This window comes from Pseudomonas sp. EA_35y_Pfl2_R111, from assembly GCF_963970955.1.
Lineage (GTDB): Bacteria > Pseudomonadota > Gammaproteobacteria > Pseudomonadales > Pseudomonadaceae > Aquipseudomonas.
The window spans coordinates 112721-168774 of record NZ_CAXAOM010000003.1 but is presented as its reverse complement, the minus strand read 5'-3'; the positions used below and the strand labels follow the sequence as shown (position 1 = coordinate 168774).

Below are 56054 nucleotides of genomic sequence, written 5' to 3'. Positions count from 1 at the left end.
CGAGCTAAAAGGACAAGGCGATGTTATTGCGCTTTACCAAGATGCACGGCCTCGGCAACGACTTTATGGTCCTCGACCTGGTCAGCCAGCACGCGCATATCCAGCCGAAGAACGCCAAGCAGTGGGGCGACCGCCACACCGGCGTGGGCTTCGATCAGCTGCTGCTGGTCGAGCCGCCAAGCAACCCGGACGTGGATTTCCGCTACCGCATCTTCAATGCCGACGGTTCGGAAGTAGAGCAGTGCGGCAACGGCGCACGCTGCTTCGCCCGCTTCGTGCTGGACAAGCGCCTGACCGTGAAGAAACAGATCCGCGTGGAAACCAAGGGCGGCATTATCGAGCTGGACGTGCGCAACGACGGGCAGATCAGCGTAAATATGGGCGCACCGCGCCTGGTGCCGGCCGATATCCCGTTCCAGGCCGAACAGCAGGCGCTGAGCTACAGCGTGGCTGTCGACGGGCAGGCCGTTGAGCTGGCCGCCGTGTCCATGGGCAACCCGCATGCCGTGCTGCGCGTCGACAGCGTCGACAACGCGCCGGTGCACAGCTTGGGGCCAAAACTCGAACACCATTCGCGCTTCCCACAGCGGGTCAACGTCGGCTTTCTGCAAGTAGTCGACCGCAGGCAAGCCAAGCTGCGCGTTTGGGAGCGCGGCGCCGGGGAAACCCAGGCCTGCGGTACCGGGGCCTGCGCTGCGGCGGTCGCGGCGATTAGCCAGGGCTGGATGGATTCACCGGTGCAGCTCGAACTGCCCGGCGGCAAACTGAGTATCGAGTGGGCAGGCCCCGGCCAGCCCGTTATGATGACCGGACCCGCAGTACGTGTGTACGAAGGACAGGTTCGTTTATGACCGACAAGCAGGATTCACCCAAGCCACTGGATTCGGAAACAGTTGCCGCGTACCTGCGCCTGCATCCGGAATTCTTTATCGACCACGATGAGTTGATTCCGGAGCTGCGCATTCCGCACCAGCGCGGCGATACCGTATCGCTGGTCGAACGCCAGGTGAAACTGCTGCGCGAGCGCAATATCGAGATGCGTCATCGTCTCTCGCAACTGATGGACGTGGCCCGCGATAACGATCGCCTGTTCGACAAAACCCGCCGGCTAGTGCTCGACTTGCTCGACGCCAATAGTCTGGAAGGTGTGGTCAGTTGCGTCGAAGACAGCCTGCGCAGTGAGTTCCAGGTGCCCTTCGTTAGCCTGATTCTGTTCAGCGACGCGCCGCTACCCGTCGGCCGTTCGGTCAGTAGCGCCGAAGCACATCAAGCCATCGGCAGTCTATTGGCCGGCGGCAAAACCATTTGCGGCGTGCTGCGCGAGCATGAGCTGAACTTCCTGTTTGGCAGCGAAGACGGCGCGCAGGTCGGCTCAGCGGCCGTGGTGGGCATTAACTATCAAGGCCTGCATGGCGTGCTGGCGATTGGTAGCGCCGACCCGCAGCACTACAAAAGCTCACTGGGCACCTTGTTCCTCGGTTATATCGCCGAGGTTCTGGGCCGTGTGGTGCCGGGCTTTGCCACGCCCCTTCGCTCGGTACGCTAATGCCGTAAGCATCGCACTGATGCACACCACAGGGAGCTTCCATGCAAGACCTATTGGATGCCTACCTAGAACACCTGCGCAGCGAGCGCCAGCTTTCCCCTCACACCCTGACCGGCTACCGCCATGACCTGAGCACACTGCTAGGGTTCTGCAACCAAGAGCAGATCAATAGCTGGGCGGCACTCGACACCGCGCGCCTGCGTCGTATGGTCGGTCGCCTGAATATGCAGGGTCAGTCGAGCCGCAGCCTGGCGCGCCTACTCTCGGCTACCCGCGGCCTGTACCGTTACCTGATTCGCGAGGGCCATTGCCAGAGTGATCCAGCCAGCGGCCTGATGCCACCCAAGGGCGAACGTCGCCTGCCGAAAACCCTCGACGCCGACCGCACCGCGCAGCTGCTCGATGGCGCGCTGGAAGACGACTTTATTGCCCGCCGCGACCACGCCATGCTCGAGCTGTTCTACTCATCGGGCCTGCGCCTGTCAGAGCTGGTCGGCCTCAACCTGGACGGACTCGACCTCCCTGCCGGACTGGTCCGGGTACTCGGCAAAGGCAACAAGACCCGCGAGCTGCCTCTTGGGCGCATGGCGCGTGAAGCGATGGAGCAATGGCTGCCGCTGCGCGCACTGGCCAACCCAGCAGATGGCGCGGTATTTATCAGCCAGCAGGGCCGGCGTATCGGCCCGCGCGCGGTGCAACTGCGCGTGCGCCAGGCCGGTGTGCGTGAGCTGGGCCAGCACCTGCATCCGCATATGCTGCGGCACAGCTTCGCCAGCCATATGCTGGAGTCGTCGCAGGATCTGCGCGCAGTGCAAGAGCTGCTCGGCCACGCTGATATCGCCACCACCCAGGTCTACACCCACCTGGACTTCCAGCACTTGGCCACGGTTTACGACCAGGCGCACCCCAGGGCCAAACGCAAAGGCAGCACAGAATGAGCATTCAGCTGATCACCTTCGACCTTGACGACACCCTGTGGGATGTCACCCCGGTGATGCAGGACGCCGAAGCGGCGCTGCGCAACTGGCTGGCGATGCATGCGCCGCGCCTGGGCGCGGTGCCGGTGGAACACCTGTGGGCGATTCGCGCCACCTTGCTGCAAGCCGAACCGATGCTCAAGCATCGCCTGAGCGAACTGCGTAGACGCATTCTGTTGCACGCCCTGACAGATGCCGGTTATGCCAATGCCGATGCGCAGGCGCTAGCCGAAGCCGGCTTTCAGGTATTTCTCGCCGCACGCCATCAGGTCCAGTTGTTCGCTGAGGTCCATCCCACGCTCGAAGCCCTAGCCAATCGTTTCCAGCTCGGAGTCATCACTAACGGCAATGCCGATGTGCGCCGCCTAGGGCTGGCCGACTACTTCCAGTTCGCCCTGTGCGCCGAGGAGCTGGGCGTCGGCAAACCCGACCCGAAACCTTTTACCGAAGCGCTGAAGCGCGCGGGAATCGCCGCGGAGCACGCCGTGCATATCGGCGATCACCCCAGCGACGATATCGGCGGCGCGCAGGCTGCCGGCCTACGCGCTATCTGGTTCAACCCCCTGGGCAAGGACTGGGAGGCTGAATACATCCCGGATGGGCAGATCCGCAGCCTGGCGGAGCTTCCGGCATTGCTGCATAGCTGGGCGTAGGCTGACAAGACGCGCGGCTCCGACCGACGATGAGTGGATGGATAAAGCGTCATCCACCCTACAAAGCCATCTGCCTTAACAAGGCCTCAGAAACAAAAAAGCCCGCAGGCTTATGGCCTGCGGGCTTTTTACTTTTACGGCAAGCGCTTAAATAGGGCGGCTGCCGTATTTGCTATCCGGCTTCTTGGGCGGATCGGAGACCACGTTAGGCTCGACTTCCTGCACCTTGCCACCACGGGAGAGGAACTCTTCCATGGCACGGGCCAGCGCATCACGCTCTTTCTGCTTGGCTTCGATGCTCGGCAGTTCTTCTACGTCGACGGCGGCTTTGGCTTTTTTGCTTTTGCTGGCGGGTACGACTTCATCGTCGCCGTCACCATCATCGCTGCTATCGCCATCATCGGCGGCAGCCAGCTCCTCGCCTTCGTCTTCGTCGGCGCCTTCTAATTCATCGTGTTCCAGATCTTCGTCGCTCATGTTCCAACCTCATGACTTGCGAAAAGCAGAGTAGTTATAGCCCAGCTGCGTCAGCTTTCTAACGTCGCTGATAAAAAATCCAGTGGCCTTGCCTTGGTCTGAGCGCTGCTCATCGGCAAATTGCGCTCAACGGCGCGCATTCTAGGGTCTGTTGCCGCTCCATCACAACCGCACACATGCTGAAAAGCCACAACCTTTAATGGGGGCTCAGAAAAAATTGCCTGGAGCAATTTTTAACGTCGCGCAGCGACGGCCCGGAGGGTGGCCGCCAGGGATGGCAGGCTATAAAAAAGGGCGCCCTTAGGCGCCCTTGTTGAAAGCAGAGGAAATCAACGCTTGGTGAATTCCGGGTAGGCTTCCATACCGCATTCGGCGATGTCCACGCCTTCGTACTCTTCTTCCTCGGTAACGCGCAGGCCGATCACCAGTTTGATGATGGACCAGACGATCAGGCTGGCCACGAAGACCCAGGCGAAGATCGCGCCGATACCCAGCAGCTGTGCGCCAATGGTGGCGTCGCTATTGGTCAGACAGACAGCCAGCAGGCCCCAGATACCGACCACACCGTGAACGGAGATGGCACCGACTGGATCGTCGAGCTTGAGCTTGTCCAGACCGAGGATCGAGAACACTACCAGCACGCCACCCACGCCACCGATCAGAGTTGCTTGCAGGGCAGTTGGGGTCAGCGGTTCGGCAGTGATTGCCACCAAGCCAGCCAAAGCACCGTTGAGGGCCATGGTCAGGTCAGCCTTGCCGAACAGGATGCGCGCCACGATCAGGGCAGCGATCAAACCACCGGCAGCCGCCATGTTGGTGTTAACAAACACGTTGGCCACGGCGTTGGCGTCTTCGATGGTGCTCATCTTCAGCTGCGAGCCACCGTTGAAGCCGAACCAGCCCATCCACAGGATGAAGGTACCCAGTGCTGCCATCGGCAGGTTGGCACCCGGAATGGCGTTGACCTGACCATTCGGGCCGTACTTGCCTTTACGGGCGCCGAGCAGCAGTACACCAGCCAGAGCAGCAGTAGCGCCAGCCATGTGCACTACACCGGAACCTGCGAAGTCGAGGAAGCCAGCTTCGTTAAGGAAGCCCGAACCCCATTTCCAGAAGCCCTGTACCGGGTAGATGAAACCGGTCATGACCACGGCGAAAGCCAGGAAGGCAAACAGCTTCATGCGCTCAGCAACGGCACCAGAAACGATCGACATGCAGGTCGCGGCAAACACCACCTGGAAGAAGAAGTCCGAACGCGCCGAGTAGTAAGGGGCATCGTCACCGCCGGCCAGAACCGACTCAACGCTGTTCTCTTCGCCCAGCAGGAAACCCAGGCTCGGCAGGATGCCGCCTTCCGGGCTGGAGTACATGATGTGGTAGCCGATCACCAGGTACATGATGCTCGCCACTGCGTACAGGGCGATGTTCTTGGTGAGAATTTCAGTGGTGTTCTTGGCTCGCACCAGACCGGACTCGAGCATGGCAAAACCCGCTGCCATCCACATCACCAGGGCGCCGCAAACCAAAAAGTAGAAGGTATCAAAACCGTACTGCAGTGCAGTCAATGCTGTGTTGTCCATGGTTCACCTCTTGCCGTTGCGCTTTTTAGCGCTATTCGGTTAAGACGTCCGGGGTTGGCTCCGGACGCGCTCCGTGTGCTTACAGGTTGTAGCCGCGCTCGTTATGCAGGGCGAGATCGAGACCGATGGTCTCTTCCTCTTCGCTGACACGCAGGCCCATTACTAGGTCGATCACTTTCAGAATCACGAAGGTCACCACCGCGGTGTACACCACTGTGAAGGCCACCCCCTCGAACTGGATCCACAACTGCGCCGGAATATCTTCCACCGTGCCGAAGCCACCCAAGGCCGGTGCGGCGAACGCCCCGGTGAGAATGGCACCGACAATGCCGCCCACGGCATGCACGCCGAACACGTCGAGGGAATCGTCATAACCCAGCTTGCGTTTCAGGCTGGTGGCGCAGAAGAAGCAGATCGCCCCACTTGCCAGACCAATCGCCAGAGCGCCCATCGGCCCCGCAGTACCGGACGCCGGAGTGATCGCCACCAGACCCGCCACAGCACCCGAGGCAATGCCCAGAACGCTTGGTTTGCGGTGCGTGATCCACTCGGCGAACATCCAGCTCAGCGCCGCTGTAGCGGTGGCAATCTGGGTTACCAGCATGGCCATACCGGCGCTGCCGTTGGCTGCCAGCGCAGAACCTGCGTTGAAGCCGAACCAGCCGACCCAGAGCATGCTTGCGCCGATCAGGGTGTAGCCAAGGTTGTGCGGCGGCATGGCAGTCGTTGGAAAGCCCTTGCGTTTGCCCAGCACCAGACAGGCCACCAGGCCGGCGATACCGGCGTTGATGTGCACCACAGTGCCGCCCGCGAAGTCGAGCACGCCCCAGTCCCACATCAGGGCACCGTCGCCGCCCCAGACCATGTGCGCGATAGGCGCATAAACCAGGGTGAACCACACCGCCATGAAGATCAGCATCGCTGAGAACTTCATGCGTTCGGCAAAGGCACCGACAATCAACGCGGGGGTAATGATGGCGAAGGTCATCTGAAAAGTGATGAAGACACTCTCCGGAACTCCAGCCACCAGGCTGTCCAGGGTCAAACCAGATAGGAAGGCTTTAGAGAAACCGCCGACAAAGGAGTTGAAGTTGACGACTCCCTGCTCCATGCCAGTGGTATCAAAGGCCAGGCTGTAGCCGTAGACGACCCACAGAATGCTGATCAACCCGGTTACTGCAAAACACTGCATCAACACCGACAGCACGTTCTTCGAACGCACCATGCCGGCGTAGAAAAGCGCCAGACCAGGGATGGTCATAAACAGCACCAGTACAGTGGCGACCAACATCCAAGCGGTGTCGCCGCTGTTCAGGCTTGCCTCTTCGGCCATGGCAAAGCCAGGAACGAGAGACAAAAGGGCTCCTAGCCCTGCGATTTTTCGCAGAGTCATGGTTTAACTCCTGGGGCGTGGGGTTCGTTCGGAGGCTTAAACTGCGTCGGTGCCGGTTTCGCCGGTACGGATGCGGATCGCCTGTTCCAGGTTTACAACGAAAATTTTGCCGTCACCGATCTTGCCGGTGTTAGCAGCCTTGGTGATGGCCTCAATCACGCGATCGAGTTGATCGTCAGCGATGGCCACGTCGATTTTCACTTTTGGCAAGAAATCGACCACGTACTCAGCGCCGCGGTACAGCTCGGTATGGCCCTTCTGGCGACCAAAGCCTTTGACTTCAGTGACAGTGATGCCCTGCACGCCGATCTCCGACAGTGACTCACGGACGTCGTCCAGCTTGAACGGCTTGATGATGGCAGTGACTAGCTTCATGTAACTCTCTCCCGTGTATGGTGGACTTGCCCCAGGAATTACGAACCCGGCCCAAGTCTAAGCGCAGTGCCTGGCTTTTGTAATGCATCGCAGCCCTGACCCAGCGGCACCGATGCTCACCAACCGCTCCCGACGAAACACTTCCCCGCTTCGCCTGACGCACCGGAACTGCATCGGTGCATGCGTCGCAAGAGACAAAGCAGAAAGCTTGCCAGAACCGCCAAAACCGATTTATTTCATGCAGTTACCCGGTAAACGGGCGTTTTAGCCCGGTAATAGCCAACAGCCAGCGCACAACAACGGTGCAGCAACCGGCCAGGCAGCGCGCGAAAACTGTGCAACCCGCATTGATCCTGCGCCAGAGGCGCCCTCGGCAAGCCGGATAAAGCTGCGTGCTACACTGCCGCCACCTGCAAACGGAACCTCAACATGCTGCCACCTAAAGCCCTATTAGACGCCCTAACCACCCACGCCTCGCGCCTGTTCAACGGTGACACGCCCTTGCCGCGCGGTGAATTTGAAGCGCAGTTCAAGGTGCTGCTGCAAAGCGCCTTCAGCAAACTCGATCTGGTCAGTCGCGACGAGTTCGACAGCCAGATGGTCGTACTCGCCCGCACCCGCGCCCGCCTGGAAGCGTTAGAGGCCAAAGTGGCCGAGATGGAAGCGCGCAGCACAGACACCCCAACCACCAGCGAGTAACGTCCGCAGCGGATGCATCAGCCGATCAAGGAGTGATCGATGTCCCTGGCTATAGTCCACAGCCGCGCCCAGGTGGGTGTTGAAGCCCCCGCCGTCACCGTTGAAGCCCATCTGGCCAACGGCCTGCCTTCACTGGCCCTGGTCGGCCTGCCGGAAACCGCGGTCAAGGAAAGCAAGGACCGCGTGCGCAGCGCCATTCTCAACTGCGCCTTCGACTTTCCGCCCAGACGCATCACTTTAAATTTGGCGCCTGCTGATTTACCCAAGGACGGTGGGCGTTTCGACCTGGCAATTGCCCTGGGCATCCTCGCCGCCAGCGGCCAGGTGCCAGCCAGCGCGCTGGAACACCTCGAATGCCTGGGCGAACTGGCGCTCTCCGGGGCGATTCGCCCAGTACAGGGCGTATTACCTGCTGCACTGGCCGCTCGCGCCGCCGGACGCACCTTAGTGGTGCCCAAGGCCAATGCCGAAGAAGCTAGCCTGGCGTCGGGGCTGACAGTGATAGCCGTCGAACATTTATTGGGAGTCGCCGCCCATCTCAACGGCCAGACGCCGCTTGCGCCGTATCAGGCTCAAGGCCTGCTGCGCCAAGTACTGCCCTACCCCGACCTGGCTGAAGTGCAGGGGCAGATCGCCGCCAAACGCGCACTGCTGGTAGCGGCGGCCGGTTCGCACAATCTGCTGTTTACCGGCCCGCCCGGCACCGGCAAAACCCTGCTGGCCAGCCGCCTGCCGGGCCTGCTGCCACCACTGGATGAACAGGAAGCGCTGGAAGTAGCGGCGATTCATTCCGTGGCCAGTCACACGCCGCTAAGCGCCTGGCCGCAAAGACCTTTTAGAACGCCTCATCACAGTGCATCCGGCCCGGCGCTGGTCGGCGGGGGCAGTCGCCCGCAACCTGGCGAAATAACCTTGGCTCATCACGGAATTTTGTTCCTCGATGAGCTTCCCGAGTTTGATCGCAAGGTCCTGGAAGTGCTGCGTGAGCCCCTGGAAAGTGGGCAGATCGTGATTGCCCGTGCTCGCGACAAGGTGCGTTTTCCCGCGCGTTTTCAACTGGTCGCGGCGATGAACCCCTGCCCCTGCGGGCATCTGGGCGACCCGTCCGGGCGCTGCCGCTGTTCCACCGAGCAGATTCAGCGCTACCGCAGCAAACTCTCCGGCCCTTTGCTCGATCGCATCGACCTGCACCTCAGTGTGCCGCGGGAAACCACCCGGCTTGACGCCAACGCCGAACCCGGCCCAAACAGCACTGAATTGGCCGCCCAAGTCGTACAGGCGCGCCAGCAGCAACTGGCTCGCCAGGGCTGCGCCAATGCCCATCTGGATCTTAACGGCGTGCAACAGCATTGCAGCCTGCAAGGCGAAGACCGTCAGTGGCTGGAAAATGCCTGCGAACGCCTCGGCCTGAGCCTGCGTGCAGCGCACCGGGTATTAAAGGTGGCGCGCACCCTGGCCGATTTAGACAGCGCCGCGCATATCAGCCGCAGCCACCTGGGTGAAGCCTTGCAGTACCGCCCCAGCATTAGCGGCGCCTGAATAACGCCCATAAAGAAGCCCCGCATGCGGGGCTTCTTTATATGGGGCTATAGCTCGTAGAGTCTTTTTACGATCTCGCGAGCTAGAGCCATGCAAGGCAGAAACAGGCGAGAAACGCAGCGCAGCGGAGTAACAGCCAACGGCTGGCCCGTAGGGTGAGCGCAGCGAATCAAGCGGAGTGTACGAGCAGTACATGAGCATTACTCGTTCCACTCGCCCTTCGGGCCGCGCTAAAGCGCGTTAGCCGCAAGCGACTTGTTGAGCCTGTTTCTAACGCAGCAGGGCCGACGCGCAGCAGATCGTAAACAGGCTCTTACTGGTCGCGGCGGGCTACCTGCTCACGACAGGCCTCACCGAATGCCTTGAAGATTTTCACCGAGTGCGGGTTCTGCGCGGCCTGCCACTCGGGGTGCCATTGCACCGCCAGGGTGAACTGCTCAGCGCCTGGCAGGTGAATCGCTTCGATTAAGCCATCTTCGGCATGGGCGAGGGCTTCAACACCCTCGCCCAGTTGGTCAACTGCCTGACCGTGCAGCGAGTTGACCGGAAACTCGGCCTCGCCCACCAGCTCGGCAAACCAGCTGCCCGGCAGCGCACGCACGCTGTGGCTGTCTGCATATTGCACATCCACCGGCGCACTAGTGTCTTCGCGGTGGTCATTCATGCCCGGGACTTCGTAAACCTTCTGGTGGATATCGCCGCCCAGGGCCACGTTGATTTCCTGCATACCGCGGCAGATCGCGAACAGCGGCAGACCACGGGCCAGTGCAGCACGAATCAGCGGGATATCGAACAGATCACGATCCTGATCCTGGCCCTTCGTCGGGGTCAGGTTTTCCTGGCCGTAAAGGGCCGGGTCGATATTGCTGCCAGCACCGGTCAGGTACACGCCGTCGACCATCGACAGATACTGCTCAATGTCATCGACACCACAGCAACTTGGCGCCAGCAGCGGTACGCAGCCAGACAGTTCGACCAGGGGAGTTATGTATTTGTGGGTCATGACTTGATAGGCATGCCCTTTGCGCTCTTGAGCGCCCATGGACATCAGGACAACCGGTTTACGCGCGCCGGAGCGCTGTTTCGTATTGTTGTTGGACATACATCACCTTGGGGCAGCCGAGATTGGCTACCGTTGTTGTGCAGAAGGGCTGACGGCTGTCGCGCGCCTTCTGTTTTACGGCTGATTGCGCCTGTCTAGATCACCGCCGCAGCGGCATCAGATGCGCAAGAAACGCTCATCTGGCAGTCACAACCCGGAAGCCAGTCTGCCAAAGCCGTAAAATATGTCAAACAATTACACTCATATTGTTAAGAAATCAGGCCGACAACAGCAGGCAACCCAGCTTAGAAAACGAAGCAACCCTATGTTTTAAAAGAACTAACCAGACAAAGCCGTCAAATGATAGTCCAATATTTTTTACGCCATATACGGCCTGCTGCTAACGCGCCAGATCCTCCACCCGCTCAACCGCAGGCAGCTGCATCGCCGCCACATCCGCCACCAGATAATCGCGCAAACGACGGAAACGCTCCTGACCTCGGCGCGCCTTTGGCCATACCAGGTAGTAGCTGCAGCCACTGGGCACCGCACTGGGCCAGGGCAGGCCAAGGCGGCCTTGGGCGACATCCTCGGCGACCATTACCAGATCGCCAATCGACACACCATAGCCACGCGCCGCAGCGACCATGCCCAGCTCCAAGGTGTCGAACACCTGGCCGCCCTTGAGCGGCACCTGATCCGCCAGGCCCATGGCCTGCAACCACTGCCGCCAGTCGCGGCGATCCGGAGTGGGATGCAGCAGCTCGGCGGCCTGCAAGCGCGGCAGATCCCAGGCTTGCTCACTCAAAGCCTCGGGGGCGCACACCGGAATCAGCCATTCGGCGAACAGCTCGGTGCTCTCCCATTCCTCCGGGAAGTCGCCCTGGCTGAGCAGCACGGCGCAGTCGAAGGGCTCATGCAGAAAGTCCACCTTGTCCACGTCCATCCAGGCGCTGGTCAGTTGCACCTCACTGGCGCTGATCAGGCGATAGCGTGACAGGCGCGCCAGCAACCAACGCATGGTCAGGGTAGACGGGGCCTTCAGGCGCAGCACCGTATCGTCGACGCGCAGAGTATTGCACGCGCGCTCCAACGCCTCGAAACCATCGCGCAGGCCCGGCAGCAACATACGCGCCGTCTCGGTGAGTTGCAGGCTGCGGCCACGGCGCTCGAACAGGCGGCAGGCAAAGTGCTCCTCCAGGGTGCGCACATGCCGGCTGACCGCACTCTGGGTAATCGCCAGCTCTTCGGCGGCGCGGGTAAAGGAGCTGTGCCGCGCCGCCGCCTCGAAGGCGCGTAGGGCATAGAGCGGCGGAAGGCGCTGGCTCATGCTTGCAGTCCATGAGTAATAGTCATGCCTGTCATCTCTATTATCCTTTTGTGCTGCTGCGGCTGGCTTATGAGAATAGGCGCATTCTCTGCCTGCGCGGATCACCTGGGCAAGCCTCCTAACTGAGTAGAACTCATCATGCTGCATCCGCTTCGTGGCGAACTGCGCGCCATCCTGAAACTCGCCGGGCCGCTGATTGCTGCGCAACTGGCGCATGTACTGATGGTGTTTACCGACACGGTGATGATGGGCCTGCTTGGCCCCGCGACCTTGGCGGCAGGCGGCCTGGGGGCGGCCAGCTATTCCTTTGTGTCGATCTTCTGTGTCGGAGTGATTGCCTCGGTCGGCAACCTGGTGGCGATCCGTCATGGCGCGCAAGATGCCGCCGGCGTTACCCGACTGACGCAGAACGGCCTTTGGCTCGGCTGGGGCTTAGCGCTACTGGCCGGCCTGGCGCTGTGGAACCTGGGCCCGGCGCTGCTGTATTTCGGGCAGAAACCGGAGAACGTCAGCGGCGGTATGCAGTTTCTTTCCACCCTGGTGTTTGCCCTGCCCGGCTATATGAGTTTTATGGCGCTGCGTGGCTTTACCAGTGCCATCGGCCGCCCTGGCCCGGTAATGGCCATCAGCATTGGCGGGGCACTGGCCAACTTCGTCCTCAACTATGCCTTGATCAAGGGCTGGTTCGGCCTGCCGCCGCTGGGCCTGGCCGGAATCGGTCTGGTCACCGCCGTGGTGATGAATGTCATGGCGCTGCTGCTGGCCTGGCATGTGCTGCACCACAGCGCCTATGGCCCTTACCCGCTATGGCGCGGTCTGCTGCGGCCAGTCTGGGCAGAGCTGAAAGAGCTGCTGCGCCTGGGCCTGCCGATTGGCGGCACCTATGCGGTGGAGTCCGGCCTGTTTGCCTTTGCCGCGCTGTGCATGGGCGCACTGGGCAGCACGCAACTGGCGGCACACCAGATCGCAATCATGTCGGTGTACGTGGCGTTTATGGTGCCGGTGGGGATTTCCTACGCAGTGACCTTCCGTATCGGTCAGCACTTTGGTGCCGGCCGCCTGCTGCAGGCACGCCAAGCCGGTCGCTTGGGTCTGGGCCTCGGCGCGCTGTGCATGCTCGGTTTTGCCTGCCTGTTCTGGCTGGCGCCGCATTGGGTAGTCGGGCTGTTTCTCGACCACAGCGACAGCGCCTATGCCGAAGTGGTGGCCCTAGCCGTGGCCCTGCTAGCGATTGCTGCCTGGTTCGAGTTCTTCGACGGTATCCAGACCATCGCCATGGGCGCAATTCGTGGCCTCAAGGACGCCAAGACCACCTTCTGGGTCGGTCTCGGCTGCTACTGGGCGGTCGGCGCCCCGCTAGCCTGGCTGTTGGCATTTCCCCTAGGCTGGGGTGCTGAGGGCGTATGGTGGGGCTTAGCCGGGGGCCTGGCCTGCGCGGCCATCGGCCTGACCCTGGGGTTTGAGTGGAAAACCGCGCGCCTGCTGCAACCGACAGACGCAGGGCTTACTCCACACGCTAGACGCCTGGTTTCTTGAAGCGATAAAACAGGTTGGGCTCGCTGACCAGATAGAGCACGCCTTGGTTATCCATGGCGATACCCTCGCCCTGGGGCACGCTGCGCTTGAGGCCATTGCGCCCACCGAGCAGCGACAAACTGCTGATCGGCTTTCCCTTTATATTCAGCTCCAGCACCAGCCGCGACTCATCAGATAACGCCAACAGATGGCCGCTGCGCTCATCAAATTGCAGACTGGACAGATCGCGGACAAACAACCCGGCATCGCGCTTCTGATCATCCACCACATGCACCGCGAAGGGTTGCTGCGGATCACGCTGAGGGAAGCCGTGAATCTCGTAGATACGCATCGGATCGCGCTCCTTGGCAACAAACAGGCGCTGGCCGACAGAGTCGTAGGCCAACCCCTCAAAGCCCTTGTTGCCATTCAGGCCGATACCCAGGGAGAACTGCTGCGCCTGGTCGGCATGCAGCTTAGTGGTGGCATCGTCCACCCGCACTTTGATCAGACGATGCTGGCGTTCGTCGCTGATTACATACAGGCCAGGGCTGATGTATTCGACCGCCTCGGCGTCGCCAAAACCATGCAGGTCGATGCGCCTCAACAGCTCGCCATCCAGCGATAGCTCAATCAACTGCGGATTCTGGTTGGTCACGGTAAACAGGCTATTGCGATCCGGGTCGAAGGTCAGCGCGGAAACGTCATTATCCAGCCCTTCGATCACCTTAGCTTCAAGGTCCACCTGGTAATCCGACAGCCGCATGGAGTCCTGCTGCCCGTCGCCTGCATGTTGCCATTGCTGCACATTGAACCAGGCCCGCTCAAACAAACGGTACTCCTGACCGACCAAGCCAAGCAGCAGCAACGCCAGCGCAACCAGGCTGAGTAACAGGCGCTTCAGGGTTAAATGATCTCGCATGGCGCTTCACTCTCAACAATAACGGGGGACACAACGGCGTCAGCCCGAAGCAGAGCTTCGGGCTGACGCGGGCAGATGATGGATGCGGCTTACTTGACTAGCTCAAGGTACTCGACATCGATTTCGCGACTGGTCAGATCGCGGTCGACCTCGCCGGTGATTTTCACCTTGGCCGTTTCGGAAATAGCCTGAGCGGGCCAATGCTCATCGTCGATCTCGACATTGATGGTGCCGCTGGCGTCCTTGAACTCATACAGCTCATCCTGCAGACGCTTGACGATCTGTCCTTGCAGCACCACCGGTGTATCGTCGGCCGCATCCAGCGCAGCAGCCACGGTGGTGACCTGAGCGGTGGCGCCTGGGCCGGTGTAACCGGTGGCCATCGCGGCAGTGGAAAACAGTGGAACCAGCAGCAGAGCCAAAGTGAAACGCTTCATGGGGTAACCCTCTAATCAGTAGGTGATGGAGCCAGAGTAGAGGGCGTAGCTGAAGCCAGGCTTAATCCGCAGCTGCAGGCTGTTCAGCGACCGGCTCCTTGCGCAACACGTAGAACAGGTTGGGCTCACTGACGATATAGATGTTGCCGGCCGCATCCATGGTTACCCCTTCGGCCTGTTTGATACCACTGCGCAGGCCATTCATGCCCGTGGCCAGGCTAATAAAACTGACCGGCTCACCTCGGCCGTCCACTTCGAGTAACAAGCGCGACTCATCAGAAAGCACCAGGGAGTTACCAGTTCGGGCGTCGTAGGTCAGCGAGGAAATATCACGCAGAAACAAGCGTTCCGAGGACAGAGGTTGCAAAGTACCTGCGGCCCCATCCTCACCCGGGAACGGCATGCTGAATAATCCTAAAGGCGCACGCTCCTTGCCTAGCAATACACGCTTATTGCGCGAGTCCCAGGCGATGCCCTCGAAGCCATTATTACCTGCGCCTGCAAAGCCGAGATCAAACGAGGGATAGTCGGCAAATTCCAGACTGCGGGTTAGAGCGTCCAGCTTGAAGGTGGTCAGGGTATGCTTGCGCTCATCGATGATCGCCAAACGCCCATCAGTGAGCATTTCCACGCCTTCTGGATTGGCAAAACCATGCAGATCGATACGCCGCATCACCTGACCGTCAAGCGACAACTCGATCAGTTGAGGATCGTAGCCAGTCACGGTAAACAGGGTATTGCTGGCGGCGCTGTAGGTGAGACCCGACACCTCATCCAGCCCCTGCAACGGCTTGCCCTGTAATACGGCCCTATAGCCCGGCAGCCAGATGCTGCGCGACTGTTCGGCAGCGCTCACCCGCTGTTCGTGAACCCAGAAGGACAGGCGATCATCCCAGTGGCTATAACTGACCAGCAATCCACAGGCTACAAGCAATAACAGCAGAATTAGCCAGCGCAGACGCGCCAACCAAGAAATCCAGATCGACATCGCACACACCCAATAAGAACGATGGCTATCAGACTAGAGAGCAACGCTTAAGTTTCTGTTACGCCATCAGTCCGCGGGCACCTCCAGATGCCCTTTACCAAGGTGGCGACTCAGGCGTTACGGTTAGAGCGCGCGGCTCTCGAAGCGGCTGTGGCCAACCAGCTCCAGCACCAGCTCGTCGCCTTTGTGCAGCGGGCCGACCCCCACTGGCGTACCGGTAAGGATTACATCGCCAGGCTGCAGGCTGAAGTGGCCGCAGATATGTTGGATCATCGGCAGAATCGGGTTGAGCATGTCACGGCTGCTGCCGTCCTGACGCAGCTCGCCGTTGATCGAGAGACGGATGCCGATATCGGTCAGGTCTTCTACGACATCGCCCGGTACGAACGGTGCCAGCACACAGGCACCGTCGAAGGATTTGGCGGTTTCCCAGGGGTAACCCTTGGCCTTGAGCGTGGCCTGCAGGTCACGCAGGGTCAGGTCCAATGCCGGAGCGAAGCCGGAGATAGCATCACGCACTTCTTCGGCGTTCGGCGTACGCGACAGCGGCTTGCCGATCAGCACGGCAATTTCCGCTTCGTAATGCACGTCACCCTTGCCCTCGACCAGAGTGAAGCCGTCATCCAGCGGCACCACACAACTGCCCGCCTTGATAAACAGTAACGGTTCGGTTGGCACCGGGTTGTTCAGTTCCTTGGCGTGCTCGGCGTAATTGCGGCCGATACACACCACCTTGCCCATGGGGAAATGGATATGGGTGCCATCGACATACTGATGCTGGTAGCTCATGAGCAACTCCTTATGGGAATGCGTTGCACCGCTCTTTGTGGGAGCAGGCTATGTAGGGCGAACAAGCCACCCTAGGATCTGAATAGTTGATCGCCCATAGTGGGCGAATCATCGCGGGCTGTCGTTTCGACCAAAGACTTAATCAGCTTGCTGAAAGCGTTACGAGCGAAGGCCAGGCAAGGCGGCGGAGTCGGGAAAAAGCGGAGTTGGCTGGTGCCAATGAGCATTTTTCCTGACTTCGCCAACGCAGCATGTCCGAGCGCAGTAGCTATCAGGGCGGGAAAATTTTGCCTGGGTTCATAATCCCGTTCGGGTCGAACACCGCCTTGATTGCCTTCATATAGCCAATCTCGGCTTCCGAGCGGCTATAAGTCAGATAATCACGCTTGGTCATGCCCACACCGTGTTCGGCGCTGATCGAGCCGTTGTATTTCTGCACGGTCTCGAACACCCACTTGTTGACGGTGGCGCACTTGGCGAAGAACTCGTCCTTGGACAGGTTCTCCGGCTTCAAGATATTCAGGTGCAAATTGCCGTCGCCGATATGGCCGAACCAGACGATTTCAAAATCCGGGTAGTGTTCGCCAACGATGCGGTCGATATCGTGCAAAAACGCTGGCACTTTCGAGACGGTGACCGAGATATCGTTCTTGTACGGTGTCCAGTGGCTGATGGTTTCCGAGATGTACTCGCGCAGCTTCCACAGGTTCTGCAGCTGCTGCTCGCTCTGGCTCATCACGCCGTCCAGCACCCAGCCTTGTTCAACGCAATGCTCGAAGGTGGCGAGAGCCGCTTCGGCGACTTCTTCGGTGGTGGCTTCGAATTCCAGCAGGGCGTAGAACGGGCAATCGGTTTCAAACGCTGCCGGCACATCGCCACGGGCCATGATCTTGGCCAGGGCCTTGTCAGAGAAGAACTCGAACGCGGTCAGGTCCAGCTTGTTCTGGAAGGCGTGTAGCACCGGCATGATCGAGTCGAAATCTGGGGTGCCGAGCACCATCGCGGTGAGGTTCTTCGGCGCACGATCCAGGCGCATGGTGGCTTCAACCACAAAGCCCAAGGTGCCCTCGGCGCCGATAAACAGCTGGCGCATGTCATAGCCGGTGGCGTTCTTGATCAGGTCCTTGTTCAGCTCCAGAAGCTCGCCGGTGCCGGTGACCACCTTGAGCCCGGCCACCCAGTTGCGAGTCATGCCGTAGCGAATCACCTTGATCCCGCCGGCATTGGTGCCAATATTGCCGCCAATCTGACTGGAACCGGCCGATGCGAAATCCACCGGGTAGTACAGGCCCTTGTCCTCAGCAAACATCTGCAGCTGCTTGGTCACTACACCCGGCTGGCATACGGCCGTGCGATCAAATTCGTTGAAGTCGAGAATCTGGTTCATATAGTCGAAAGCGACGACCACTTCGCCATTGGCCGCCACTGCGCCAGCGGACAGGCCAGTACGGCCACCTGATGGCACCAGCGCCACCTTGTGCTGATTGGCCCAGCGGACGATGGCCTGGACCTGCTCGATGCTCTTGGGAAAAGCAATCGCCAGCGGTGCTGGGGCGAAATGCTTGGTCCAGTCTTTGCCGTAGGCGTTGAGGGAATCGGCATCGGTCAGCACCTTGCCGGGCTCAACCAGGGTCTTCAGCTCTTCGATCAGCGCAGGGTTGGTCATCTACGGAACTCTCAAACGATTCATGGTCACCCTGAGCACGCTTCATCTGCCAGGGTAGGTGTTTCGCGGGGCTCGTATGCTAGCATACGCCCCCCGTGAATCGTGCCCCCGCGCCGATCTGCGGCCTGCGGCCGGCGGCGCTCGGCCTCTTCCCTGACACTATTTGTGGGACAACAGGTACTCCGATGAGCAAGACCTCTCTCGACAAGAGCAAGATCAAGTTCCTTCTTCTTGAAGGCGTCCACCAGAATGCAGTGGATACCCTGAAGGCCGCTGGTTACACCAACATCGAGTACCTCAAGGGCGCACTCTCCGACGATGAGCTGAAAGAAAAGATCGCCGACGCGCACTTTATCGGTATCCGCTCGCGCACCCAGTTGACTGCCGAAGTCTTTGACTGCGCGAACAAGCTGGTGGCCGTCGGTTGCTTCTGCATCGGCACCAACCAGGTGGACCTCGACGCCGCCCGCGAGCGCGGTATCGCCGTGTTCAACGCACCGTATTCGAACACCCGCTCGGTGGCCGAGCTGGTATTGGCCCAGGCCATCCTGCTGCTGCGCGGCATCCCCGAGAAGAACGCCTCCTGCCACCGTGGCGGCTGGATCAAATCGGCGGCCAACTCCTTCGAAATCCGCGGTAAGAAGCTAGGTATCGTCGGTTACGGCTCGATCGGCACCCAGCTCTCGGTCCTCGCCGAAGCCATGGGCATGCAGGTGTTCTTCTACGACACCGTGACCAAGCTGCCGCTGGGCAACGCCACCCAGATCGCCAAGCTGCATGACCTGCTGGGCATGTGCGACATCGTGTCGCTGCACGTGCCTGAACTGCCATCCACCCAGTGGATGATCGGCGAGAAAGAAATCCGCGCGATGAAGAAGGGCGGCATCCTGATCAACGCCGCACGCGGCACCGTGGTCGAGCTGGATCACCTGGCCGCCGCGATCAAGGACGAACACCTGATCGGCGCCGCCATCGACGTGTTCCCAGTCGAGCCAAAATCCAACGACGAAGAGTTCGAAAGCCCACTGCGTGGCCTGGATCGCGTGATTCTGACTCCGCATATCGGTGGCTCGACTGCCGAAGCCCAGGCCAACATCGGCCTGGAAGTGGCCGAGAAACTGGTCAAGTACAGCGACAACGGTACATCGGTGTCCTCGGTCAACTTCCCCGAAGTGGCCCTGCCGGCGCACCCGGGCAAGCACCGTCTGCTGCACATCCACGCCAACATCCCGGGTGTGATGAGCGAGATCAACAACGTGTTTGCCGAAAACGGCATCAACATCTCCGGTCAGTTCCTGCAGACCAACGACAAGGTCGGCTACGTGGTAATCGACGTCGACGCCGATTACTCCGACCTGGCGCTGGAGAAGCTGCAGCACGTTAAAGGCACAATCCGCAGCCGCGTCTTGTTCTAAGCGCTGCCGCGACACGAAAAAGGGAAGCTTCGGCTTCCCTTTTTTATGCGCGAAATTTAAGTGTTTTTGCCTTAAACCGACTGCTCTTCCAGCGTAAGCAACGCCGCTTCCGCAGCCGGTAGCTCCTCTTCACTAAACACCCGCACCCCAGCACGGCGCAAGGCCGCAGCAGTCACGCCTTCACCGGCGACCTTGGTGCCGCTAAAACTGCCATCATAATTTTCCCGATTACCACACGACGGGCTGCGTGCCTTGAGCAGCGCCATGCGGATGCCATGCTGCGCCACCAAAGCCAGCGCCTGCTGTGCGCCGTCAACAAAAGCCGCGGTGACATCCTCGCCGTCCACCGTCAGCACCGGCAGCTGCCCATCGAGTACCCGCGCACCCTGACCGCCAGCAATCTCTGCCGGCGCGCGCGGGGTCGGCAGGCCACCGGCGACTTCAGGGCACAACGGCACAATGCGGCCCTCCTGCTGCCAGCGCTCAAGCACAGTAAACGGGCCATGAGCGCCGCCGTCGTAGCGTACGCGCTGACCCAACAAACAACGGCTCACTAAAATCTTCTGCATCGCTCACTCTCATTCAGTCACCCGCCGTAACACCGCCAGGGTACTGCGCTTACTGGCCGCCGATCAAAGGGACGGGCTGGCGGCTAGATTGCCAAGCTCATCACCCAGACCAGGCCATTCGCGCGCAATGCCGACCTATCCTTCGGCGGGAAGCGCCCTGGCCGAATGGCGCGCGGGCCATGTCAGGCACAGACTCTCGGCACTCTAGTCGAGGACGCCCCATGCATCGCCCATTTCGCACCGTCGCCCTATCACTAATTGCAAGTCTCGTGGCCTATGCGCTGCCAAGCCAGGCCGCCCTTCTGCCGATGGACAATCAAAGCCTAAGCGAGATCAGCGGTCAGGCTGGCATCAGCATCCGCGCCGATGTGCTGGCGACCATCAACCGGGTCAGCTGGAATGACGACGGCGGCAGCGCGTCGCTGCGCAATGTAAAAATCGACAACGGCTGCACCACCCCGGCCAGCTGCCCGAACGGTTCCGGCGGCAGCTTTGCCTTCGGCGCCGCGCAACTGGGGCTGACCCTGCCAATATTCGGCGTCAACCTGCCTACCCTGAAGATCGATATCGTCACCAATGCCAGCGGCAAACAGCAGTTGCAGCTGACCCTACCCGACCTCACCACCATTAATGATCAGCTGGTGGCCAGCGGTATCCCGGCGCAACGCATTCGTGTGCGGGTAGCGGCCGATATGTACGTGGGCGAAAGCCGTCTGGGCAGTATCGAGATGCGCGATATCACCGATCTGCGCGGGACCTTCAAAATCTGGGGCCACTAAGAACAGTCTGACAGACCAGCTACAGCGGCCCATTACCCCGCCGGCGAAACCAGCCGGTCAACGACAGTCGATCACGCGTCGCCGGCAATACTTCGTGGGGCATATCGGCGGAGAGAAACAGCAGCAGACTGCCCGCCTGGGGCAACACATCGCGAGTCTCGCCATTCGGCAGATACAAACGCAGCGCGCCGCCCTGCTCGGCCTGCCAATCTTCGTTGAGGTAGAACACCGCCGACACCGCGCGGCGATCATCATCGCGAAAACGGTCCAGGTGTTTTTTGTAATAGGCGCCGGGCGGATACAACGCGAAATGGCTTTCGAAATCCTCCAACCCCATAAACAGCTCTTGATTCAAGGCTTGGCGCAGTTCATCCATAACCGCCAAATACTGATCGCACGCGGCGTTCTGCCCAGCATCAAGCCACTGAATATGATCGCCGCGTAGCCCCTCACTCACCACCGTCAGAGCACCACGGCCGATACCCGCCTGCACCAATAAGCCGGCAGCGGCACGCTTACGGCACTCTTCGCCCAGTTCGGAGGTCAGAAGTGGAGCAATGAATTGTCTTTGCAGTGACCAGCCATGCTCGGCCAAATCATCGATCATGCGCGCCACACTGGCGCCCCGGGTATTACTTGAGCAGGTGTTCAATGATGGCCCCGAAGGAATGAGAACCTGCATGGACGCAGGATCGCGATTCTAGCAGGCCGCTTACTGGCCTCGACAAGCCCCCTGCTGCCCACCGAAAATAGCCACCCCTGAATGGAGTCCCTATGCGCGCCCTTACCGTTGTACTGACCCTGCTGCTCAGCCTGCCGGCCCTGGCGGATGATTACCTGCAGCTGTATCAGGCGGCCGGCTGGCCGCAGCAGCGCATGCACTTCAGTGATGCCCTGCAGGCCGCTCAGGAACGCTACCGCAGCAGCCTGCCGCCAGCGGTGCATCAAGCATTGGTGAATAACAGCAATCAACGCTTTGCCGCTGCCGCCGTGGATCAGCGCGCCCAGCAAGGCCTGCGCGACAACCTCGACGAGCCGAGCAGCCCCTTGCAGTTTTTCCAGTCGCCATTGGGCCGCAAGATTGTCGATGCCGAACTGCTCGCTACCCGCAGCGACCAACTGGCGCGTTACGCCAATGGCCTGCCGCGCAGTGAAGCCAGCGCCACCCGCCGCCTGCTGATCCGCCACCTGGCGCAAGCCCTGCCAGCCAAAGAAGCCGGTGCCGAGGTCAGCCTGGCGCTGGCCGGCGTAGCCGCCGACAGCCTCAGTCAGATGCTCCCCGGTCTGCTCGGTGGCGACAGCGCCCAGGCCATGCTCAACGGCCAGCGTCAGCGGCTGATGGAGCAGATCGGGGCTGATCTGGATAACACCCTGCTGCACGTTTACCGCGAGCTGAGCGATCCGGAGCTGGAAGAATTTGTCAGTTTTGCCCAGTCAGACGCAGGCAAGGCCTACTACCAGGCCGCACTGGCCGCAATTCGCAGCGGCCTGGCGGTTGGCCAAAGCAACGCCAGCCTGGCTCCGGCGCCACGCGGGATCTAATCAGCTCAACCGCTGGCTGAGAAACTCAAGATAGCGCTGGCGCAAGGCCGGCGCTTCATTGGCCAGGTGATGACCAGCGCTGTCCAGCATCAGGATCGTCGGCTCGGCGAACTTGTCCTGCAACACCTTCAAGTTGTGCCGCCAGGCCACAGTCATGTCCGCGCCCCCCTGCACAATCAGTGGGCTGCGCAAGCTCCGCGGCGCAGCCTCAATACGCGGCACCCACTGGCTTAACGCACCCACCCAAGCGGTTGGCAGGCAGCGTGGCTGCAGCGGGTCGTGGTGATGGACGAAGTCGATAAACGCGGCGTCGCTTGAGTTGACGCTGAAACGCCGGGGAATCTCGCTCACAAAACTCTTCATAATTCGATAACTGAGCTGCGACCAGCCCCAGGCTCGCGGGCGCACCAAGGGGGCCAGCAGAATGATTTCGCCAATCGGCGCGACAGGCTCACCACGCAACACGTAATCAAGAATGATCGCACCGCCGGTGCTCTGCCCACACAGGTGCCAGGGCTGCGGTAGATCCAACACTGCGGCTTCAGCCAGCAGCGCCTGGAGCACCGTTTGGTACTCGGCAAAGTCACCGATGCTGGCACGCGCGCCGCTGGACAGGCCATGCCCCGGCAGATCGAAAGCCAGCACAGCAAAGCCCTGCCCCAGCGCCCACTCGATCACATGGCGATACAAGCCTACATGGTCGTAATAACCATGCAGCAACACCAACGTGGCGCGCGGCTGCTCTGGCCACCACGCCTGAACTGCAATCTGATAACCACCCGCCGGCAACAAGCCCATACGACTATGAACGGCCAGCGCATCGCTAAAACCATAGAACCGGCGATAAGCCTGTTCAGCAGACGACAGCACAACAGCTGCGGCCAAGGGTCGCAGACTGGCAATCAGATGTTCCGGCTGAAACGCATCAGGCATAAGGCTTCCATCAATCACTCGGGGTCGTCACAGGCCATCCGGGCCGGCGCGATGAAGAGGCGGATATTCTGCTGTCGCGCCAGACATGGCAAGCTGCGCGCCTGTTTGCCGAAAACTGCCCATGACTCGACCCACACGCAAGACCCTACTCGCCAGTCTATTGATTCTGCTCTGGGCCGCCGCCATGCTCGCCGCCTATTGGTGGTACGAAGCGCGCTATCTGCGCAGTTTCAGCGAGCAGACTGCGCTGTTCTATGGCGAACAGCTGCGCCTGCCGGATGAGCTGGCCGGCCCTGGGCCGATCCGCCTGGTGCACTTCTGGGACCCGGCCTGTCCGTGCAATGTCGGCAATCAGCAGCACCTGGCCGAACTGATCGAACGCTTTGGCCCCCAGGGTGTGAGCTTTTATGCCGTGCAAAAGCCCGGCAGCAGCGGCCAACTGCCCAGCACCCTCAGCGCCCTGCAACCGTTGGCTGCATTGCCAGGCAGCACGCAGATCCCCGCCAGCCCGGCCGTGGCGATCTGGGACCGCAACGGCCAATTGGCCTACTTCGGCCCCTACAGCGAAGGCGCCGTATGCACCTCCAGCAACAGCTTTATCGAGCCGATTCTCGATGCGCTGATTGAGCAGCGCCCAGTCAACGCCAGCAATACCCTCGCCGTGGGCTGTTTCTGCGATTGGCAAAGCAACTGAGTATTTCAGGCCTGTGTAGAAAGGCTAGATCAGTCTGACGCCGTTATTCCCACAAACGACTGTCGGCGAAAGCCCTGCGGCGTCTCGCCCTGCCAGCGCTTGAACGCGCGGTAGAACGGCGACAACTCGGCAAAACCGCAGGCGCGGGCCACTTCGCGGATCGCCAGGCCGCTGTCGAGCAGGGCCTGGGCGCGCAAACGACGCACTTCATCATGCAGCTGGCGAAAGCTCTGCTGCTGTTCGGCCAGCGCCCGCTGCAGGCCGCTGACGCTGTAACCGAGCGCAGTGGCGCAGCTGGGCAGATCACACAGCTGTACGCCGAGGTTAACTTCCAGCCAGTAGCGCACGCGGTTGAGCAGCTGGTTTTCCTCTAGTTCCGCCAGCTCCAGTTCGGCCTGGGCCCAAAGCACTGTGAACAGCCGCGGGTTGGCGCTGCGCGATGGCCGACCCAGCCAGGCGCGCGGAAAGATCAGCGCGTCATGCGCCTGGGCAAAGCGCGGCAACAGGCCAAATAGGCGGCGATGCTCACTCAGCCGGCGCGGTGCGGGGTGGCGGAAATCCAGCCCGGTCAGGCGGAAGCGGCCGTCGTTATTGATGCTGGCGAGCATCTTCTGCAGCAGCAGCGCCAAACATTCCATCTGCTGACGCAGCGAGCCGACGCCCCGGTAGTTGAGGTCGAAGATCAGTCTTGCCTGCTTGCCATCCAGCTCCAGGCGCGCGGCAAAGCCACCAGAAAGGATGTGTTGAAAACGCACAAAGCTTTCCAGCGCCTGGCCGAGGTCGCGGCTGGCCAGCAGCAGGTAACCGACCACATCCAGGGGCCGTGGCTGCATGGTTTCGCCGAGGTGCAGGCCAATGTCCACATCACCACTGATGCCCGCCAGTGCCTGCCAGAAGCGCGGCGCATTGTCGTGATCTTCACGGGCATTGAGCAGCGGCGGCGCCAGCATCAAGCCCTGGTAGGCCTTACGATAGGTGTCGGTCGGGTCGAGTCCTAGATCAGCCAGTGCCTCGTACAGCAGGCGACGCAGGGTCGAGGAATGGGTCAGCGCGCTGGCGATGCTGTTATGTGGGTCCTGATTCATACAGCCCTCTTTGATTGACCAAAGACTTTCATCCTTGCTGTATTTGGTCAATGCCGCCGCGACATTCCGCCCGCACAATGGCGGCGCTGATAAAACCTATAACAAGGAAAACCCATGAAACGCACCCTGACCGTCCTTGCCGTAATAGTCGCCGCCACTGCCGCCGGCGCTTACTGGTATATCGACAGCAAGCAACCGCAACGCGCGGGCGAGCTAAGCCTGAGTTCATTGCAGGCGCCGGTCACGGTGGATTACGACGAGCGCGGCGTGCCGCATATCCAGGCGCAGAATGAGGCCGATATGTACCGCGCCCTGGGTTATGTGCACGCTCAGGATCGGTTGTTCCAGATGGAAATTCTGCGGCGCCTGGCCCGTGGCGAGCTGGCGGAGATTCTCGGCAGCAAGCTGGTCGACACCGACCGCCTGTTCCGCACGCTGGGCATTCGCGAGCACGCCGACCGCTACGCCGCGAAGATGGACATGAACACCCCGGCGAGCCAGGCGCTGCAGGCCTATCTGGATGGCATCAACCAGTACCAGGCCAGCCGCCCGGCCCCCATCGAGTTCGATGTACTGGGCATCGAAACGCGCCCCTTCACTGCGGCCGACACCCTCAGCGTCGCCGGCTATATGGCTTACAGCTTTGCTGCGGCGTTTCGTACCGAGCCGGTGCTGACGCATATCCGCGATCAGCTGGGCGCCGACTACCTCAAAGCCTTCGACCTCGACTGGCACCCGCAGGGCGTGGTCGGACAGAACCTCGCCGCCGGCGACTGGCAGGACCTTAACGCCATCGCCGAACTCAGCCACGCCGCGCTGCTGAATGCCGGTCTGCCGCAGTTCGAAGGCAGCAACGCCTGGGCGGTGTCCGGCAGCCGCACCGCCAGCGGCAAACCGCTGCTGGCTGGCGACCCGCATATCCGCTTCGCCGTGCCGTCGGTGTGGTACGAGGCCAACCTGAGCTACCCCGGCTTCAGCCTGTACGGCCATCACCAGGCGCTCAACCCGGTGGCTTCGCTGGGCCATAATCGCGAGTTCGCCTGGAGCCTGACCATGTTCCAGAACGACGACCTCGACCTGATCGCCGAGAAAACCAACCCGGACAACCCCAACCAGGTCTGGTACCGCGGCCAGTGGGTCGAGCTGCAAAGCCGCGTCGAACAGATCAGCGTCAAAGACGCCGCGCCGGTCAGCCTGACCATTCGCCGCTCACCCCACGGCCCGCTGATCAACAGCGCCCTCGGTGAAACGGTCGGCAGCACGCCGATTGCCATGTGGTGGGCGTTTCTCGAAACAGAGAACCCGATCCTCGATGGCTTCTATCAGCTCAACCGCGCCGCCAGCCTGGATCAGGCCCGCTCCGCCGTCGAGCATATCGAGGCGCCGGGACTGAATGTGGTATGGGCCAATGCCACGGGCGATATCGGCTGGTGGGCGGCGGCGAAACTGCCGCGCCGCCCGACCGGCGTCAACCCGAGCTTTATCCTCGACGGCAGCAACGGCGAGGCGGAGAAAGACGGCTACTTCCCGTTCAGCGCCAACCCGCAGGAGGAGAACCCGGCGCGCGGCTATATCCTCTCGGCCAACTACCAACCCGTCTCGCCGACCGGCATGGAGATACCCGGCTACTACAACCTGGCCGATCGCGGCCAGCGCCTGGATGAGCGCCTTAGCGACAACAGCGTGAAGTGGGACCTGAGCAACAGCCAGGCCCTGCAACTCGACCCTGGCACCGGCTACCCGCAACGCCTGCTTGCCCCGCTGGCCGCCGATCTGCGCGGCGCCGCCAACGGCAGCGAAGAGCAGGCGCTGGTCGAGCAACTGCTGAACTGGGATGGCCAACACACGCTCGACGCCACTGCTGCCACGCTGTTTAACCAGTTGGTCTATCAGCTGACGTTTGAGGCCATGGCTGATGAGCTGGGTGAAGCCTTCTTCACCAATCTGCTGCAAACCCGCGTGCTCGACAGCGCCCTGCCGCGCCTGGCTGCCGATGCCAGCTCGCCGTGGTGGGACAAGCGCGGTAGCGACGCCGTGGAAAGCCGCGCGGACACCGTCAAAGCTGCCTGGCAGGCCAGCCTCGCCCACCTACGCAGCACACTCGGTGACGATGCCAATCAATGGACCTGGGGCAGCGTGCATACCCTGACCCACAGCCATCCGCTGGGCCAGCAGAAGCCACTGGATAAGCTGTTTAACGTCGGCCCATTCGCCGCACCGGGCGGCCATGAAACACCGAACAACCTGTCGCAACCAGTCGGCCCGGCGCCCTGGTCAGTGGTTTACGGCCCTTCGACCCGCCGCCTAATCGATATGGCCGATGCCGGCACAGCTCTGGGCATCAACCCGGTCGGGCAGAGTGGCGTGCTGTTCGATAAGCACTACAAGGATCAGGCCGACGCCTATATGCGCGGCGAGTACGTGCCGATGCACCTGGATGCCGAGGCGATCAAGGCCAACAGCCGCAGCCAGCTGATTCTTCGTCCCTAAGCGCGCAGGAGCCTGCCATGAAACGTCTGTTATTGGTGATATTGATCGCCCTGCTCGGCCTGATTGGCGTGGTCATCGGCTGCACATTGCTGCTGCCAGCCGCCGCCTTCAACAGCGCGCCGGTCAGCCTGCCTGAAGGGCTGGATGGCCAACGTGCGGCTGAAAGTTTGGCTGCGGCGATTCGCCTGCCAACCCTGTCGCATCAGGTCGGCACCCCGGCCAGCCAACAGGCCGCCAGCGATGCTGCGTTTGCCGGCCTGCGCGTGTGGCTGACGCAACGCTACCCGCGCCTGACTGCAACCACCGAGCCGTTGGCAACCGGCAGTCCGAGCATTCTGCTGCGCTGGCCGGGCAAAGACAGCCAGTTACCCGCCGTTTTGCTGATGGCGCACCAAGACGTAGTGCCCGTCGCGCCTGGCACCGAAGCACTATGGACGCACCCGCCGTTCTCCGGGGCGATTGCCGCTGGCTTTGTCTGGGGCCGTGGCGCCATCGACAGCAAGGGCTCGATGGTGGCGATTCTCGAAGCCGTGGAAACCCTGATTGCCCAGGGCTTCCAGCCGCAACGCGATGTGCTGCTGGCCTTCGGTCACGATGAAGAGATTGGCGGCCACCAAGGCAACCGGCGCATCGCCGCGCAATTGCAGGAGCAAGGCAAACGCCTGGCCTGGGTCAGCGATGAAGGCGGCTTTGTGGTGCGCGGGCAAATCCCCGGCGTCAGCCAGGATGTCGCCGTGGTCGGCATTGCGGAAAAAGGCTACGTCAGCCTGACCCTGCAAGCCAACGCCCAGGGCGGCCACTCCTCACAGCCGCCAGCGTTTGATGAAACCGCCATCGGCCGCCTTAGCCAGGCCCTGCAACGGGTGGGCGATGCGCCCTTCCAGCGCGGCTTCGACGGCCCCACCGGCGACCTGCTGGCCAGCTTCACCCCGGCGCAATCCTTCGGCTATCGATTGATTTTCGCCAACCTCTGGCTGTTCGGTCCTCTAGTAGAACAGCAACTGGCCGCATCGCCAGCCGGCGCCGCACAGCTGCAAACCTCGCTATCACCGACCCTGCTGCGCGCCGGAATAAAGGAGAACGTGTTGCCACCCAGCGCCCGCGCCACCCTCAACCTGCGCATCCACCCACGCGACAGCATCGCCAGCGTTGCCGAACACGTACGCAACGCCGTGGCGGATGAACAGATCCAAGTCAAAGTCATGCCCGCCGGCCGCGAGCCCTCGGCGGTTTCCGACGTAAACGGCGCCGCCTACAAGCAGTTCGCCGAAGTGATCCGGCAGAGCTTCAGCAACACCCTGGTCAGCCCCAACCTCACCGTCGGCGGCACCGATTCGCGCTACTACGAACCACTGACCGACAACATCTTCCGCTTTAGCCCGCTGCTGATGGAGCGCGAAGACCTGCCGCGCATGCACGGCACCAACGAGCGCGTGGCAATCGAAACGTTGGCCAATGCCAGCGGGTTTTACTATCGACTGCTGCAAAGCCTGAACCCCAGCACCGAATGAGCTAAGGCAACAAAGGCGGGAGCCGCCCGCCTGCTACACCCGATCCAGCGGGCTCAAGACTGCAAAGCCACCACGATTGAGCACATGGGTATAAATCATCGTGGTCTTTACATCCGAGTGGCCAAGCAACTCCTGCACCGTGCGAATGTCCTGGCCACTCTCCAGCAAATGCGTGGCAAAGGAATGGCGCAACGTATGCGGCGTGGCGTGCTTGATCAGCCCGGCACGCCGAGTAGCCTCGCGAACCGCACGCTGGATGGTTTTCTCATGTAAATGATGGCGGAAGATGCCTTTTGAACGTGGGTCGACCGAACGATTGACCGAGGGGAAGACAAACTGCCAACCCCACTCTGCGGCCGCATTCGGGTATTTGCGGGCAAGCGCAAAAGGCAGATTGGCCAAACCAAAACCCTCGGCTAAGTCCTTTTGGTGTAGTAACTCCGCCTTGCGCAAATGCTGCTGCAAGGGCAACACCAAACGCTGCGGCAACATGGTGACCCGGTCCTTCTGCCCCTTGCCATCGCGCACCAGAACCTCACCACGGGCGAAATCGACATCCTTGACCCGCAGGCGCAAGGCCTCCAACAAACGCAAACCCGCGCCATACAACAAACTGGCAACAATCCAGCGCACTCCATCCAGCTGCCCAAGGACCGCACTCACCTCTTCACGTGTCAGTACAACTGGCAAATGCTTGGGCTTTTTAGCCCGCACAATACCCTCCAGCCAGGGCAGCTCCAGCTTAAGCACCTCTTTATATAGAAACAGCAAGGCCGCCAACGCCTGATTCTGTGTAGAAGCCGATACATTACGTGCCACCGCCAGATGGGTAAGAAACGCCTCGATTTCTGCTGCTCCCATTTCTGCCGGGTGGCGATAACGGTGGAAGCGAATAAAGCGCTTTACCCATTCGGCATAGACAGTCTCTGTACGAATGGAATAGTTTCTGACTCGAATTTGCTGGCGTACCTGATCCAGCAGCTTGGGCTTGCCGTCATCCATGTCGCGTTTCTCCCTGAATGCTGTCGCGTTTCCCGCGACCACCTTCAAGCTAGACAAGGACTTCACAGACGACAAGGAAGCTTATGCGACACGCACCGCGAACCATCGCGACATACGTGTCGCCTAATTAATAGTTAGGCCTATGAAATCAAAATTGCGTACTCTCATAATCACCATTACTACATTGGGTCTTTTCGGGTGTGGTGAGCCGTACCGAGAAGAGGGTCGTATTTATGCGAAAGCTGCAATAGACGCAATCGAAAACTATCAAAACAATTCAGAAGAAAATCCGCAAATTGAAAAGCCATACTGGAACGATTGCGGAAATGAATTTACATGCTTATTTTTATATAACACCAAAGACCAGAAATTAGTTGAAGCAATAGTTACTTCTCTTATTTCTGCAAACGAAAAAATCAAACATCCAGGCATCAAGCTAACCGTATACTCAACAGCACACAGCGAGCCAAAGGTTATTTTTCGTGAGATCACTATCAAATAGATCTACGTACAAAGCCTAACAAGTGGTTCAAACCGTTCGCTGCGCTCACTGGGACGGGCTAAAGCCCGCCCCTTAACCAAACGTTAGATGCCTTATGAAAATCAGCGCTAGGCAACAGATTGATCGCAAAAAGCTAACACCTCAGTTAGTTCATAAAGCGCTGAGCGCAGCTTTTCCAAAGAAAAATGACTATTCTCCAAGCGAAACCGGCTATGAGGAAGAGCTTTCCGAACTAATGCACTTCGGAATTTTGCACGCTAAAGATCTACGAATATTACTCAATAAGCATCGCAAGAAAATTCTAGAAATAGACCGATCACCGATGGATAAAGCTCATCAAAGAATGTACGCGAAGGAAATGGGCATAGAAAAATTTAACGATTTCATCCGCCGGCAATACTGGTTTGCTTACCCAGGCTTGTTGCGTTTAGCCTTAGAGCTTGAATTTGGCGAAGCATACGAATCCTTTTCCAATGTGCGCGACGGCATCTAACAATTGGTTCAAATCGTTCGCTTCGCTCACTGGGACGGGCTAAAGCCCGCCCCTTAACCAAACGTTAGGCGTCAAGAAGGAGAATCATGTCGAATTTACAGTTTGCATTTATAAATAAAAATGATGTACCGACAAAAGAATCTTGGCAAGAAGCAATAGATGCTCTTGGTTTCAAAATCAAACTAGAGCTTGATCCAGAATTGAAGCCACTAGAAGACGAAGGTTTCTGTCCTTGTAAGCTCAATGAAAAAGATGATGATGTAGGTTTCGAAATTTATAGTGAGCCAGCGGAAAATTTTTTTGAGAATGCAAACAATCTAAAAGAGATTGCTGGTAGTCGTGACTTTGTCATTATGTTTAGGTGGGGCTCTAGCATGGGGGACCTCGCCTGCACAATGATTGCTTGCTGTGCCTTAGCAAAATCATTTGGTGCAGTAATTTCTTATGGAGGCGAAGCGTCGTATCCTGACTATTAGTCTTTAGAGAAAGAAACTCTGGATATATTCAATGAAATTAAAACCGCCTAACAAACGGTTCAAACCGTTCGCTTCGCTCTCTGGGACGGGCTAAAGCCCGCCCCTTAACCAAACGTTATACGCCTACGGCAATTTAGCATTCAGTTATACATGGAGAGTAAATGAAGAAGAAAAGCAAAAGACCACTTGGCCTCAGAGTCTTTAATGCCCTCGGCGTAACGCTACTTCTGTCATCCGTGGTTTACATTCTAGTGGCGGGCTTCCATTCTGTTGCTATGGCTGCTGTAGCGCTTTCTATTGCAGGCGTAGCAACACCTGTTGTTCTCAGCGATGACGGCCCATTAGAAATGCTATTAGGTACTCTCGAAGCGATAGTCGACGGCGCCCTAGCTATAGTCGAAGGCATAACTAGTGCAATCTCTGGCCTGTTCGGTTAAACGTATAACAATTGGTTCAAATCGTTCGCTGCGCTCACTGGGACGGGCTAAAGCCCGCCCCTTAACCAAACGTTATGTGAATGCACACTATCCATACTAAGGAGCAGCCTAGGTGACAGGCAGTCAAATATTAATATATTTTTCCATTTTATCGATATCTATCTACTGCTTTAGCCTTTGGGCAGGCGGGAGAGTGCGAGAAAAATATAATGCCGCCACTAACGGGAAAACCTGTAAATTTGAAAAGAAATACTACGCATACAAAAAAGGCGACCCATATAGATTCATATATAGGCTATTTATGCCAACCACTCTGATTATTGGCGACTCTCATCTATATCTAGTTTGCAGCGGAAGATTCTCGTCATTCTACATGCATATTTCTGGAGTTTTGAACATAATAAACCTGTCCAACCTAAGTGTTAGTAAAGTCAACGAAACTACGCTTGAGATATCCTTTGAGGACGAGGGTGGATTCAAACAAGACTTGCGCTTATCTGGCCATGAGAACGAGCTAATTTTTGAGTTGCTTTCAGCCAAAACTGAACACACATAACAACTGGTTCAAACCGTTCGCTTCGCTCACTGGGACGGGCTAAAGCCCGCCCCTTAACCAAACGTTATGCATCTCAGGGTGATACATGAAAAATCTCGCCATCACAAAATTCAGCTGCACTACTGAGTACTCAACAAGCGAGATTGAAGAAGATCTTCCGGGCGAAAAAATTGAACGCTTGCGCGAAGAGATAACTGCATTATTTTCAAAATATGGGCTCAAATACCAATACAGCGAAACGCACTTCCTGAATAAGCAAAAATACTCAATTTGTAACTGCGAAAAATGCGGGCATTACATGGTTGATCGAGTAGCCAATCCAGCCGGGCTTGACCTACTCGACGATGATCAAATCATGATCTTTAACGGCGCGTTGCGAAACGGCAAATTGCTTTGTGAAGAGTGCTTACCATCAGGGCATCGGTGGTCAGCTGCATAACAAATGGTTCAAATCGCTTGCTCCGCTCGCTGGGACGGGCTAAAGCCCGCCCCTTAACCAAACGTTAGAAGCCACAAGGAAGTTATGCGCAATTTCACCAGCATCGCAATCGTAGTCGCCATCTCTATTGCTCATTACTCAATCATGGGTTACCTGGGCTACGATCCTTCACCTGAGTATGAAAATTTAATGGCTTGGTCTTTCGCGCTTATGGTTGCGTTGTGGTGCTTGGATGACGCAAAGAAATACAATTACCACCGCCCTTACGAGTTCGGCGCTTTTATTTTTTTCCTTTGGCCTATCGTATTACCGGCGTATCTCATTCACACGCGAGGCTGGCGAGGCACGTTCGTATTTTTGGGCTTCCTATTTATAGCGTTGCTACCTTACATTTGCGGTTGGGCTTCTTACTACGCAAGTCCTACTTACAGCGAGTATGGCGTCTAACTAGTGGTTCAAACCGTTCGCTGCGCTCACTGGGACGGGCTAAAGCCCGCCCCTTAACCAAACGTTAGGCATAGAGAAACTTAACTTTAATGCGCCAGGATTTAAGAAAGAACATTATCGATGTATGTGCGAAGAAAATATCCGCTAAGGGTGAGTCAGTTGGCGTTTCCTTTTACGCGTTCTTCGCAAATAAAAATGATGATCCAGAGCTTCTTATGGAGGCTGCAACATGGTGGATAAAAACCCACAAGCTGGATCATTTCGAGAAAGCTACAAAAATAAAGCTAATGGTTGAATCTGAGCTCTGATACATACAGCTATGAACAGACCATCATGCTGGCGCTGAGACGCTCAATACACCTAGAAGCGAAGAAACCGCATGAAACAACACTTAAAATTAAAAGCAATGTTGGCTATCGTGCTGTTTCCGCTTGTTAGGCTCGGCTCAAGCACGAGCCTAACAAGCGGCTCAAAGCACTCGATTCGCTCGTTGGGGCGGGCTAAAGCGAACCCCTTAACCAAACGTCAGGCCATCCAATGCCCGAGCTAGAAGTTTGCCCAAGATGTTCAGCAGAGTTTTCAGCCCGCAGCGCGCTGGTTTCTAGCGGAGTCCCTATCGGGTTCAACGTTTTTACTTTCTCGGATGTGTCAGTCATGGTGCGGTGCCCCGACTGCAAGCACGTTTTCTCGGCTCGCAAGCTCAAGCTTTTCGGATTTGTTTCGCCGAACGGCATTCGCTTGGTGCTTCTGGCGGTGATCGTGATGTGTATAGCGCTACTGGCTCTTTGATCTTTTTTTGGCAACTGTGGCCTAACAACTTATCCGAGCCGACAGCGCTCTTCGGTGCGGTTGAGCCCAAGCGTTAGGCGTATTCGCTGGAGGAATGGCAATGACAACAGTCGATGCGAAATCTCGATTCGAAGCAAAGCTGCTTCGGCCGGCAAAGCCTGGGAATGATGCGGCGTGGGCATTCGTGGTTCTGCCAAGAGAGGCCAGTGAACAACTTCCGCGACGAGGAAGGACGACTGTAGACGGCACCATCAATGGGCAGCCTTTCCGGGCAACCCTTGAGCCGGATGGTCAGCTGAGCCATTGGTTGCAGGTAAGTAGCGCGTTATACAAAGCCGCAGGTGCGGCCGTTGGGGATACCGTTACGCTCGAGCTAAGCCCTGTGAAGAAGGAGCCCGACCCTGAGATTCCAGCAGATTTTCAGGACGCCCTGGCAGCCGCTCCTGAGGCTCGTGACGTTTGGAACAAGACAACGACCCTCGCACGAGTAGATTGGATTCATTGGATCACGTCAGCCAAGCAACTGAAGACGCGCGCAAAACGCATTGCTGACGCCTGCGAGATGCTGGCATCTGGCAAGAAGCACGTTTGCTGCTTCGACCAGTCTGGTTACTACAGCAAGGCCTTCCGTGCGCCCGAGGCAGAAAAGTCTTAATACAACATGCCGCTGCAGACCTTACAGCGCGCTCGTCTGAGCTAACCGGCGCCGCGCAAGACTTCCCGCTGAAAACCCGGATAATGGCCGCCATTCGTTTAGCCCGTATTCTGGTAACCCCGCATGGAAATCAAGGTCAAGTTTCTCGACAACCTCCGACTTGAAGCCAAGTTCGATGACTTCACAGTGGTGGCGGACCAGCCCATCCGTTACAAGGGTGATGGCTCGGCGCCGGGGCCGTTTGATTACTTCCTGGCCTCCTCTGCGCTGTGCGCGGCGTACTTTGTGAAGCTGTATTGCGACACGCGCAATATCCCCACCGATAACATCCGCCTGTCGCAAAACAACATTGTTGACCCGGAAAACCGCTACCAGCAGATCTTCAAGATTCAGGTCGAGCTGCCGGCGGATATTTCCGAGAAGGATCGCCTGGGCATTCTGCGTTCCATCGACCGCTGCACGGTGAAGAAGGTGGTGCAAGCCGGGCCGGAGTTTGTGATCGAGGAGGTGGAAAACCTCGACGCCGATGCCCAGGCGCTGCTGATCCCTGCACTGACGACTGGCGAAGGTACGCGCATCCTCGGTAAGGACCTGCCGCTGGAAGAAACCATCGCCAATATGTCGGGGATCATGGCCAAGCTCGGCATGAAGATTGAGATCGCCTCGTGGCGCAATATCGTGCCCAACGTCTGGTCGCTGCATATCCGCGATGCGCATTCGCCGATGTGTTTTACCAACGGCAAGGGCGCGACCAAGGAAGGCGCCTTGGCGTCGGCGTTAGGCGAGTTTATCGAACGGCTGAACTGCAACTTCTTCTACAACGATCAGTTCTGGGGCGAAGACATCGCCAATGCAGCGTTTGTGCATTACCCGGACGAGCGCTGGTTCAAGCCAGGGCCCAAGGATGCGCTACCGGCGGAGATTCTCGACGAGTACTGCCTGGCGATTTACAACCCGGACCACGAGCTGCGCGGCTCGCACCTGTACGACACAAATTCCGGCAACACGCTGCGCGGCATCTGTTCGCTGCCGTTTGTGCGTCAGTCCGATGGCGAGGTGGTGTACTTCCCCTCCAACCTGATCGAAAACCTCTACCTCAGCAATGGCATGAGCGCCGGCAACACCCTGGCCGAGGCGCAGGTGCAGTGCCTATCGGAAATCTTCGAGCGCGCGGTAAAACGCGAAATCCTCGAAGGCGAGCTGTGCCTGCCGGACGTGCCGCAGGAGGTGCTGGCCAAGTACCCGGCCATCCTCGCCGGCATTCAGGGCCTGGAAGCCCAGGGCTTCCCGGTATTGGTGAAGGACGCCTCTTTGGGCGGCGAATTTCCGGTGATGTGCGTGACTCTGATGAACCCACGCACCGGCGGCGTGTTCGCCTCGTTCGGTGCGCACCCAAGCTTCGAGGTGGCGCTGGAACGCAGCCTGACCGAGCTGCTGCAGGGGCGCAGCTTCGAGGGTTTGAATGATCTGCCGCCGCCGACCTTTGAAAGCCAGGCGCTGATGGAGCCGAACAACTTCGTCGAGCACTTTATCGACTCCAGCGGTGTGGTGTCGTGGCGCTTCTTCAGTGCTAAAGCCGATTACGAATTCGTTGAGTGGGACTTCTCCAGCGAAGGCGAACAGGCCAACGCCGAGGAAGCCGCGACCCTGTTCAGCATTCTCGAGGGCATGGGTAAAGAAGCCTATATGGCGGTGTACGAGCATCTGGGCGCTACGGCCTGCCGCATCCTGGTGCCGGGCTATTCGGAGATTTACCCGGTCGAGGACCTGATCTGGGATAACACCAACAAGGCACTGCTGTTCCGCGCGGACATCCTCAACCTGCACAGCCTGAATGATCGTGGCCTCAAGTCCCTGCTGCGCAATCTGGAAAACAGCGATGTCGACGATTACACCGATATCACCACGCTGATCGGCGTCGAGTTCGACGACAACACGGTGTGGGGCCAGCTGACCATTCTTGAGTTGAAGCTGCTGATCAACCTCGCGCTGAAGAAATACGACGACGCCAAGGAGCTGGTCGAAACCTTCCTGCAGTACAACGACAACACCGTAGAGCGTGGCCTGTTCTATCAGGCGCTGAATGCCGCTATGGAAGTGCAGATGGACGATGAGCTGGAGATGAGCGACTTCGAGCCGAATTTGCGCCGCATGTTCGGCACGGAGCGGATGGACGCGGTGCTAGGCTCGTTGGGTGGCAGCGTGCGCTTCCACGGCCTGACGCCGACCAATATGCAGCTGGAAGGGCTCGACCGTCATCTGCGCTTGATTGAGAGCTACAAGAAGCTGCACGCCGCGCGGGCCAGAGTGGCCGCTGTATCGGGTTGAACGCATCAGATGCAGGTTTGCTGAACCCGCTCGCATCGTTTGCAATACTTATCGGGTACACAGCTCCGCTCATAGCTGAAATCCGCACACGAGGGAACGTATGAACTTTGTAATAGGGAACTTCAAATGGCTGATGCTGGTGTCCGGCGTGCTTACCGCCAGCATGTTCTACGGCCTGTTCGCCCCGCAGGCGGCGCTTGAGTCGATGTTTGGGACAAGCTTCGCCGGTCAGTTGGAATCCCTCGTGATTCGCAGCTGGTCGGCACTGGTTGGCCTGATGGGCGTGATCCTGATTTACGGTGCGCTGAACGTAAAACACCGCGCCTTCTGCGCCGCCATCGCGGCAACGAGCAAGGCGATTTTCGTCACCCTGGTGCTGGTGTATGGCCAGGCGTTTCTGAGCAAGGCTGCTGCGGCGATCATCATGGATATCCTGGTGATCAGCGCCACGCTTATCTTCCTGCTGGCGCTACGTATCAAGCGCTAGGGTGCATAGCGTCATATCATCCCGAAGTATCAGGGAGCCGTAGGGTGGATGACGCTGTTTTCATCCACCACGGTTGCCTGGCTGGTGGATGGGTGAAACGTCATCCACCCTACGTTTGCCGAGGCTTATGGCGCTGTGGCCAACACCGCGCAGTTGCGGCCCTGGTGCTTGGCTTGGTAGAGCAGGCGGTCCACTGTTTCGAGGAAGGCCTGGGGTTGGTCGAGCGGGCCGGGGGTCAGCGTGCCGACGCCGAGGCTTAAGGTCAGCAGTGGGCTGACCTGAGAATGGGCGTGCTGGATGTTCTGCTCTCGAATCAGCTGGCGGCAGCGCTCAGCGACCTGGGCGGCGGCCTGGGCAGTGGTTTCGGGCAGCAGCAGAACAAACTCTTCACCGCCATAGCGGGCCATCAGGTCACGCGGGCGCACGGCAGCGCCGCTCAAGGCCTGGCCGACACTTTTCAGGCAGTCGTCGCCCTGGATATGGCCGTAGTGGTCGTTATATTCCTTGAAATAGTCGATATCCAGCAGGATCAGTGACAGCGGCTGGCCGGTGCGCTGGGCGTTGCTCCATTCCACCTGCAGGCGGCTGTCGAACATACGCCGGTTGGCCACGCGGGTGAGGCCGTCGAGATAGGACAGCTCTTCGAGCTGTTGCTGCAATTGCAGCAGTTGCTGCTCGGTCTGTTTGCGCTCGCTGATATCGAACATAAAGCCGATCAGCGACTCGACCTCGCCGGCTTCGTTGCGCAGCACGTGCACCACATCGCGAATCCACACGTAGCTGCCGTCGTGGGTCAGGGCGCGGTAGTCGGCCTCATGGTCGGTGCCGGCCTGGGACTGCGACACGCAGAAGGCCACGACGCTGTCGCGGTCTTCGGGGTGCATGCGTTCGGCCCAGTCGTTGGCACTGACCCAACTGGCCTGCGGCCAGCCGAGCAGGGTTTCGATCTGTGGGCCGATATAAGCAAAGGTCATGCTCGCCCAATCGATTTTCCAGGGGATGGCCTTGGTCGATTCCAGCAGGGTCTTGTACACCGCGCTGTCAGTGCTGTTTGAATCGGTCATGAGGGCAATCCGGACGGCTGATAGCTGAGGTTGTAACCAAGAACAGCGGGCGGCGCAACATTGTCCGGGCTGACTGGCCAGTACTGGTAGCGGGGAAAGGAACGGCGGACGTGCTGGTTGCGCAGAATGCACAAGGGCCACGAATGTGGCCCTTGTGGGTTACCCCTGGATGCGATCAGGCATGCACCTGGGATGGGTCGCGACGGCTATCTGGCCCGTTCATCAGCGCAGCACCGGTGGTTTCATCCATGGCCTGCTGCAGGGCCTTTTTGCGCCGCTCTTCAGCGCGGTGAGCGAAGAACCACACCAGGAAAGTAGCGAGCGACACCGCCAACAGAATCAGGCTGGCCACGGCGTTGATTTCCGGCTTCACGCCCAGACGCACGGCGGAGAAGACTTCCATCGGCAAGGTGGTCGAACCCGGACCGGAGACGAAGCTGGCGAGTACCAGATCGTCCAGCGACAGGGCGAACGACATCATGCCGCCGGCTGCCAGCGAAGGCGCAATCATCGGGATGGTGATCAAAAAGAACACCTTCCACGGTTTGGCGCCCAGGTCCATGGCCGCTTCTTCGATGGACAGGTCCAGCTCACGCAGACGCGACGACACCACCACTGCCACGTAGGCAGAACAGAACGTGGTGTGAGCGATCCAGATGGTCAGCACGCCACGCTCGGCAGGCCAGCCGATCAGCTGGGCCATGGCCACGAACAGCAGCAGCAGCGACAGACCGGTGATCACCTCGGGCATTACCAGCGGCGCGGTGACCAGGCCACCGAACAGCGTGCGACCCTTGAAGCGGGTCACGCGGGTCAGCACGAAGGCGGCCATGGTGCCCAGCGCTACAGCGGCAATCGCGGTGTAGCAGGCGATCTCCAGCGAGCGCATCACCGCGTTCATCAGCTGGGTATTGTCGAGCAGGCCGACATACCACTTCACCGACCAGCCGCCCCACACCGTCACCAGCCGCGAGGCGTTGAACGAGTAGATCACCAGAATCAGCATCGGCAGGTAGATAAAGGTCAGACCGGCCCACAACATAAAGTTGGAGAAACTGAAACGCTTCATGGCCGGCCCTCCATTTCTTTCGCTTGGTTACGGTTGAACAGGATGATCGGAATGATCAGGATCGCCAGCATCACCACCGCCAGGGCAGAGGCTACCGGCCAGTCGCGGTTGTTGAAGAACTCCTGCCACAACACCTTGCCAATCATCAGGGTCTCCGGACCACCGAGCAGTTCGGGAATCACGAACTCACCCACCACCGGGATAAACACCAGCATGCAGCCAGCGATGATGCCGTTCTTGGCCAGCGGCACGGTGATTTTCCAGAAGCTGTTGTAGGTGCTCGAACCCAGGTCCGCAGCCGCTTCAAGCAGGCTTTGGTCGTGTTTAACTAGGTTGGCGAACAGCGGCAGGATCATAAATGGCAGGTACGAATAGACGATACCGATGTACACCGCCAGATTGGTGTTAAGGATCTGCAGCGGCTCGTTGATCACTCCCAGCCACATCAGGAAGGCATTGAGCAGGCCGTTGTTGCTGAGAATGCCCATCCAGGCATACACGCGGATCAGGATCGCCGTCCAGGTCGGCATCATGATCAGCAGCAACAGGACCATCTGCTTGTCCTTGTCGGCGCGGGCAATCGCATACGCCATGGGAAAGCCGATGATCAGGCAAAGCAAGGTGCTGATCGTGGCCATTTTCAAGGAGCCAAGGTAAGCGGCCAGGTACAGCGCATCTTCACTGAGGAAAATGTAGTTGCCCAGGTTGAGCACTAGCGTGAACTTGTTTTCCACCCAGGTGTACACGTCGGTGTACGGCGGGATGGCCACGTCGGCTTCGGCAAAGCTGATCTTCAGAACGATGAAGAACGGCAACATAAAGAACAGGAACAGCCAGAGGAACGGCACCCCGATAACCAGGTGCCGGCCCTTGGGCATACGGCGGCTGATGCTTCGGATAATGTTCATGAGCGCAATGCCACCCCGCTATCGTCCTCCCACCAGACGAATACTTCATCGTCCCAGGTAGGCCGTGCGCCACGCCGCTCCGCGTTGGCAACGAAGGATTGCACCACCTTGCCGCTCGGCAGCAGCACGTGGAATACCGAGTGACCGCCGAGGTAGGCGATGTCGTGCACAGTACCGCGCGACCAGTTGTATTCGCAGGTCGGTTGCTCGGTGGTGACCAGCAGCTTTTCCGGGCGGATGGCGTAGGTGATGCTCTTGTCCTGCACCGAAGTGCTGACGCCGTGGCCAACGTAGATGTTGCGCTCCAGATCCGGGCTTGAGATCAGCGCATGGCCTTCCATGTCTTCGACCACCTGGCCGTCGAACAGGTTGACGTTGCCGATAAATTCGCAGACCAGCCGGCTGGTAGGGGTTTCATAGATATCCACCGGGCTGCCAATCTGGGCGATCCAGCCGAGGTGCATGATGGCGATACGCTGGGCCATGGTCATGGCCTCTTCCTGATCGTGGGTCACCATCACGCAGGTCACGCCGACGCGTTCGATGATCTCGACAAGCTCAAGCTGCATTTGCGAGCGCAGCTTCTTGTCCAGAGCACCCATGGGTTCGTCGAGCAGCAGCAGTTTCGGCCGTTTGGCCAGCGAACGAGCCAGGGCCACGCGCTGACGCTGACCACCGGAAAGCTGATGCGGTTTGCGCCTGGCGTACTGGGTCATGTGCACCAGTTTGAGCATCTCTTCGACGCGGGCGTCGATTTCTGCCTTGGACATCTTGTCCTGCTTGAGACCGAAGGCGATGTTGTCAGCCACGCTCATGTGCGGGAACAGCGCGTAGGACTGGAACATCATGTTGATCGGCCGCTCGTAGGGCGGCAGGTCAGTGATGTCTTCACCATCGAGCAGGATGCGCCCTTCGGTAGGACGTTCGAAGCCGGCAAGCATACGCAGCAGGGTCGATTTACCCGAGCCGGAACCACCGAGCAGGGCGAAAATCTCACCCTTGTTGATGGTCAGCGAAACGTCATCCACCGCGATGGTTTCGTCGAACTTCTTGGTCACACGCTCGATCTTGACCAGCACCTCTTTCGGTTGCTGATCACCCTCGAGAACCTTTTTATAGGCACTGGAAGCAACTGCCATTACCAAAACTCCCGCAAAAAAGTGGGTCACTGACCCGAATAAAATCTGCCGCGCTTGACGCAGCGGGTCGTACGCCCAGGCCGGGCCTGGCGTACGCTGTGTTTCAGTTTCCGCTTATTGGCCCGATTTGATCTTCGACCAGGAGCGAGTCATGGCACGCTGGATCTTCGGCGGCAGCTCAGTGGAGATGTAGAGTTTGTCCAGCACGGCCTGCGATGGATAAACCGAAGGGTCGTTACGCACTTCCTGGTCCATCAGCTCGCCGGCCTTAGGGTTTGGGTTGGCGTAGCCGACATAATCGCTGACCGTGGCGATAACCGCGGGCTCAAGCAGGTAGTTGATAAAAGCGTGCGCTTCCTTGACGTTCTTCGCGTCGGCCGGGATGGCCATCATGTCGAACCACAAGTTGGCGCCTTCCTTGGGAATGCTGTAGGCAATCTCGATGCCCTTGCCCGCTTCCTCGGCGCGTGCAGCCGCCTGGAATACGTCGCCCGAGTAGCCGAACGCCACGCAGATGTTGCCATTGGCCAGGTCGCCGATGTACTTGGAGCTGTGGAAGTAGGTGACGTAAGGACGCACGGCCATCAGCTTGGCTTCGGCCTTCTTGTAGTCCTCTGGATCGGTGCTGCGCGGGTCGAGGCCCATGTAGTTGAGGACGGACGGGAACATCTCGTCTGGAGAGTCCATAAAGGCAACGCCGCAAGCGCTGAGCTTCTTCAGATTCTCTGGTTCGAAGAGCATGGCCCAGGAGTCGATCTCGTCGACACCGAGCACTTCCTTGATTTTGGCCACGTTGTAGCCAATACCGTTGGTGCCCCACAGGTACGGCACCGAATACAGGTTACCGGGATCGTTGACTTCCAGTTGCTTGAGCAGCACCGGGTCAAGATTCTCCCAGTTCGGCAGCAGACTGCGATCGAGCTTCTGGAACGCGCCCGCCTTGATCTGCTTGCCGAGGAAATGGTTGGACGGCACCACAATGTCGTAGCCGGAACGGCCCGCCAGCAGTTTGCCTTCCAGGGTTTCGTTGGAGTCAAACACGTCGTACATGGCTTTGATGCCGGTAGCCTTCTGGAAATCGGCTAGGGTGGTTTCGCCGATATAGTCAGACCAGTTGTAGACATTGACCACAGGCTCGGCGGCTTGCACGGCGCTGATGCTGACGGCGGCGGCCAGTAGGCCAGCCAGAAGTGGAGTACGACGCATAGGAGCTTCCTTATTGTTGTGGGTGAATGCGGCGGAGCAACCCGCCGCACACCGTTAGGGCTATGGCATTACTGACCCGATTTGATCTTGGTCCAGCTACGGTTCATCGCGCGTTGCGCGTTAGCTGGCAGATCCGGGAAGGTGTAGATCTTGGCCATGGTGGCCGCGTCCGGGTAGATGCCCGGGTCGTTACGCAGGGCTTCGTCAACCAGCGGGGTGGCCGCCGCGTTGCCGTTCGGGAACTGCACGAAGTTGGTGATGTTGGCCATAACCTCTGGCTTCATCAGGTAGTTGAGGAACACGTGAGCGGCTTCGACGTTTTTCGCATCAGCCGGGATGGCCATCATGTCGAAGAAGCTGCCAGCACCTTCTTTCGGGATGCTGTAGGAAATGTTCACGCCGTTCTTGGCTTCTTCAGCACGGGACTTGGACTGGTACAGGTCGCCCGAGTAGCCGATGGCCACGCAGATGTTGCCGTTGGCCAGGTCGCCGATGTACTTGGAGCTATGGAAGTAGGAAGTCGAAGGGCGGATCGAGAGGAACAGTTCTTCGGCTTTCTTCAGCTCGCCGGCATCGGTGCTGTCGGGCTTGAAGCCCAGGTAGTTGAGCGCGGCGGGGATGATTTCGGTCGGCGAATCAAGGAAGGACACACCGCAGTCTTTCAGCTTGGCGATGTTTTCCGGCTTGAACACCAAATCCCAGGAATTGACCGGAGCGTCTTCGCCCAGTGCGGCCTTGACCTTGTCTACGTTGTAACCGATACCGATGGTGCCCCACATATAGGGGATCGAGTACTGGTTGCCCGGATCGCTTGGGTCGAGGGCCTTAAGCAGGCTTTTGTCGAGGTTTTCCCAGTTCGGCAGCTTGGACTTGTCCAGCTTCTGGAACACACCGGCCTTGATTTGCTTGGCCAGGAACGGGTTGGACGGAACGACGATGTCGTAACCGGAGCTGCCGGCCAGCAGTTTGGCTTCCAGGGTTTCGTTGCTGTCAAAGACGTCGTAGACGACCTTGATGCCGGTTTCTTTCTGGAAGTTGTCGAGCGTGTCTTCTGCGATGTAGTCGGACCAGTTGTAAACGTGCAGGACCTTGTCATCCGCGTGTGCGGCACTTACTACGGCCCCAGCTAGGGACAACGCGAGAAGGGTTTTGCCGAATGTGTTCATGCGTACAGCTCCTGTTGTTGTAGTCGTTTTCCGGAAGATGCGCAGCCATCTGCAACACCTTCCGGCGAGCCTGACCTACGCAGTGGCGCAGTCTGGCAAGGTCATACCCCGGTTGACAACATTCAGACGTAAGCATCTGAAACCAAAGGCTATTAAACCTTAACCCAGCACCTCTGCAGCGGTCAGGTCGAGGCATTTACGGGCCTTTTCCAGCAGTTCGTCGATCTCAGCAAAGCTGATTACCAGCGGCGGCGAAATGATCATGGTGTCGCCCACGGCGCGCATGATCAGACCATTAGTAAAGCAGTGCTTGCGGCACACCATGCCAACGCTCACATCCGCGCTGAAGCGCTGGCGGCTGGCTTTGTCCTGCACCAGCTCAATGGCGCCCAACATACCGACGCCGCGTACTTCCCCTACTAAAGGGTGATCGGCCAACTCACGCAGACGCTTTTGCAAATACGGTGCCGTTTCTGTCTGGACCCGCTCAACAATCTTCTCCTCGCGCAGAATGCGCAGGTTCTCCAGCGCCACAGCAGCAGCGACCGGGTGCCCGGAGTAGGTGAAGCCGTGATTGAAGTCACCGCCCTGGTTGAGCACCTCGACGATATCGTCGCGCACGATCAGCCCGCCCATGGGGATGTAGCCGCTGGTCAGGCCCTTGGCGATGGTCATCATGTGCGGGGTGTTACCGAAGTAATCGCTGCCGAACCACTCGCCGGTACGGCCAAACCCGCAGATCACTTCATCGGCAACAAACAGGATGTCGTACTTGGCGAGGATTTCGCGGATGCGCGGCCAGTAGCTGTCCGGCGGGATGATCACCCCGCCCGCGCCCTGGATCGGCTCGGCAATAAAGGCAGCGACATTCTCTTCGCCGACTTCGAGGATCTTCTGCTCCAGCTGATCGGCGGCCCAAATGCCGAATTCCTCGGGGCTCATATCGCCGCCTTCGCCGAACCAGTACGGCTGCGGGATGTGCACGATGCCCGGAATTGGCAGGTCGCCCTGCTCGTGCATGTACTTCATGCCGCCTAGGCTGGCGCCGGCTACGGTAGAGCCGTGGTAGCCGTTAACCCGGCTGATGATCACCTTCTTGTTTGGCTGCCCCTTGATCGCCCAGTAATGGCGCACCATGCGCAGCATGGTGTCGTTGCCTTCCGAGCCGGAACCGGTGAAGAACACGTGATTCATGCCCTGCGGGGCCAAGTCGGCAATCGCTTTGGCCAGCTCCAGCGCCGGCGGCGTGGCGGTCTGGAAGAACATGTTGTAGTAGGGCAGCTCTTGCATCTGTCTCGCGGCGGCGTCTGCCAGTTCCTTGCGGCCATAACCAATCGCCACACACCAGAGCCCGGCCATGGCATCGAGGATCTTGTTGCCCTCGCTGTCCCACAAGTACACGCCGTCGGCCTTAGTGATGATGCGCGGCCCAGTTTCCGCCAGCTGTTTAAAATCGCTGAACGGCGCGAGGTGGTGTTCGCGGCTCATGGCCTGCCACTCGCGGGTTTTCGGGTTGGTCGCTTGACTGTTCATAACAACACCTTGATTACGCAGGCTGCGCATTGCAGCCCGATAAAAATTCTTGGCGGTTGGCGCAGGGATCACCCACGCCAACCACCGGATCGTTACACCGACAGCAGCAGGAACTCACGCTCCCAGGAGCTGATGACCCGCTTGTAGTTTTCGTGCTCGGCGCGCTTCACCGCGACGTAGCCACGCATAAACTTCTCACCCAGGTACTTCTCGGCGTCCTTACAGGCTTCCATGCGCTCCAGTGCGTGCTCGATGGTGATCGGCAGGCGCAGATTGCGGCGCTCGTAGGCGCGGCCCTTGACCGGTGCGCTCGGCTTGATGTCGCCAACCATGCCCATGTAGCCGCACAGCAGCGAAGCCGCCAGCACCAGATACGGGTTGGCATCGGCACCGGCCAAGCGGTTTTCCACCCGACGGTTCTGCGGCGTGGCTTCCGGTACGCGCAAACCTACTGTGCGGTTCTCTTCGCCCCACTCGACGTTTACCGGCGCCGAGGTGTCTGGCAGGAAGCGGCGGAACGAATTGACGTTCGGCGCGAACAGCGGCAATAGCTCGGGGATGTACTTCTGCAGACCACCGATGTGCTGCATAAATAGCTCACTCATGCTGCCATCAGGATTGGAGAACAGATTCTTACCGGTTTTGATATCCACCACACTCTGGTGGATATGCATGGCACTGCCGGGCTGGTCAGTAATCGGCTTGGCCATAAAGGTCGCAGCCACATCATGCTTGAGCGATGCTTCACGCATGGTGCGTTTGAACACAGTGATCTGATCGGCCAGATGCAGAGCCTCGCCGTGACGGAAGTTGATTTCCATCTGCGCCGGGCCGTCTTCGTGGATCAGCGTATCAAGGTCCAGGCCCTGGATTTCGCACCAGTCGTAGACGTCTTCGAACAGTGGGTCGAATTCGTTGGCGGCATCGATGGAGAACGACTGCCGGCCCACTTCGGGACGACCGGAGCGGCCCATCGGGGCGACCAGGGGGAAGTCCGGGTCGCTGTTGCGCTTGGTCAGGTAGAACTCCATTTCCGGCGCGACGATTGGCTTCCAGCCCTTGTCTGCGTAGAGCTTGAGCACATTCTTGAGAATGTTGCGCGGCGACAGCTCAATCGGGTTGCCCTGTTTGTCGAAGGTGTCGTGGATCACCATCGCAGTCGGCTCAATGGCCCAGGGCACCAGGAATACGGCGTTCTCGTCCGGGCGGCAGAACATGTCGATGTCCGCCTCATCGAGCAAGTCGTAATAGATGTCGTCCTCGACGTAGTCGCCGGTCACGGTCTGCAGCAGCACACTCTCGGGGAGGCGCATGCCTTTCTCGTCGAGGAACTTGTTGGTCGGCGAAATCTTGCCACGGGCAATGCCGGTGAGATCGCTGATCAGGCATTCAACTTCGGTGATTTTGCGTTCTTTCAGCCAGCTCGAAAGCTGGTCTAATTTGGTGCTCATAGAGACCTCAGGGTTGGTTAGAGCCGACCTATATATAGTCGGCTCAGCGTTGCCCCGCCGTCTTCCTGCAAGCCTCACCAAAGGCCTGGAAGATGGCGAGATAATTCGGGTTGGATCGTACCTGCCATTCAGGGTGCCATTGCACCCCCAATGCGAAGCTTTTGGCACCTTCGACGGAGAAGGCTTCGATCAACCCGTCAGGCGCCAGTGCTTCTACGCGAAGGCCCGGCGCCAGACGCTGAACGCCCTGGCCATGAATGGAATTGACTTGAATCTCGTCCGGCAAGCCGATGCCGGCGAGCAGCCCGCCCGACTGCACATGCAGCGCGTGACGCAGGCCATATTGTTGTTCTGCGCACAGGTCCGCAGGTTCGCGGTGATCCATCAGGCCGTCGACCTCGTGCACTTGCTGGTGCAACGTGCCACCAAAGGCTACGTTCATTTCCTGAAAACCACGGCAAATACCCAGCACCGGGATACCGGCGGCAATTGCTGCTTTAATCAGAGGAAGGGTCGTGCTGTCACGCGCCGGGTCATGGGCGGTGCCAGGTGCGCTGGCGTCACCCGCATAATGGTGCGGTTCAACATTCGATGGCGAGCCGGTAAACACCAGGCCATCGAGATGCTGCAGCAGGTAAGCCTGATCAAGCTGCTCGCCCAGTGCGGGAATGATCACTGGCATACCCTCCACCACCTGAACGATGGCTTGGAGGTATTTATCGCCTGCGGTGTGGTAGATGTTGTGCCCGATCTGCTTGGTGCAGGCACTAACGCCGATAATCGGCTGGCGCGACATGAGACACCCGTTTTATTGCTGTTATGGGTTTCGACCGAGCTTAGCCTTGTTCATTTTTTTTCACAATAGTCATGTAAAAAATTGAACACACCCGACTGAGCACCCCGGCAGGCAAGGCTTCCAGCAGGGCCACACTGCCCTGCAATGCCCTAAAACTGGCCATCGAGCCCTCTTTTGGGGCAAAATGCGCCTCTCTTGACAGCATCTGGTGTTTAAGATTGACTCACACCCGTGCAGTTGCATGATTGATATTTTTAACAAAAAAGGTGTTGCATCATGTCGGTACCCCCGCGTGCCGTTCAGCTTAATGAAGCGAACGCGTTCCTTAAGAAACATCCTGAGGTCCTGTTCGTCGACCTTCTGATCGCAGATATGAATGGTGTGGTGCGCGGCAAGCGTATCGAGCGTGCGAGCCTGCATAAGGTTTACGAACGCGGCATTAATCTCCCGGCTTCTCTATTCGCCCTGGATATCAACGGTTCGACGGTGGAAAGCACCGGCCTGGGTCTGGATATCGGCGACGCAGACCGGGTCTGCTTTCCCATCCCCAACACCCTGTGCAATGAGCCATGGCAGAAGCGCCCAACCGCGCAACTGTTGATGACCATGCATGAAATGGAAGGCGAGCCGTTCTTTGCCGACCCACGGGAAGTGTTGCGTCAGGTGGTTGCGAAGTTCGACGAACTGGGCCTTACCATTTGCGCAGCCTTTGAAATCGAGTTCTACCTGATCGACCAGGCCAACGTGAACGGCCGCCCACAGCCGCCGCTGTCGCCGCTGTCGGGCAAACGCCCACAGTCGACCCAGGTGTACCTGATCGACGACCTCGACGAATATGCCGAGTGCCTGCAGGACATCCTCGAAGGCGCCAAGGAGCAGGGCATCCCTGCTGACGCCATCGTCAAGGAAAGCGCTCCGGCGCAATTCGAGGTCAACCTGCACCACGTCGCCGACCCGATCAAGGCCTGCGACCACGCGCTGCTGCTTAAGCGCCTGATCAAGAACATCGCCTACGACCATGAGATGGACACCACCTTCATGGCCAAGCCTTACCCCAACCAGGCGGGCAACGGGCTGCACGTGCATATCTCGATCCTCGACAAGCAGGGCAACAACATCTTCGCCTGCGACGACCCGGTACAGAACGACGCGCTGCGCCACGCCATCGGCGGCGTGCTGGAAACCATGCCGGCCTCGATGGCTTTCCTCTGCCCGAACGTCAACTCCTACCGTCGTTTCGGCGCCCAGTATTACGTGCCGAACTCGCCATGCTGGGGCATCGACAACCGCACCGTAGCGCTGCGCGTACCGAATGACACGGCCGATGCCGTGCGCATCGAACACCGTGTTGCCGGCGCCGATGCCAACCCTTACCTGCTGATGTCGGCCGTACTGGCGGGCGTGCACCACGGCCTGACCAACAAGATCGAGCCAAGCGCACCGGTGGAAGGCAACTCCTACGAGCAGAACGAACAAAGCCTGCCGAACAACCTGCGCGATGCCCTGCGCGAACTGGACGACAGTGAAGTGCTGGCCCGTTATATCGACCCGAAATACATCGATATCTTCGTCGCCTGTAAAGAAAGCGAGTTGGCCGAGTTTGAAAACTCGATCTCCGACCTCGAATACAACTGGTACTTGCACACGGTTTGATGCAACACCCAAACGCCGGCCTTTGAGCCGGCGTTTTCTATTCCACACGCTGCGCAGCACCCGCCCTTTTATTCACGCCTCGGCGTGATGACGGGCAACCTGCGCCGCGAATTCCTGCTGACGCGACATCACCTTATTCAGGAGATCTCCATGCCTCGCCTGTTTGCCTCACTGCTGCTTGCCCTGACGTCACTGCTGGCCAGCGCCGAAGAGATGATTCGCGTCTACAACTGGAACGACTACATCGCCCCGCAGGTGCTCACGGATTTCGAGGCTGAAACCGGCATTCACGTGGAATACCACACCTACAGCACCGCCGAAGAGCTGGAAGCCGCACTGGCCAGCGGCGAAGCCATCGATGTTGCCGTGCCTTCGCATGATGCCCTGCCGGCGATGATCAAGAACGGCACCCTGCAACCGCTGGATGTCAATCTGCTGCCCAACCGCAAACATCTCGACAAACAGCTGCTCAGCACTCTGGTCGCCCTCGACCCGGCCAACCGCCACGCCCTGCCCTACCTATGGGGTGCCGTAGGCCTGGCGATCAACACGCCGCAGGCCGAAGCAGCCTTTGGCGGCCCGCTGCCCAATAGCTGGAGCCTGCTGTTTGATGATGAGCAAAGCGCGCGCCTGGCCAGCTGCGGCATCAGCGTGCTGGATGCCCCAGACGAGACCCTGACCCTGCTGCTCAACTATCAGGGCCGCAGCCTGGCACGTAGCGCGCCAAGCCGCATCGAGCGCTCCAGTAAGGTATTGGATGGTTTGCGGCCGAACCTGCGTTACGTCGACAGCGAGCGTTATATTGATGACCTCAATCAGGGCAAGCTGTGCGTGGCCATGGCCTGGGTCGGCGATGCCCTGGCAGCCGCCGACGCGGGTCAGCCGGTGCGCTTTCTGGTGCCGGATGAGGGCTCGATTCTGTTTATCGACAACCTGGTGATTCCCAGCAGCGCCAAGCGCCCCGACCTTGCGCATCGCTTTATCAACTACCTGATGCAGCCCAAGGTCGCCGCACTGATCACCGCCGAAACCCTGTACCCCAGCGGCAATGCCGATTCCCGCGAGTTTCTCGACGAAGCCCTGCGCAATCAGCCGGATCTCTATCCGGACCGCGACACCAAACGCCGCCTGCACCCGCTGGAAACCCTGCCAGAAAAGCACAGCGCTACCCGCGATGCCGTATGGACGCGCTTTCGGGATGGCAGTTGAGTGCTGTGAGAGGAGCCCGGATGTAATCCGGGCTCCCGCAAAAAGCCTACAGCGCAACGGCGGTTACTTGACCAGCTGACGCCAGGCTTTTAGCGAACCGATGGTCAGCAGCTGCGCCTTGCGCGCAGCCAGCACGTCTGGATCGATGGACTGGTTGGCCAATTCAACCAACTTGTTCAGCTCACCGTACAAGCGGTCGACTTCCGGCACCTCCAGCACCCCACGGGCCAGATGCAACCAGACCAGCAGGCGCTCGATACGCGGCAGCTGCTCGGCGAGGTCTTCCGGCTGCTGCTGATAACGGCGTAGTTGCAGAGCGGCGCCTTCTTCGGCAATCAGGGTCGGCAGCCAGTTGCCCAGCGGCGCAGCGCCCTGACGATTGCCGCGGTTGTTACGCTCCACGGTCCAGCTGCGCGCCAATAGCCAGCGCGAAAGGTTCAGCGAAAACAACCCCCAACGATTGCCCTGCAGTTCCGCCGCGAACAACGCTGGGGCGTTCTTGCGCAGGCTGTCATCGTCCTGGCCGGCCAGGACGCGCGGGCGCCATTCCAGCAGCAAGGCATCCAGCAGTTCGCGCAAGGCATGGCTGCTGGCACGTGGCGCGGCCTGGCCCAGGCTGCTGAGCAGCGCACGCAGGCCGATCAGTTGCTCCAACCAGTCGACCAGCAAACGCCAGTGGCCATTGAACCGGTACTGCTCGGCCAGGCGCTGGCTACTGCCCAGCAGGTGCCAGCCCAGTGCCGCGACGCTGTCATCCAGGCTGGTTTCGCCAGTCAGCTGCGGGGCAGGCAGGTTCAGGCTGTAGCTGCCTGCATCGAACAGCCGATAACCGCGCTCAGCCTTGCTGATATCGCAGGGCATCAGCGCCAGGTCAGCCGCCAGCTCGGCGGCCAGTTCCAGCAGCGCCTCAGGCTCACCCTGACGCAGCTCCAGTTCCAGCTCGCAAATTTCTTCTTCGCCTTCACCGGCAATCACTTTACCGAGGTCCAACGCGGCCTCGATGACCACCTTGGCCTTGCCACGGCCCCAGGCGATTTCCGCCTTCTCGCGGATAAAGTCGGTGGTGAAGATCGGCACCAGCTGCTTCTTGTCCAGCTCAGCCAGGGCTGCCGGCCAGCAGCTGTCATCAAGTTTTTTCAGGTCCAGCTTGGCCTTGGCCAGGTTCCAGTCCCACTCATTGCGCTCGGACAAACCGGCCACGCTCTGCCCACGGGTTTTCAGGGTCTGGATAAGCTGCTCACCGTCACGGCGCACGCGCAGAGCCACCTTGGCCGCAGCCAAATCACGCTCGGGCGTATCAAAGTACTGATTGAACAGTTCGCGCTGCTCCCAACCACTCTTGTTGCGCTTCTTCAGCAACGGGTGATCACGCAGGGCGGCCAGGGTTGCACGGCTAACCCGCAGTTTGATTTCGGTTTCTTTGTTCATGATGATGGGGATCAACGCCTACTATGAAATGTGACAGTCCGATTACCTGCGCTGGCGAGCCTGCGGACTGATCCGTATACTTGCCGCCTTCTTAACGCCGGGGTTCACCCTATGCCAGTCAATCCATTTGCCAGCCTGTTTGGCCGTTCACCGATTGGGCCAATGCAAAAACACTTTGCCAAAGCCCACGAGTGCGCAGCCAATCTGGTGCCCTTCTTCGAAGCCGTGATGGTGGAAGATTGGGCCAAGGTGGAACAGGTACAACAGGAAATGGCCAGCCTCGAAAATGAGGCCGATAAGCTCAAGAAAAGCGTGCGCCTGCACCTGCCAAAGAGCCTGTTCCTGCCCGTGCCGCGCTCGGATCTGCTTGAGCTGCTGAGTGTACAGGACAAAGTCGCCAATCGCGCCAAGGACATCGCCGGCCTGATGCTCGGCCGCGAAATGGCTATTCCGCAGGCTTTGCAGCCACTGATGCGCACCTTTGTGCAACGCACCGTGGATGCCAGCGCCCAGGCGCTGAAAGCCATGAACGAACTCGATGAATTGCTGGAAACCGGCTTTGGTGGCCGTGAGGCAGCACTGGTTGAATCCATGGTCATGGAACTGGAGCAAATCGAACGCGACACCGACAAGATGCAAATCGAAGTCCGCCGGGCGCTGTTCAAACTGGAGAAGGACCTTCCTCCTGTCGATGTGATGTTCCTCTACCAGATCATCGAATGGATCGGCGACGTAGCCGACCGCGCCGAACGTGTCGGCAACCGACTGGAACAACTGCTGGCGCGCTAAGCGCCAGTGTCCTTTCTGGAATCTACGGATTAATTATTTATGTCTCTGATTGCGGACTACGGCCTCGTATTGCTGCTGCTTGCCTGCCTCTTTGGTTTTTTCATGGCCTGGGGTGTGGGCGCCAATGACGTGGCGAACGCCATGGGCACATCGGTGGGCTCACGCGCACTGACCATCAAACAGGCGATCCTGATCGCCATGGTCTTCGAGTTTGCCGGCGCCTATCTGGCTGGCGGTGAGGTGACCGACACCATTAAGAACGGCATTGTCGATGCGACGATGATCACCCCGGACCTGATGGTGCTGGGCATGATGTCGGCGCTGCTGGCTGCTGGCACATGGCTGTTGGTGGCGTCCACCCGCGGCTGGCCGGTGTCTACTACCCATTCCATTGTCGGCGCGGTGATCGGCTTTGCCGCCGTGGGCGTGTCCATGGATGCAGTGAATTGGGGCGGCGTTGGCCCAATCGTCGCTAGCTGGGTGATATCGCCGGTGCTGTCCGGTTTCGTCGCCTTTGGTCTGTTTGTCAGCGTACAGAAGCTGATCATCGATACCGACAACCCCTTCTTGAATGCCAAGCGCTTTGTGCCGCTGTATATGTTCGCCACCGGCTTTATGGTCAGCATCATGACCTTGACCAAAGGTCTAAAGCATATCGGCCTGGACCTCTCCAGCACAGACGGCTTTCTTCTTTCGCTGGGTGTAGGCGCGGTGGTGATGTTGCTGGGCGTTGCTCTGCTGAGCCGGATCAAGGTCGACGTCGAAGCGGACAAAGACTTCCACTACGCCAGCGTAGAAAAAGTCTTTGCCGTACTGATGATCTTCACCGCGTGCTCCATGGCCTTCGCCCACGGGTCCAACGACGTGGCCAATGCCGTCGGTCCGCTGGCCGCGATTGTCGGGGTGATTCAGTCCGGTGGTGAAATGGCCATCGGCGCCAAATCTGCAGTGCCAAGCTGGGTACTGCTGCTCGGTGCCGTGGGTATCGTCATCGGCCTGGCGACTTACGGCTACAAGGTAATCGCCACCATCGGCAAAGAAATTACCGAGCTCACCCCAAGCCGTGGTTTCGCCGCCGAACTGGCCACCGCCACCACCGTGGTCGGTGCCTCGGCCATCGGCCTGCCGGTTTCCACCACCCACACCCTGGTCGGTGCGGTACTCGGTGTAGGTTTGGCGCGCGGTATCGGCGCATTGAACCTGGGCGTGATCGGCAAGATCTTTATGTCCTGGCTGATCACCCTGCCGGTGGGCGCCGCGCTGTCGATTTTCTTCTTCTATATCCTGCGCGGCGTTTTCCTCTAAGAACCTATCTACGATCTGCTACGCGTCGGCCCTGCGGCGTTAAAAACAGGCTCGGAATGCTCATGTACAACTCGTACACTCCGCTTCCTCGCCTGTTTTTGCCTTGCAGGGCTCTAGCTCGCCAGATCGTAAACAGATTCTAAGAACGTCTTCACGGTTTTATCTCTGCAGGCGATGGCCCTATGATGGGTCTCGCCTGCGGAGATTGCCGATGTCACTGCCTTCCTTCAAAGACCAATTCGCTGCCCTGATCGCCGCACCTTCGGTGAGCTGCACGCAGGCGCATTGGGATCAGTCCAACCGCCCGGTCATTGAACTGCTGTCGAGCTGGCTCGGTGACCTCGGTTTCGCCTGCGACGTGCAGGAAATTTCCCCCGGCAAATTCAACCTGCTCGCCAGCTATGGCGGCGGCCCTGGCGGTCTAGTGCTGGCCGGGCACAGCGACACCGTGCCATTCGATGCCGCACTGTGGCAGACCGACCCGCTCAAACTCACCGAAGTCGATGGCCGCTGGGTGGGCCTGGGCAGTTGCGACATGAAGGGCTTTTTCGCCCTGATCATCGAAGCCGTACAACCCTTGTTGGCGCAACGTTTTCAGCAACCGCTGCTGATTCTCGCCACCTGCGATGAAGAAAGCTCGATGTCCGGTGCCCGCGCCCTGGCAGAGGCCGGGCGCCCCCTGGGGCGCGCAGCAGTGATTGGCGAGCCGACCGGCCTAAAGCCCATCCGCCTGCACAAGGGCATCATGATGGAGCGCATCGATATTCTCGGGCAAAGCGGCCACTCCTCCGACCCCAACCTCGGCCACAGCGCCCTGGAAGCCATGCAAGACGTGATGCTGGAGTTGCGCGGCCTGCGCGCGCAATGGCAGCGCGAATTCAACAACCCACAGTTCAGCGTGCCACAACCGACCCTGAACTTCGGCTGCATTCACGGCGGCGACAACCCCAACCGCATCTGCGGACAGTGCTCGCTGGAATTCGACTTGCGCCCGCTACCGGGCATGCAACCGGAAGCCCTGCGCGCGGCAATTCGGCAGAAACTGCAACCGCTGGCCGAGCAGCACCAAGTGAAAATCGACTTCGCGCCGTTGTTCCCCAGCGTGCAACCATTCGAGCAAAACGCCGACAGCGAGCTCGTGCAAATTGCCGAACGCCTGACCGGACATACGGCCGCCGCGGTGGCATTTGCCACCGAAGCGCCTTATCTTCAGCAACTTGGCTGCGAAACATTGGTGCTTGGCCCCGGCGATATCGACTGCGCTCACCAGCCAGGTGAATACCTGGAAATGTCACGTTTGCAGCCTACTGTGCGTCTGCTGCAACAACTCATCGAACATTACTGCCTGAAAACTGCATGATCCGGAGGAGAGAACGCGTGAAGCTGCCCCAACTGCGACGATAAAGACGCTCCTGGCTGCCTCGTCTGGCGCGTACGCGCCAATCCATGCGTTCCGTATACGACACAGGTTCTTCAAGCAATGCACGACCACGTCAACTGGCTCCGCCACGCTTCGCCCTATATCAATGCCCACCGCGACTGCACCTTTGTGGTGATGTTGCCGGGTGAAGGCGTTGCCCATCCGAATTTCGGCAATATCGTTCACGACCTGGTGCTGTTGCACAGCCTTGGCGTACGCCTGGTGCTGGTGCACGGCTCACGCCCGCAGATCGAAGCACGCCTGGCCAACAACGGCCTGACTCCGCGTTTTCACCGTGACCTGCGGATCACCGACAGCCCAACCCTGGAATGCGTGATCGACGCCGTCGGCCAGCTGCGTA

Annotated in this window: 55 protein-coding genes (2 of these 55 running past the window's edge); 29 read left to right on the top strand and 26 right to left on the bottom strand. The window is 59.2% G+C overall.

Features of this window, described 5'->3' with window-relative positions; translation table 11 throughout:
• The 5 genes in view from lysA to AACY25_RS13695 are tightly spaced (at most 41 nt apart) and all read left to right on the top strand, a layout consistent with a single transcriptional unit that may run on beyond the window.
• Positions 1 to 8, top strand: partial view of a diaminopimelate decarboxylase gene (gene lysA, locus AACY25_RS13715; RefSeq protein WP_339525244.1) — the 3' portion only. Its footprint begins 1246 nt before the window's first position; 8 of the gene's 1254 nt are visible here — the last part of the coding sequence; its start codon lies off the left edge, out of view; it ends in the stop codon at positions 6 to 8.
• A gap of 12 nt (positions 9 to 20) precedes the next feature.
• Positions 21 to 851, top strand: coding sequence for a diaminopimelate epimerase (gene dapF / locus AACY25_RS13710; protein ID WP_339525243.1), 831 nt, complete (start codon positions 21 to 23; stop codon positions 849 to 851).
• Positions 848 to 1546 carry a DUF484 family protein gene (locus AACY25_RS13705; RefSeq protein ID WP_339525242.1) on the top strand — a complete coding sequence of 233 codons (699 nt, stop codon included), beginning with the start codon at positions 848 to 850 and terminating at the stop codon, positions 1544 to 1546. The genes dapF and AACY25_RS13705 overlap by 4 nt, the downstream gene beginning before the upstream one ends.
• A 41-nt stretch (positions 1547 to 1587) precedes the next feature.
• Entirely contained in the window at positions 1588 to 2484 is an 897-nt protein-coding gene (gene xerC / locus AACY25_RS13700) for a tyrosine recombinase XerC (protein WP_339525240.1), read from the top strand.
• Positions 2481 to 3176 (top strand): HAD family hydrolase, encoded by a 696-nt coding sequence (locus AACY25_RS13695; RefSeq protein ID WP_339525238.1) that lies wholly within the window; start codon positions 2481 to 2483, stop codon positions 3174 to 3176. The genes xerC and AACY25_RS13695 overlap by 4 nt, the downstream gene beginning before the upstream one ends.
• Before the next feature lie 147 nt (positions 3177 to 3323).
• On the opposite strand, the gene sutA is transcribed toward AACY25_RS13695, so the two are convergent.
• From sutA to glnK, 4 genes are all read right to left on the bottom strand, one after another.
• A complete protein-coding gene (sutA, locus tag AACY25_RS13690; protein ID WP_090254597.1) occupies positions 3324 to 3653 on the bottom strand; it encodes a transcriptional regulator SutA in 330 nt (109 codons plus the stop codon).
• Between the two features lie 329 nt (positions 3654 to 3982).
• Positions 3983 to 5233, bottom strand: a complete 1251-nt coding sequence (locus tag AACY25_RS13685; protein WP_305592258.1) for an ammonium transporter — start codon at positions 5231 to 5233, stop codon at positions 3983 to 3985.
• 79 nt (positions 5234 to 5312) lie between these two features.
• Positions 5313 to 6626: an ammonium transporter gene (locus AACY25_RS13680; RefSeq protein ID WP_339525235.1), complete on the bottom strand. Its 1314-nt coding sequence runs from the start codon at positions 6624 to 6626 to the stop codon at positions 5313 to 5315.
• 36 nt (positions 6627 to 6662) lie between these two features.
• Complete coding sequence (glnK, locus tag AACY25_RS13675; protein WP_021700071.1) at positions 6663 to 7001, bottom strand: P-II family nitrogen regulator; 339 nt, start codon at positions 6999 to 7001, stop codon at positions 6663 to 6665.
• Between the two features lie 429 nt (positions 7002 to 7430).
• Here glnK and AACY25_RS13670 point away from each other — a divergent pair, with 429 nt between their 5' ends.
• Positions 7431 to 7700 carry an accessory factor UbiK family protein gene (locus AACY25_RS13670; protein ID WP_339525234.1) on the top strand — a complete coding sequence of 90 codons (270 nt, stop codon included), beginning with the start codon at positions 7431 to 7433 and terminating at the stop codon, positions 7698 to 7700.
• Positions 7701 to 7739: 39 nt separating this feature from the next.
• On the top strand, positions 7740 to 9239 hold the full coding sequence (locus tag AACY25_RS13665) for a YifB family Mg chelatase-like AAA ATPase (RefSeq protein WP_339525233.1): 1500 nt from the start codon (positions 7740 to 7742) through the stop codon (positions 9237 to 9239).
• A 313-nt stretch (positions 9240 to 9552) separates the two neighbouring features.
• Here AACY25_RS13665 and AACY25_RS13660 read toward each other — a convergent pair whose 3' ends face one another.
• Together AACY25_RS13660 and AACY25_RS13655 are read right to left on the bottom strand one after the other, a co-directional pair.
• Positions 9553 to 10341 carry a gamma-glutamyl-gamma-aminobutyrate hydrolase family protein gene (locus AACY25_RS13660; protein ID WP_339525232.1) on the bottom strand — a complete coding sequence of 263 codons (789 nt, stop codon included), beginning with the start codon at positions 10339 to 10341 and terminating at the stop codon, positions 9553 to 9555.
• Between the two features lie 340 nt (positions 10342 to 10681).
• Positions 10682 to 11611 (bottom strand): LysR substrate-binding domain-containing protein, encoded by a 930-nt coding sequence (locus tag AACY25_RS13655; protein WP_339525231.1) that lies wholly within the window; start codon positions 11609 to 11611, stop codon positions 10682 to 10684.
• Between the two features lie 138 nt (positions 11612 to 11749).
• Here AACY25_RS13655 and AACY25_RS13650 point away from each other — a divergent pair, with 138 nt between their 5' ends.
• Entirely contained in the window at positions 11750 to 13147 is a 1398-nt protein-coding gene (locus tag AACY25_RS13650; RefSeq protein ID WP_339525229.1) for a NorM family multidrug efflux MATE transporter, read from the top strand.
• Here AACY25_RS13650 and AACY25_RS13645 read toward each other — a convergent pair.
• From AACY25_RS13645 to AACY25_RS13625, 5 genes are all read right to left on the bottom strand, one after another.
• The gene (locus AACY25_RS13645; protein WP_339525227.1) at positions 13128 to 14048 is read right to left on the bottom strand and encodes an SdiA-regulated domain-containing protein; all 921 of its coding nucleotides are present in this window, start codon (positions 14046 to 14048) and stop codon (positions 13128 to 13130) included. The genes AACY25_RS13650 and AACY25_RS13645 overlap by 20 nt on opposite strands.
• 89 nt (positions 14049 to 14137) lie before the next feature.
• Positions 14138 to 14485 (bottom strand): NirD/YgiW/YdeI family stress tolerance protein, encoded by a 348-nt coding sequence (locus AACY25_RS13640; RefSeq protein ID WP_339525225.1) that lies wholly within the window; start codon positions 14483 to 14485, stop codon positions 14138 to 14140.
• Between the two features lie 61 nt (positions 14486 to 14546).
• The gene (locus tag AACY25_RS13635; protein WP_339525223.1) at positions 14547 to 15473 is read right to left on the bottom strand and encodes an SdiA-regulated domain-containing protein; all 927 of its coding nucleotides are present in this window, start codon (positions 15471 to 15473) and stop codon (positions 14547 to 14549) included.
• 123 nt (positions 15474 to 15596) lie between these two features.
• Positions 15597 to 16262, bottom strand: coding sequence for a fumarylacetoacetate hydrolase family protein (locus AACY25_RS13630; protein WP_339525221.1), 666 nt, complete (start codon positions 16260 to 16262; stop codon positions 15597 to 15599).
• 271 nt (positions 16263 to 16533) lie between these two features.
• Positions 16534 to 17928 carry an FAD-binding oxidoreductase gene (locus AACY25_RS13625; protein ID WP_339525219.1) on the bottom strand — a complete coding sequence of 465 codons (1395 nt, stop codon included), beginning with the start codon at positions 17926 to 17928 and terminating at the stop codon, positions 16534 to 16536.
• A 185-nt stretch (positions 17929 to 18113) separates the two neighbouring features.
• Between AACY25_RS13625 and serA the strand changes: the two genes are divergently transcribed.
• Positions 18114 to 19343 carry a phosphoglycerate dehydrogenase gene (serA, locus tag AACY25_RS13620; RefSeq protein WP_339411488.1) on the top strand — a complete coding sequence of 410 codons (1230 nt, stop codon included), beginning with the start codon at positions 18114 to 18116 and terminating at the stop codon, positions 19341 to 19343.
• A 71-nt stretch (positions 19344 to 19414) separates the two neighbouring features.
• Here serA and AACY25_RS13615 read toward each other — a convergent pair whose 3' ends face one another.
• Entirely contained in the window at positions 19415 to 19912 is a 498-nt protein-coding gene (locus AACY25_RS13615) for a DUF523 domain-containing protein (RefSeq protein WP_339525217.1), read from the bottom strand.
• A 221-nt stretch (positions 19913 to 20133) separates the two neighbouring features.
• Between AACY25_RS13615 and AACY25_RS13610 the strand changes: the two genes are divergently transcribed.
• Entirely contained in the window at positions 20134 to 20691 is a 558-nt protein-coding gene (locus AACY25_RS13610; RefSeq protein ID WP_339525215.1) for a DUF6160 family protein, read from the top strand.
• Between the two features lie 19 nt (positions 20692 to 20710).
• On the opposite strand, the gene AACY25_RS13605 is transcribed toward AACY25_RS13610, so the two are convergent.
• The gene (locus AACY25_RS13605; RefSeq protein ID WP_339525213.1) at positions 20711 to 21298 is read right to left on the bottom strand and encodes a 2OG-Fe(II) oxygenase; all 588 of its coding nucleotides are present in this window, start codon (positions 21296 to 21298) and stop codon (positions 20711 to 20713) included.
• 167 nt (positions 21299 to 21465) lie between these two features.
• Here AACY25_RS13605 and AACY25_RS13600 point away from each other — a divergent pair, with 167 nt between their 5' ends.
• A complete protein-coding gene (locus AACY25_RS13600; RefSeq protein WP_339525211.1) occupies positions 21466 to 22233 on the top strand; it encodes a hypothetical protein in 768 nt (255 codons plus the stop codon).
• On the opposite strand, the gene AACY25_RS13595 is transcribed toward AACY25_RS13600, so the two are convergent.
• Positions 22234 to 23166 (bottom strand): alpha/beta hydrolase, encoded by a 933-nt coding sequence (locus tag AACY25_RS13595; RefSeq protein WP_339525209.1) that lies wholly within the window; start codon positions 23164 to 23166, stop codon positions 22234 to 22236. It lies immediately after the preceding gene.
• Positions 23167 to 23251: 85 nt separating this feature from the next.
• On the opposite strand from AACY25_RS13595, the gene AACY25_RS13590 reads away from it, so the two are divergent.
• Positions 23252 to 23860 carry a DUF6436 domain-containing protein gene (locus AACY25_RS13590; protein WP_339525207.1) on the top strand — a complete coding sequence of 203 codons (609 nt, stop codon included), beginning with the start codon at positions 23252 to 23254 and terminating at the stop codon, positions 23858 to 23860.
• Positions 23861 to 23889: 29 nt separating this feature from the next.
• On the opposite strand, the gene AACY25_RS13585 is transcribed toward AACY25_RS13590, so the two are convergent.
• Entirely contained in the window at positions 23890 to 24945 is a 1056-nt protein-coding gene (locus AACY25_RS13585; RefSeq protein WP_339525205.1) for an AraC family transcriptional regulator, read from the bottom strand.
• Positions 24946 to 25059: 114 nt separating this feature from the next.
• Between AACY25_RS13585 and AACY25_RS13580 the strand changes: the two genes are divergently transcribed.
• Together AACY25_RS13580 and AACY25_RS13575 are read left to right on the top strand one after the other, a co-directional pair.
• Entirely contained in the window at positions 25060 to 27435 is a 2376-nt protein-coding gene (locus AACY25_RS13580) for a penicillin acylase family protein (RefSeq protein ID WP_339525203.1), read from the top strand.
• A 17-nt stretch (positions 27436 to 27452) separates the two neighbouring features.
• The gene (locus tag AACY25_RS13575) at positions 27453 to 28946 is read left to right on the top strand and encodes a M20 family peptidase (RefSeq protein WP_339525202.1); all 1494 of its coding nucleotides are present in this window, start codon (positions 27453 to 27455) and stop codon (positions 28944 to 28946) included.
• 33 nt (positions 28947 to 28979) lie between these two features.
• Here AACY25_RS13575 and AACY25_RS13570 read toward each other — a convergent pair whose 3' ends face one another.
• Positions 28980 to 29948: an integron integrase gene (locus tag AACY25_RS13570; RefSeq protein WP_339525705.1), complete on the bottom strand. Its 969-nt coding sequence runs from the start codon at positions 29946 to 29948 to the stop codon at positions 28980 to 28982.
• Between the two features lie 142 nt (positions 29949 to 30090).
• Here AACY25_RS13570 and AACY25_RS13565 point away from each other — a divergent pair, with 142 nt between their 5' ends.
• The 9 genes from AACY25_RS13565 to AACY25_RS13525 all read left to right on the top strand — a co-directional run bounded on the left by AACY25_RS13565 (position 30091) and on the right by AACY25_RS13525 (position 37557).
• The gene (locus AACY25_RS13565; RefSeq protein ID WP_339525200.1) at positions 30091 to 30450 is read left to right on the top strand and encodes a hypothetical protein; all 360 of its coding nucleotides are present in this window, start codon (positions 30091 to 30093) and stop codon (positions 30448 to 30450) included.
• A gap of 94 nt (positions 30451 to 30544) precedes the next feature.
• Positions 30545 to 30943 carry a hypothetical protein gene (locus tag AACY25_RS13560; RefSeq protein ID WP_339525198.1) on the top strand — a complete coding sequence of 133 codons (399 nt, stop codon included), beginning with the start codon at positions 30545 to 30547 and terminating at the stop codon, positions 30941 to 30943.
• A gap of 86 nt (positions 30944 to 31029) precedes the next feature.
• Positions 31030 to 31419 carry a hypothetical protein gene (locus tag AACY25_RS13555; RefSeq protein WP_339525196.1) on the top strand — a complete coding sequence of 130 codons (390 nt, stop codon included), beginning with the start codon at positions 31030 to 31032 and terminating at the stop codon, positions 31417 to 31419.
• 161 nt (positions 31420 to 31580) lie between these two features.
• Complete coding sequence (locus AACY25_RS13550) at positions 31581 to 31856, top strand: hypothetical protein (protein WP_339525195.1); 276 nt, start codon at positions 31581 to 31583, stop codon at positions 31854 to 31856.
• 641 nt (positions 31857 to 32497) lie between these two features.
• Complete coding sequence (locus tag AACY25_RS13545; protein ID WP_339525194.1) at positions 32498 to 32851, top strand: hypothetical protein; 354 nt, start codon at positions 32498 to 32500, stop codon at positions 32849 to 32851.
• A 536-nt stretch (positions 32852 to 33387) separates the two neighbouring features.
• The gene (locus AACY25_RS13540; RefSeq protein WP_339525192.1) at positions 33388 to 33606 is read left to right on the top strand and encodes a DUF6500 family protein; all 219 of its coding nucleotides are present in this window, start codon (positions 33388 to 33390) and stop codon (positions 33604 to 33606) included.
• Between the two features lie 581 nt (positions 33607 to 34187).
• Positions 34188 to 34742, top strand: coding sequence for a YdeI/OmpD-associated family protein (locus AACY25_RS13535; protein ID WP_339525190.1), 555 nt, complete (start codon positions 34188 to 34190; stop codon positions 34740 to 34742).
• Positions 34743 to 34865: 123 nt separating this feature from the next.
• Entirely contained in the window at positions 34866 to 37070 is a 2205-nt protein-coding gene (locus AACY25_RS13530; protein ID WP_339525188.1) for an OsmC domain/YcaO domain-containing protein, read from the top strand.
• 100 nt (positions 37071 to 37170) lie between these two features.
• Complete coding sequence (locus AACY25_RS13525; protein WP_339525186.1) at positions 37171 to 37557, top strand: hypothetical protein; 387 nt, start codon at positions 37171 to 37173, stop codon at positions 37555 to 37557.
• A gap of 125 nt (positions 37558 to 37682) precedes the next feature.
• Here AACY25_RS13525 and AACY25_RS13520 read toward each other — a convergent pair whose 3' ends face one another.
• The 9 genes from AACY25_RS13520 to AACY25_RS13480 all read right to left on the bottom strand — a co-directional run bounded on the left by AACY25_RS13520 (position 37683) and on the right by AACY25_RS13480 (position 47889).
• Positions 37683 to 38621: a sensor domain-containing diguanylate cyclase gene (locus tag AACY25_RS13520; protein WP_339525184.1), complete on the bottom strand. Its 939-nt coding sequence runs from the start codon at positions 38619 to 38621 to the stop codon at positions 37683 to 37685.
• Positions 38622 to 38796: 175 nt separating this feature from the next.
• The gene (locus AACY25_RS13515; RefSeq protein WP_339525182.1) at positions 38797 to 39690 is read right to left on the bottom strand and encodes an ABC transporter permease subunit; all 894 of its coding nucleotides are present in this window, start codon (positions 39688 to 39690) and stop codon (positions 38797 to 38799) included.
• Positions 39687 to 40568 (bottom strand): ABC transporter permease subunit, encoded by an 882-nt coding sequence (locus AACY25_RS13510; RefSeq protein WP_339525703.1) that lies wholly within the window; start codon positions 40566 to 40568, stop codon positions 39687 to 39689. Before AACY25_RS13510 ends, AACY25_RS13515 begins: the two co-directional genes overlap by 4 nt.
• Positions 40569 to 40594: 26 nt before the next feature.
• A complete protein-coding gene (gene potA, locus AACY25_RS13505; RefSeq protein WP_339525180.1) occupies positions 40595 to 41737 on the bottom strand; it encodes a polyamine ABC transporter ATP-binding protein in 1143 nt (380 codons plus the stop codon).
• A 114-nt stretch (positions 41738 to 41851) separates the two neighbouring features.
• Complete coding sequence (locus AACY25_RS13500; protein WP_339525179.1) at positions 41852 to 42943, bottom strand: polyamine ABC transporter substrate-binding protein; 1092 nt, start codon at positions 42941 to 42943, stop codon at positions 41852 to 41854.
• Positions 42944 to 43011: 68 nt separating this feature from the next.
• Entirely contained in the window at positions 43012 to 44109 is a 1098-nt protein-coding gene (locus AACY25_RS13495; RefSeq protein WP_339525178.1) for an extracellular solute-binding protein, read from the bottom strand.
• A 159-nt stretch (positions 44110 to 44268) separates the two neighbouring features.
• Positions 44269 to 45642 carry an aspartate aminotransferase family protein gene (locus AACY25_RS13490; protein ID WP_339525177.1) on the bottom strand — a complete coding sequence of 458 codons (1374 nt, stop codon included), beginning with the start codon at positions 45640 to 45642 and terminating at the stop codon, positions 44269 to 44271.
• 92 nt (positions 45643 to 45734) lie between these two features.
• Positions 45735 to 47093 carry a glutamine synthetase family protein gene (locus tag AACY25_RS13485; protein ID WP_339525176.1) on the bottom strand — a complete coding sequence of 453 codons (1359 nt, stop codon included), beginning with the start codon at positions 47091 to 47093 and terminating at the stop codon, positions 45735 to 45737.
• Positions 47094 to 47136: 43 nt separating this feature from the next.
• Positions 47137 to 47889, bottom strand: coding sequence for a gamma-glutamyl-gamma-aminobutyrate hydrolase family protein (locus AACY25_RS13480; RefSeq protein WP_339525175.1), 753 nt, complete (start codon positions 47887 to 47889; stop codon positions 47137 to 47139).
• Positions 47890 to 48165: 276 nt separating this feature from the next.
• On the opposite strand from AACY25_RS13480, the gene AACY25_RS13475 reads away from it, so the two are divergent.
• Positions 48166 to 49542 (top strand): glutamine synthetase family protein, encoded by a 1377-nt coding sequence (locus AACY25_RS13475; protein WP_339525174.1) that lies wholly within the window; start codon positions 48166 to 48168, stop codon positions 49540 to 49542.
• A 150-nt stretch (positions 49543 to 49692) separates the two neighbouring features.
• Positions 49693 to 50751, top strand: a complete 1059-nt coding sequence (locus AACY25_RS13470) for an extracellular solute-binding protein (protein WP_339525172.1) — start codon at positions 49693 to 49695, stop codon at positions 50749 to 50751.
• 63 nt (positions 50752 to 50814) lie between these two features.
• Here the strand turns inward: AACY25_RS13470 and AACY25_RS13465 are convergent, their stop codons facing one another.
• Positions 50815 to 52179 (bottom strand): CYTH domain-containing protein, encoded by a 1365-nt coding sequence (locus tag AACY25_RS13465; protein WP_339525171.1) that lies wholly within the window; start codon positions 52177 to 52179, stop codon positions 50815 to 50817.
• Positions 52180 to 52290: 111 nt separating this feature from the next.
• On the opposite strand from AACY25_RS13465, the gene AACY25_RS13460 reads away from it, so the two are divergent.
• The 4 genes from AACY25_RS13460 to argA all read left to right on the top strand — a co-directional run.
• Entirely contained in the window at positions 52291 to 52968 is a 678-nt protein-coding gene (locus AACY25_RS13460) for a TIGR00153 family protein (RefSeq protein WP_339409593.1), read from the top strand.
• Positions 52969 to 53007: 39 nt separating this feature from the next.
• Positions 53008 to 54273, top strand: coding sequence for an inorganic phosphate transporter (locus AACY25_RS13455; RefSeq protein ID WP_339525170.1), 1266 nt, complete (start codon positions 53008 to 53010; stop codon positions 54271 to 54273).
• A 211-nt stretch (positions 54274 to 54484) separates the two neighbouring features.
• Positions 54485 to 55633 (top strand): acetylornithine deacetylase, encoded by a 1149-nt coding sequence (argE, locus tag AACY25_RS13450; protein WP_339525169.1) that lies wholly within the window; start codon positions 54485 to 54487, stop codon positions 55631 to 55633.
• A 120-nt stretch (positions 55634 to 55753) separates the two neighbouring features.
• Positions 55754 to 56054 carry the beginning of an amino-acid N-acetyltransferase gene (argA, locus tag AACY25_RS13445; protein ID WP_339525168.1) on the top strand. It continues 998 nt past the right edge of the window, so only the first 301 of its 1299 coding nucleotides appear in the window; its start codon is at positions 55754 to 55756; its stop codon lies beyond the right edge, outside the window.

Excerpts from the sequence above, each read along its gene's own strand:
- AACY25_RS13500 (WP_339525179.1), bottom strand. The coding sequence starts at position 42,943 with ATGCGTCGTACTCCACTTCTGGCTGGCCTACTGGCCGCCGCCGTCAGC.
- AACY25_RS13470 (WP_339525172.1), top strand. The coding sequence starts at position 49,693 with ATGCCTCGCCTGTTTGCCTCACTGCTGCTTGCCCTGACGTCACTGCTG.
- AACY25_RS13515 (WP_339525182.1), bottom strand. The coding sequence starts at position 39,690 with ATGAAGCGTTTCAGTTTCTCCAACTTTATGTTGTGGGCCGGTCTGACC.
- AACY25_RS13485 (WP_339525176.1), bottom strand. The coding sequence starts at position 47,093 with ATGAGCACCAAATTAGACCAGCTTTCGAGCTGGCTGAAAGAACGCAAA.
- AACY25_RS13525 (WP_339525186.1), top strand. The coding sequence starts at position 37,171 with ATGAACTTTGTAATAGGGAACTTCAAATGGCTGATGCTGGTGTCCGGC.
- AACY25_RS13560 (WP_339525198.1), top strand. The coding sequence starts at position 30,545 with ATGAAAATCAGCGCTAGGCAACAGATTGATCGCAAAAAGCTAACACCT.
- AACY25_RS13680 (WP_339525235.1), bottom strand. The coding sequence starts at position 6,626 with ATGACTCTGCGAAAAATCGCAGGGCTAGGAGCCCTTTTGTCTCTCGTT.
- AACY25_RS13635 (WP_339525223.1), bottom strand. The coding sequence starts at position 15,473 with ATGTCGATCTGGATTTCTTGGTTGGCGCGTCTGCGCTGGCTAATTCTG.
- AACY25_RS13460 (WP_339409593.1), top strand. The coding sequence starts at position 52,291 with ATGCCAGTCAATCCATTTGCCAGCCTGTTTGGCCGTTCACCGATTGGG.
- potA (WP_339525180.1), bottom strand. The coding sequence starts at position 41,737 with ATGGCAGTTGCTTCCAGTGCCTATAAAAAGGTTCTCGAGGGTGATCAG.
- AACY25_RS13475 (WP_339525174.1), top strand. The coding sequence starts at position 48,166 with ATGTCGGTACCCCCGCGTGCCGTTCAGCTTAATGAAGCGAACGCGTTC.
- AACY25_RS13695 (WP_339525238.1), top strand. The coding sequence starts at position 2,481 with ATGAGCATTCAGCTGATCACCTTCGACCTTGACGACACCCTGTGGGAT.
- AACY25_RS13495 (WP_339525178.1), bottom strand. The coding sequence starts at position 44,109 with ATGAACACATTCGGCAAAACCCTTCTCGCGTTGTCCCTAGCTGGGGCC.
- AACY25_RS13535 (WP_339525190.1), top strand. The coding sequence starts at position 34,188 with ATGACAACAGTCGATGCGAAATCTCGATTCGAAGCAAAGCTGCTTCGG.
- sutA (WP_090254597.1), bottom strand. The coding sequence starts at position 3,653 with ATGAGCGACGAAGATCTGGAACACGATGAATTAGAAGGCGCCGACGAA.
- AACY25_RS13660 (WP_339525232.1), bottom strand. The coding sequence starts at position 10,341 with ATGTCCAACAACAATACGAAACAGCGCTCCGGCGCGCGTAAACCGGTT.
- AACY25_RS13555 (WP_339525196.1), top strand. The coding sequence starts at position 31,030 with ATGTCGAATTTACAGTTTGCATTTATAAATAAAAATGATGTACCGACA.
- AACY25_RS13540 (WP_339525192.1), top strand. The coding sequence starts at position 33,388 with ATGCGCCAGGATTTAAGAAAGAACATTATCGATGTATGTGCGAAGAAA.
- AACY25_RS13595 (WP_339525209.1), bottom strand. The coding sequence starts at position 23,166 with ATGCCTGATGCGTTTCAGCCGGAACATCTGATTGCCAGTCTGCGACCC.
- AACY25_RS13665 (WP_339525233.1), top strand. The coding sequence starts at position 7,740 with ATGTCCCTGGCTATAGTCCACAGCCGCGCCCAGGTGGGTGTTGAAGCC.
- dapF (WP_339525243.1), top strand. The coding sequence starts at position 21 with ATGTTATTGCGCTTTACCAAGATGCACGGCCTCGGCAACGACTTTATG.
- AACY25_RS13490 (WP_339525177.1), bottom strand. The coding sequence starts at position 45,642 with ATGAACAGTCAAGCGACCAACCCGAAAACCCGCGAGTGGCAGGCCATG.
- AACY25_RS13705 (WP_339525242.1), top strand. The coding sequence starts at position 848 with ATGACCGACAAGCAGGATTCACCCAAGCCACTGGATTCGGAAACAGTT.
- AACY25_RS13615 (WP_339525217.1), bottom strand. The coding sequence starts at position 19,912 with ATGCAGAAGATTTTAGTGAGCCGTTGTTTGTTGGGTCAGCGCGTACGC.
- AACY25_RS13465 (WP_339525171.1), bottom strand. The coding sequence starts at position 52,179 with ATGAACAAAGAAACCGAAATCAAACTGCGGGTTAGCCGTGCAACCCTG.
- AACY25_RS13480 (WP_339525175.1), bottom strand. The coding sequence starts at position 47,889 with ATGTCGCGCCAGCCGATTATCGGCGTTAGTGCCTGCACCAAGCAGATC.
- AACY25_RS13610 (WP_339525215.1), top strand. The coding sequence starts at position 20,134 with ATGCATCGCCCATTTCGCACCGTCGCCCTATCACTAATTGCAAGTCTC.
- AACY25_RS13585 (WP_339525205.1), bottom strand. The coding sequence starts at position 24,945 with ATGAATCAGGACCCACATAACAGCATCGCCAGCGCGCTGACCCATTCC.
- AACY25_RS13670 (WP_339525234.1), top strand. The coding sequence starts at position 7,431 with ATGCTGCCACCTAAAGCCCTATTAGACGCCCTAACCACCCACGCCTCG.
- AACY25_RS13630 (WP_339525221.1), bottom strand. The coding sequence starts at position 16,262 with ATGAGCTACCAGCATCAGTATGTCGATGGCACCCATATCCATTTCCCC.
- AACY25_RS13530 (WP_339525188.1), top strand. The coding sequence starts at position 34,866 with ATGGAAATCAAGGTCAAGTTTCTCGACAACCTCCGACTTGAAGCCAAG.
- AACY25_RS13645 (WP_339525227.1), bottom strand. The coding sequence starts at position 14,048 with ATGCGAGATCATTTAACCCTGAAGCGCCTGTTACTCAGCCTGGTTGCG.
- AACY25_RS13455 (WP_339525170.1), top strand. The coding sequence starts at position 53,008 with ATGTCTCTGATTGCGGACTACGGCCTCGTATTGCTGCTGCTTGCCTGC.
- AACY25_RS13600 (WP_339525211.1), top strand. The coding sequence starts at position 21,466 with ATGCGCGCCCTTACCGTTGTACTGACCCTGCTGCTCAGCCTGCCGGCC.
- AACY25_RS13565 (WP_339525200.1), top strand. The coding sequence starts at position 30,091 with ATGAAATCAAAATTGCGTACTCTCATAATCACCATTACTACATTGGGT.
- AACY25_RS13580 (WP_339525203.1), top strand. The coding sequence starts at position 25,060 with ATGAAACGCACCCTGACCGTCCTTGCCGTAATAGTCGCCGCCACTGCC.
- AACY25_RS13570 (WP_339525705.1), bottom strand. The coding sequence starts at position 29,948 with ATGGATGACGGCAAGCCCAAGCTGCTGGATCAGGTACGCCAGCAAATT.
- serA (WP_339411488.1), top strand. The coding sequence starts at position 18,114 with ATGAGCAAGACCTCTCTCGACAAGAGCAAGATCAAGTTCCTTCTTCTT.
- AACY25_RS13655 (WP_339525231.1), bottom strand. The coding sequence starts at position 11,611 with ATGAGCCAGCGCCTTCCGCCGCTCTATGCCCTACGCGCCTTCGAGGCG.
- glnK (WP_021700071.1), bottom strand. The coding sequence starts at position 7,001 with ATGAAGCTAGTCACTGCCATCATCAAGCCGTTCAAGCTGGACGACGTC.
- AACY25_RS13640 (WP_339525225.1), bottom strand. The coding sequence starts at position 14,485 with ATGAAGCGTTTCACTTTGGCTCTGCTGCTGGTTCCACTGTTTTCCACT.
- AACY25_RS13520 (WP_339525184.1), bottom strand. The coding sequence starts at position 38,621 with ATGACCGATTCAAACAGCACTGACAGCGCGGTGTACAAGACCCTGCTG.
- AACY25_RS13685 (WP_305592258.1), bottom strand. The coding sequence starts at position 5,233 with ATGGACAACACAGCATTGACTGCACTGCAGTACGGTTTTGATACCTTC.
- AACY25_RS13625 (WP_339525219.1), bottom strand. The coding sequence starts at position 17,928 with ATGACCAACCCTGCGCTGATCGAAGAGCTGAAGACCCTGGTTGAGCCC.
- AACY25_RS13545 (WP_339525194.1), top strand. The coding sequence starts at position 32,498 with ATGAAAAATCTCGCCATCACAAAATTCAGCTGCACTACTGAGTACTCA.
- AACY25_RS13605 (WP_339525213.1), bottom strand. The coding sequence starts at position 21,298 with ATGATCGATGATTTGGCCGAGCATGGCTGGTCACTGCAAAGACAATTC.
- AACY25_RS13550 (WP_339525195.1), top strand. The coding sequence starts at position 31,581 with ATGAAGAAGAAAAGCAAAAGACCACTTGGCCTCAGAGTCTTTAATGCC.
- AACY25_RS13575 (WP_339525202.1), top strand. The coding sequence starts at position 27,453 with ATGAAACGTCTGTTATTGGTGATATTGATCGCCCTGCTCGGCCTGATT.
- AACY25_RS13590 (WP_339525207.1), top strand. The coding sequence starts at position 23,252 with ATGGCAAGCTGCGCGCCTGTTTGCCGAAAACTGCCCATGACTCGACCC.
- argE (WP_339525169.1), top strand. The coding sequence starts at position 54,485 with ATGTCACTGCCTTCCTTCAAAGACCAATTCGCTGCCCTGATCGCCGCA.
- AACY25_RS13650 (WP_339525229.1), top strand. The coding sequence starts at position 11,750 with ATGCTGCATCCGCTTCGTGGCGAACTGCGCGCCATCCTGAAACTCGCC.
- xerC (WP_339525240.1), top strand. The coding sequence starts at position 1,588 with ATGCAAGACCTATTGGATGCCTACCTAGAACACCTGCGCAGCGAGCGC.
- AACY25_RS13510 (WP_339525703.1), bottom strand. The coding sequence starts at position 40,568 with ATGCCCAAGGGCCGGCACCTGGTTATCGGGGTGCCGTTCCTCTGGCTG.